Origin of the sequence: Vibrio maritimus (genome assembly GCF_021441885.1) — a bacterium.
GTDB lineage: Bacteria > Pseudomonadota > Gammaproteobacteria > Enterobacterales > Vibrionaceae > Vibrio > Vibrio maritimus_B.
Map to the genome: position 1 here is coordinate 1 of NZ_CP090440.1, position 57,671 is coordinate 57,671.

Annotated in this window: 43 protein-coding genes and 13 pseudogenes (1 of these 56 running past the window's edge); 30 read left to right on the forward strand and 26 right to left on the reverse strand. The window is 42.6% G+C overall.

Annotated elements, in window-relative coordinates:
- Position 1: 1 nt before the first annotated feature.
- Positions 2-331 (forward strand): annotated as a pseudogene (locus LY387_RS25350) (IS6 family transposase); the annotation flags it as partial.
- Here LY387_RS25350 and LY387_RS25355 read toward each other — a convergent pair.
- The 5 genes from LY387_RS25355 to LY387_RS25375 form a co-directional block, all read right to left on the reverse strand.
- Positions 322-681, reverse strand: a complete 360-nt coding sequence (locus tag LY387_RS25355; protein WP_234498043.1) for a cyclic GMP-AMP synthase DncV-like nucleotidyltransferase — start codon at positions 679-681, stop codon at positions 322-324. The pseudogene LY387_RS25350 and the gene LY387_RS25355 sit on opposite strands and share 10 nt — an antisense overlap.
- Before the next feature lie 155 nt (positions 682-836).
- Positions 837-2,114 (reverse strand): type I restriction-modification enzyme R subunit C-terminal domain-containing protein, encoded by a 1,278-nt coding sequence (locus tag LY387_RS25360; protein WP_234498045.1) that lies wholly within the window; start codon positions 2,112-2,114, stop codon positions 837-839.
- Positions 2,115-2,468, reverse strand: coding sequence for a hypothetical protein (locus LY387_RS25365; RefSeq protein WP_234498047.1), 354 nt, complete (start codon positions 2,466-2,468; stop codon positions 2,115-2,117).
- Between the two features lie 28 nt (positions 2,469-2,496).
- The gene (locus LY387_RS25370) at positions 2,497-3,297 is read right to left on the reverse strand and encodes an IS3 family transposase (RefSeq protein WP_234498049.1); all 801 of its coding nucleotides are present in this window, start codon (positions 3,295-3,297) and stop codon (positions 2,497-2,499) included.
- 20 nt (positions 3,298-3,317) lie between these two features.
- The gene (locus LY387_RS25375; protein ID WP_234498051.1) at positions 3,318-3,626 is read right to left on the reverse strand and encodes a DUF1153 domain-containing protein; all 309 of its coding nucleotides are present in this window, start codon (positions 3,624-3,626) and stop codon (positions 3,318-3,320) included.
- A gap of 74 nt (positions 3,627-3,700) precedes the next feature.
- Here LY387_RS25375 and LY387_RS25380 point away from each other — a divergent pair.
- Positions 3,701-4,600: pseudogene (locus tag LY387_RS25380) on the forward strand (IS110 family transposase); the annotation flags it as partial.
- A 531-nt stretch (positions 4,601-5,131) separates the two neighbouring features.
- Here the strand turns inward: LY387_RS25380 and LY387_RS25385 are convergent.
- Genes LY387_RS25385 through LY387_RS25395 form a run of 3 tightly spaced genes read right to left on the reverse strand, consistent with a single transcriptional unit; the run spans position 5,132 to position 7,663 of the window.
- Positions 5,132-6,424 (reverse strand): PTS transporter subunit IIC, encoded by a 1,293-nt coding sequence (locus tag LY387_RS25385; protein WP_234498053.1) that lies wholly within the window; start codon positions 6,422-6,424, stop codon positions 5,132-5,134.
- A complete protein-coding gene (locus LY387_RS25390; protein WP_234498055.1) occupies positions 6,417-7,274 on the reverse strand; it encodes a hypothetical protein in 858 nt (285 codons plus the stop codon). Before LY387_RS25390 ends, LY387_RS25385 begins: the two co-directional genes overlap by 8 nt.
- 2 nt (positions 7,275-7,276) lie before the next feature.
- On the reverse strand, positions 7,277-7,663 hold the full coding sequence (locus LY387_RS25395) for a hypothetical protein (RefSeq protein WP_234498057.1): 387 nt from the start codon (positions 7,661-7,663) through the stop codon (positions 7,277-7,279).
- 598 nt (positions 7,664-8,261) lie between these two features.
- Here LY387_RS25395 and LY387_RS25400 point away from each other — a divergent pair.
- From LY387_RS25400 to LY387_RS25415, 4 genes and pseudogenes are all read left to right on the forward strand, one after another.
- Positions 8,262-8,999, forward strand: a pseudogene (locus tag LY387_RS25400) (IS6 family transposase).
- Positions 9,000-9,054: 55 nt separating this feature from the next.
- Positions 9,055-9,615: pseudogene (locus tag LY387_RS25405) on the forward strand (TraU family protein); the annotation flags it as partial.
- A 699-nt stretch (positions 9,616-10,314) separates the two neighbouring features.
- Positions 10,315-10,560 carry an ANR family transcriptional regulator gene (locus tag LY387_RS25410; RefSeq protein ID WP_234498058.1) on the forward strand — a complete coding sequence of 82 codons (246 nt, stop codon included), beginning with the start codon at positions 10,315-10,317 and terminating at the stop codon, positions 10,558-10,560.
- A 149-nt stretch (positions 10,561-10,709) separates the two neighbouring features.
- The gene (locus LY387_RS25415; RefSeq protein ID WP_234498059.1) at positions 10,710-10,865 is read left to right on the forward strand and encodes a hypothetical protein; all 156 of its coding nucleotides are present in this window, start codon (positions 10,710-10,712) and stop codon (positions 10,863-10,865) included.
- Positions 10,866-11,764: 899 nt separating this feature from the next.
- On the opposite strand, the pseudogene LY387_RS25420 reads toward LY387_RS25415, so the two are convergent.
- Positions 11,765-12,442 (reverse strand): annotated as a pseudogene (locus tag LY387_RS25420) (IS6 family transposase).
- A gap of 335 nt (positions 12,443-12,777) precedes the next feature.
- Between LY387_RS25420 and LY387_RS25425 the strand changes: the two are divergent.
- The 4 genes and pseudogenes from LY387_RS25425 to LY387_RS25440 all read left to right on the forward strand — a co-directional run bounded on the left by LY387_RS25425 (position 12,778) and on the right by LY387_RS25440 (position 17,629).
- Positions 12,778-15,255, forward strand: coding sequence for a hypothetical protein (locus LY387_RS25425; protein ID WP_234498060.1), 2,478 nt, complete (start codon positions 12,778-12,780; stop codon positions 15,253-15,255).
- 17 nt (positions 15,256-15,272) lie between these two features.
- A complete protein-coding gene (locus LY387_RS25430; RefSeq protein WP_234498061.1) occupies positions 15,273-16,118 on the forward strand; it encodes a hypothetical protein in 846 nt (281 codons plus the stop codon).
- 232 nt (positions 16,119-16,350) lie between these two features.
- A pseudogene (locus LY387_RS25435) lies at positions 16,351-17,246 on the forward strand (IS5 family transposase).
- Between the two features lie 59 nt (positions 17,247-17,305).
- Positions 17,306-17,629 carry a hypothetical protein gene (locus LY387_RS25440; protein WP_234498062.1) on the forward strand — a complete coding sequence of 108 codons (324 nt, stop codon included), beginning with the start codon at positions 17,306-17,308 and terminating at the stop codon, positions 17,627-17,629.
- Between the two features lie 339 nt (positions 17,630-17,968).
- Here the strand turns inward: LY387_RS25440 and LY387_RS25445 are convergent, their stop codons facing one another.
- The gene (locus LY387_RS25445) at positions 17,969-18,973 is read right to left on the reverse strand and encodes an IS110 family transposase (RefSeq protein ID WP_234498063.1); all 1,005 of its coding nucleotides are present in this window, start codon (positions 18,971-18,973) and stop codon (positions 17,969-17,971) included.
- Positions 18,974-19,095: 122 nt separating this feature from the next.
- Between LY387_RS25445 and LY387_RS25450 the strand changes: the two genes are divergently transcribed.
- The 3 genes from LY387_RS25450 to LY387_RS25460 all read left to right on the forward strand — a co-directional run bounded on the left by LY387_RS25450 (position 19,096) and on the right by LY387_RS25460 (position 20,752).
- Positions 19,096-19,233, forward strand: coding sequence for a Hok/Gef family protein (locus LY387_RS25450; RefSeq protein ID WP_419153494.1), 138 nt, complete (start codon positions 19,096-19,098; stop codon positions 19,231-19,233).
- 592 nt (positions 19,234-19,825) lie between these two features.
- Positions 19,826-20,416: a DUF2913 family protein gene (locus tag LY387_RS25455; RefSeq protein ID WP_234498065.1), complete on the forward strand. Its 591-nt coding sequence runs from the start codon at positions 19,826-19,828 to the stop codon at positions 20,414-20,416.
- Between the two features lie 6 nt (positions 20,417-20,422).
- Positions 20,423-20,752 (forward strand): DUF723 domain-containing protein, encoded by a 330-nt coding sequence (locus tag LY387_RS25460; protein ID WP_234498066.1) that lies wholly within the window; start codon positions 20,423-20,425, stop codon positions 20,750-20,752.
- Between the two features lie 2 nt (positions 20,753-20,754).
- On the opposite strand, the gene LY387_RS25465 is transcribed toward LY387_RS25460, so the two are convergent.
- Positions 20,755-20,949: a hypothetical protein gene (locus tag LY387_RS25465; RefSeq protein ID WP_234498067.1), complete on the reverse strand. Its 195-nt coding sequence runs from the start codon at positions 20,947-20,949 to the stop codon at positions 20,755-20,757.
- Between the two features lie 607 nt (positions 20,950-21,556).
- On the opposite strand from LY387_RS25465, the gene LY387_RS25470 reads away from it, so the two are divergent.
- The 7 genes and pseudogenes from LY387_RS25470 to LY387_RS25500 all read left to right on the forward strand — a co-directional run bounded on the left by LY387_RS25470 (position 21,557) and on the right by LY387_RS25500 (position 28,276).
- On the forward strand, positions 21,557-22,351 hold the full coding sequence (locus LY387_RS25470) for an iron-containing redox enzyme family protein (RefSeq protein WP_234498069.1): 795 nt from the start codon (positions 21,557-21,559) through the stop codon (positions 22,349-22,351).
- Positions 22,344-23,621 (forward strand): pyridoxal phosphate-dependent aminotransferase, encoded by a 1,278-nt coding sequence (locus LY387_RS25475; protein ID WP_234498070.1) that lies wholly within the window; start codon positions 22,344-22,346, stop codon positions 23,619-23,621. Before LY387_RS25470 ends, LY387_RS25475 begins: the two co-directional genes overlap by 8 nt.
- A gap of 117 nt (positions 23,622-23,738) precedes the next feature.
- Positions 23,739-25,493: an FAD/NAD(P)-binding protein gene (locus tag LY387_RS25480; protein ID WP_234498071.1), complete on the forward strand. Its 1,755-nt coding sequence runs from the start codon at positions 23,739-23,741 to the stop codon at positions 25,491-25,493.
- A gap of 16 nt (positions 25,494-25,509) precedes the next feature.
- On the forward strand, positions 25,510-26,031 hold the full coding sequence (locus LY387_RS25485) for a cupin domain-containing protein (protein WP_234498072.1): 522 nt from the start codon (positions 25,510-25,512) through the stop codon (positions 26,029-26,031).
- 8 nt (positions 26,032-26,039) lie between these two features.
- Entirely contained in the window at positions 26,040-26,786 is a 747-nt protein-coding gene (locus LY387_RS25490) for a sulfite exporter TauE/SafE family protein (protein WP_234498073.1), read from the forward strand.
- A gap of 26 nt (positions 26,787-26,812) precedes the next feature.
- Entirely contained in the window at positions 26,813-27,406 is a 594-nt protein-coding gene (locus tag LY387_RS25495) for an O-methyltransferase (RefSeq protein WP_234498074.1), read from the forward strand.
- A gap of 134 nt (positions 27,407-27,540) precedes the next feature.
- Positions 27,541-28,276: pseudogene (locus tag LY387_RS25500) on the forward strand (IS6 family transposase).
- Positions 28,277-28,475: 199 nt separating this feature from the next.
- Here the strand turns inward: LY387_RS25500 and LY387_RS25505 are convergent.
- Both LY387_RS25505 and LY387_RS25510 read right to left on the reverse strand, forming a co-directional pair.
- Positions 28,476-29,672 carry a DUF1501 domain-containing protein gene (locus tag LY387_RS25505; protein ID WP_234498075.1) on the reverse strand — a complete coding sequence of 399 codons (1,197 nt, stop codon included), beginning with the start codon at positions 29,670-29,672 and terminating at the stop codon, positions 28,476-28,478.
- 63 nt (positions 29,673-29,735) lie between these two features.
- Positions 29,736-36,719, reverse strand: coding sequence for a DUF7594 domain-containing protein (locus tag LY387_RS25510; RefSeq protein ID WP_234498076.1), 6,984 nt, complete (start codon positions 36,717-36,719; stop codon positions 29,736-29,738).
- A gap of 598 nt (positions 36,720-37,317) precedes the next feature.
- Between LY387_RS25510 and LY387_RS25515 the strand changes: the two are divergent.
- A pseudogene (locus tag LY387_RS25515) lies at positions 37,318-38,123 on the forward strand (integrase core domain-containing protein).
- Between the two features lie 404 nt (positions 38,124-38,527).
- Here LY387_RS25515 and LY387_RS25520 read toward each other — a convergent pair.
- From LY387_RS25520 to LY387_RS25555, 7 genes and pseudogenes are all read right to left on the reverse strand, one after another.
- Positions 38,528-38,950: a hypothetical protein gene (locus tag LY387_RS25520; RefSeq protein ID WP_234498077.1), complete on the reverse strand. Its 423-nt coding sequence runs from the start codon at positions 38,948-38,950 to the stop codon at positions 38,528-38,530.
- 512 nt (positions 38,951-39,462) lie between these two features.
- On the reverse strand, positions 39,463-40,209 hold the full coding sequence (tatC, locus tag LY387_RS25530; protein ID WP_234498078.1) for a twin-arginine translocase subunit TatC: 747 nt from the start codon (positions 40,207-40,209) through the stop codon (positions 39,463-39,465).
- Between the two features lie 87 nt (positions 40,210-40,296).
- Positions 40,297-40,701 (reverse strand): Sec-independent protein translocase protein TatB, encoded by a 405-nt coding sequence (tatB, locus tag LY387_RS25535; RefSeq protein WP_234498079.1) that lies wholly within the window; start codon positions 40,699-40,701, stop codon positions 40,297-40,299.
- Positions 40,702-40,704: 3 nt separating this feature from the next.
- Positions 40,705-40,953, reverse strand: a complete 249-nt coding sequence (gene tatA / locus LY387_RS25540) for a Sec-independent protein translocase subunit TatA (protein ID WP_234498194.1) — start codon at positions 40,951-40,953, stop codon at positions 40,705-40,707.
- A gap of 495 nt (positions 40,954-41,448) precedes the next feature.
- Positions 41,449-41,592, reverse strand: coding sequence for a hypothetical protein (locus LY387_RS25545; protein WP_234498081.1), 144 nt, complete (start codon positions 41,590-41,592; stop codon positions 41,449-41,451).
- Positions 41,584-42,112 (reverse strand): annotated as a pseudogene (locus tag LY387_RS25550) (IS6 family transposase); the annotation flags it as partial. The gene LY387_RS25545 and the pseudogene LY387_RS25550, both read right to left, overlap by 9 nt.
- Positions 42,113-42,169: 57 nt before the next feature.
- Entirely contained in the window at positions 42,170-42,349 is a 180-nt protein-coding gene (locus LY387_RS25555; RefSeq protein ID WP_234498083.1) for a PA3496 family putative envelope integrity protein, read from the reverse strand.
- 608 nt (positions 42,350-42,957) lie between these two features.
- Between LY387_RS25555 and LY387_RS25560 the strand changes: the two are divergent.
- The 6 genes and pseudogenes from LY387_RS25560 to LY387_RS25585 all read left to right on the forward strand — a co-directional run.
- Positions 42,958-43,674 (forward strand): annotated as a pseudogene (locus LY387_RS25560) (IS5 family transposase); the annotation flags it as partial.
- A gap of 362 nt (positions 43,675-44,036) precedes the next feature.
- Positions 44,037-44,639 carry a winged helix-turn-helix domain-containing protein gene (locus LY387_RS25565; RefSeq protein ID WP_234498085.1) on the forward strand — a complete coding sequence of 201 codons (603 nt, stop codon included), beginning with the start codon at positions 44,037-44,039 and terminating at the stop codon, positions 44,637-44,639.
- Positions 44,618-45,058 carry a hypothetical protein gene (locus LY387_RS25570; RefSeq protein ID WP_234498087.1) on the forward strand — a complete coding sequence of 147 codons (441 nt, stop codon included), beginning with the start codon at positions 44,618-44,620 and terminating at the stop codon, positions 45,056-45,058. The genes LY387_RS25565 and LY387_RS25570 overlap by 22 nt, the downstream gene beginning before the upstream one ends.
- 1,805 nt (positions 45,059-46,863) lie before the next feature.
- Positions 46,864-47,574, forward strand: coding sequence for an EAL domain-containing protein (locus tag LY387_RS25575; protein ID WP_234498089.1), 711 nt, complete (start codon positions 46,864-46,866; stop codon positions 47,572-47,574).
- 115 nt (positions 47,575-47,689) lie between these two features.
- A pseudogene (locus LY387_RS25580) lies at positions 47,690-48,275 on the forward strand (DUF2913 family protein).
- Positions 48,276-48,364: 89 nt separating this feature from the next.
- Positions 48,365-49,332: pseudogene (locus LY387_RS25585) on the forward strand (IS481 family transposase).
- A 39-nt stretch (positions 49,333-49,371) separates the two neighbouring features.
- On the opposite strand, the gene LY387_RS25590 reads toward LY387_RS25585, so the two are convergent.
- The 4 genes from LY387_RS25590 to LY387_RS25600 form a co-directional block, all read right to left on the reverse strand.
- On the reverse strand, positions 49,372-49,626 hold the full coding sequence (locus LY387_RS25590) for a hypothetical protein (protein ID WP_326492015.1): 255 nt from the start codon (positions 49,624-49,626) through the stop codon (positions 49,372-49,374).
- Positions 49,627-49,885: 259 nt separating this feature from the next.
- Entirely contained in the window at positions 49,886-50,059 is a 174-nt protein-coding gene (locus LY387_RS27300; protein ID WP_419153490.1) for a DUF723 domain-containing protein, read from the reverse strand.
- A 34-nt stretch (positions 50,060-50,093) separates the two neighbouring features.
- Entirely contained in the window at positions 50,094-50,876 is a 783-nt protein-coding gene (locus LY387_RS25595) for an IS5 family transposase (RefSeq protein WP_234498090.1), read from the reverse strand.
- A gap of 1,105 nt (positions 50,877-51,981) precedes the next feature.
- Positions 51,982-52,203 (reverse strand): hypothetical protein, encoded by a 222-nt coding sequence (locus LY387_RS25600; protein WP_419153491.1) that lies wholly within the window; start codon positions 52,201-52,203, stop codon positions 51,982-51,984.
- A 740-nt stretch (positions 52,204-52,943) separates the two neighbouring features.
- Between LY387_RS25600 and LY387_RS25605 the strand changes: the two are divergent.
- Positions 52,944-53,090: pseudogene (locus tag LY387_RS25605) on the forward strand (serine recombinase); the annotation flags it as partial.
- A 456-nt stretch (positions 53,091-53,546) separates the two neighbouring features.
- Here LY387_RS25605 and LY387_RS25610 read toward each other — a convergent pair.
- Together LY387_RS25610 and LY387_RS25615 are read right to left on the reverse strand one after the other, a co-directional pair.
- Positions 53,547-55,310, reverse strand: coding sequence for a DUF1501 domain-containing protein (locus LY387_RS25610; RefSeq protein ID WP_234498091.1), 1,764 nt, complete (start codon positions 55,308-55,310; stop codon positions 53,547-53,549).
- Between the two features lie 3 nt (positions 55,311-55,313).
- Entirely contained in the window at positions 55,314-56,876 is a 1,563-nt protein-coding gene (locus LY387_RS25615; RefSeq protein ID WP_234498092.1) for a DUF1800 domain-containing protein, read from the reverse strand.
- Between the two features lie 262 nt (positions 56,877-57,138).
- Here LY387_RS25615 and LY387_RS27305 point away from each other — a divergent pair, with 262 nt between their 5' ends.
- On the forward strand, positions 57,139-57,393 hold the full coding sequence (locus LY387_RS27305; protein ID WP_419153495.1) for a transposase zinc-binding domain-containing protein: 255 nt from the start codon (positions 57,139-57,141) through the stop codon (positions 57,391-57,393).
- A 221-nt stretch (positions 57,394-57,614) separates the two neighbouring features.
- Positions 57,615-57,671 carry the 5' end (the start) of a hypothetical protein gene (locus LY387_RS25620; protein ID WP_234498093.1) on the forward strand. The gene runs 135 nt beyond the window's last position, so the window shows 57 of its 192 coding nt (coding positions 1-57); the start codon lies at positions 57,615-57,617; its stop codon lies off the right edge, out of view.

Below are 57,671 nucleotides of genomic sequence, written 5' to 3' on the forward strand. Positions count from 1 at the left end.
TAAGGCGATAGCTCAACACGGCTTACCAGAGAAAGTGGTCATTGATGGAAGTAAAAGTAATTACGCTGCGCTTGATGCAATGAATGTACAACTTTGGCTAACTGGCTTCTTTATGTTGTCACCGACAGAGATCCTGGATATCAAATACTTAAACAATATTATGGAACAAAGTCATCGTTGGGTAAAACATAAGACGCGTCAGGCTCTTGGTTGGAAGTCATTAAAAGGAACCACAGCGAGCCTTCACGGTCGAGAGTTGTGGACGATGATTAAACGCGGTCAAGTTAATCTAACAGGGGAAACAGCCTGCGAAAATTTTATTCACTCATAGACTAATTGTATCTGGTGACCAGCATTGACGCGCTTTAATCTATACTTGCGACAGAACCTTTTTAGCTCACGAGAGTCGTACTCATCAGTGGTAATATCGAAGACAACACCAACATCGATGTCATAATCGCCATCCTGAGGCTTAACGCAGGTATGCATGGCATAGGAGCCCTGATCGAGCTTGGAAAATGTCAATTTGCGATCAGTATTGGGTACCTTTTCCTCTGCCAATGATTTTTTCAGTTCATTAATGAGCAGATCTCGTTTTTCGCGAAGGTCTGCATTCTCCTCATAGGTACCAAGTTTTATTTGGTCATGATATGCCACCATTTGTTTTTGTAGTTCAGCCATGTCACCTCCGTAATGGTCTCCTGACTGTACATGGCGACAAGATTATACGAAGACAATGTTTATACTATTTTTACTTTAATTTCAATGCATTAAGTCTAAATAGATCACATAAAACCCAGCAACAAGCAACACTTTCGTAACACTAAAGCACAAACCTATTCACCGAACGCAACCCGTTCGATCTCCTTAATTGTGTCGCGAAGCCTCATCACTGCACTTTGATCAAACAAACCAAACACGCCTTCAAAGTGAATGTCGGTGAACGGTGCTTTGGCTAATTGTGCAGGGTTCATGGTGCCGTTTTCGGTGAGCCAGTCGATGATGGTAGTGACAAACTGGATCTGGTCGCTATTGAATTTGGTGTCGTCCAGATAAGTTGAAAACGCGGCTTTGGCTGCATTCCTATCTAGACCCACAAGTTCGCGGATAAACAAGCCAACGGGTTTGTCTGGATGAATAGTGTCTTGGTAAGCCGTCATATCTTGAATGCCGCTGGCTTCAAACAACTGCTCGTCTAATCGCTCAAGGTCGAGCTTGGTGATCGGCTGGCCGCGTTTAATCCGTTGGATGGTCAGGTCGTTCTCATGCTCGCGAACGTAAGCTTCAACGCGCTTGCGGTAGAGTTTTAGGTCATCGCTGTAACCAAAATGATGAAGCTCATTTCCTTCGTTATAGGTCGCGGTATCGTCAAAGTTGGTATAAACCACCCCCACTTCCTCATCAGTCTTGATGAACTGTAATAACAAGCGTAAGCGTTTGCGCGTGGTTTCCAGATCCTCTAGCGTCACCCCCTCCCAGAAGTTGGCGCTTAGCACATACTCGATCCATTCCAGATGCTCGCCTACCGCCGGTACGCTGGCCTTAACCTGAAGCTGTTCAGCAATGCGGAGTAGCTTGTCTTGTTGGGTATCTGTGATGCCGGTTCTCTCAACTAACGCCAGTTGCATGGTCAGAAGGAGCTGGTCAAAACGCAGCGCCAGTTCTTCGTCCTGCTCTAATACATCAATCGGCTCAGCTTCTGTTGGTAGGGAGGAAACGGTATTCAACAGCTCACCGTGGCGCTCGGTATCCAGCGTACGCCAGATATCAGCACTCTGGTAGGTTTCTACCACTTGTCGATTTGGCCGAACGATGAAGTTATCCAGATTCATCCCAGCAACACGGTTGTGCAACAGGGTCAGCAGATACTCGCGTAACTCTGCGCCATAGTCGCCTTGAGCTTCGTCGCTTTTTAGGTTTTCAGCCAGTTGCAGACGGTTCTCAAATATCACTTGTGAAAGTGAACGTGCCGCCGAATCTTTACTGCCGTCGGGATTCATTTCGAAGTATTCAAAGTTCTGGCAAACATCAAATACCTTGAATTCAGTTTTGTCATCAACTGGGCTATTGGGGCCAAACAGCTTTGGTTTTAAACGGGTGCCGCGTCCCAGCATTTACAGAAACTTCACCTTAGACTTAACTACCTTGAAGAACATCAGGTTAGCCACTTCCGGCACATCCACACCGGTATCGAGCATGTCTACTGACACAGCGATGGTCATAGGAATGTTTGGATCTTGCGGTTCACGCTCACCTTTAAACTCCTCAATCAAGCTGTCAGCGTACTTTTCTTTGTAGGTGATTACGCGGGCAAACTTGCCTTTGTATTTGGGAAAGTTCTCGTCGAACACAGTGTTGATAAACTCAGCGTGTTTATTGTTAGCCGCGAAGATAATGGTCTTGGCCAGTCGGTCACCGCCTGCGACCTTGATCCCATGCTCCATCAAGATTTTAAGTGCCTCTGCCACTGTAATGACCCAGTCGAAATTGGACAGCCTAAGCTGCTAAAGCATAAACCTCAGCAGGCGTTTTCATCTTAAGCGCCTGATGTGGGCGCTCGTTGTTGTAGAACTCAAGCCACTTGCCGATGGTACAGCGAGCTTCAGTTAAAGAGCCAAAGTTGTGCATCCAGATACACTGCTCTTTGAGGGTTCTTATCAGACGTTCAACCATGCCATTTTGCTGTGGCGTATGCGGCTGAATGAACTCCTGAGTCAGACCGTACTGCATCGCTAACGTAGTGTAGAGGCGAGAGGTAAAAACCAAGCCATTGTCGCTTCGCAGTTGCAACCCTGGGGTTGCTTCACCAATCACACCATAACGAGTCAATAAAGCATCTTCTAAAACTGCAACAGCGGATTTAGCGTTGCCTCGTTTGCTGAGACTCCAGCCTAAAACCTCACGAGTATGACAGTCCATAACCAGCGTCAGTGCCGCCCAGCGATCTTGTTGACCGCACCAGACTCTTGCGATATCCGTAGACCAGCGCTGATCAGGCGCTTGCGCGAAAGAAGCTTTGGCTTCTACACGAGGCCTAAAGCCAACTTTACGCTTACGGCATTGCCAACCTTTCAGCTTCATAATGCGTTGGATGGTGTTTTTGTTTTCACCTAGAAAAAATGCCACGGTGCGATACCCTGCGTAAGGTAAGGCATCGATAAGCCTCTTTATTTTGGCTGCCATCCACTCGTTGATTTTTGGCTTACGCTTCTTAGCTCGGTAGTAAAAAGTACTCCGAGGAAGCCCTGTCCAGCGGCACAATTGAGAGACAGAAACCTTGTCGCCTTCTTGCGCCATCTCATCCCTGATAGCAATGATTACTCGTCATTCTGGTCGAGATGGCGATTGAGCTTTTTTAGAAATTTGATTTGAAGCATCGCTTCCCCGTAGGCTGCATGCAAATCATCAATTTTCTTCTCGTATTGCTCAGTGACATCCTTAGGATTCGCCTTCAAAGCGTTTTCCATACCGCCCAGAGCATCATCCACCCAACGCTCAATCTCAGAAGGCGTCAGATCGTAGGTTCTAGCGGCTTCCTTGGCGGTTGTTTTACCTTTAATGATGTCCTTAACAAGTTCAGCTTTGCGTTTAGCTGTCCAACGTTTTACTTCTGGTTCGTTACTCATAATGACTCCTGATTAGAGTGACACAATATCATGTCCAACTCTTCTCTGGGTCATTACATAAGTTATTAGAAACCGTAGCAAACATGCCACCGTGTTTGATTGGAATGAAAGCTTGTAGCAGCGCTCATTTTTGGGCTCGAGCTTTTGAAAAAGTTGGACATGAAGTTCGATTGATTGCTCCGAAGTTTGTCTCCCCTTAGCGAATGTCGGGTCGGACAGGAAAAAACGACGCTGCTGATGCTCAAGCTGTTTGTGAAGCGGTTCAACGCCCTCATATGAGGTTTGTCAGCATCAAATCTGAAGAGCAACAATCAATGCTATGTCTAAACAGAGCAAGGCAAGGATTGAATGAAGAGAGGGCTGCGGTATGTAACCGTATTCGAAATTTACTCTCTGAGTTTGGTGTCATTGCTCCGTTATCACCAGAACGATTACGTATTGAATTCGAAGCAATGAAAGCTCATCTTCCCGCTTTAGCTACCACCTGTATCGATGAATTATTTCTTCATATGGATAACATCGAGCGTAAGCTTCTGAAGTTTGACCGACTCATTAAGACAACAACTGAACAAGATGAACGATGCCAACAGTTGATGAAATTAAAAGGGGTTGGCGCGATGACCGCTAGCGCTTTGGCTTATGCAATCGCAGATGGAAAAGAGTTCAATAATGGTCGTCAATTAGCAGCTTGGCTTGGTTTAACTCCTTCACAATACAGTAGTGGTGGCAAACAAAAACTAGGGCGGTTCACTAAGGCTGGAGATAGTTATATCAGAAGTATGTTAGTACAGGGGGCCAGATCAGTAATGGCCAGTGCAAGCAGAAAAGACGATCCACTAAGTAAATGGGTTTGTGATGTTAAAGATCGCCGTGGGTATTGGCGAGCGGCAATCGCTTTGGCCGCTAAAAATGCCCGTCATTGTTGGGCAATACTTCATTATGGGGAGTCATTAGAAAGTTGTTACTCAACATAAAGTACACTGACCATTAATGATGCTAACGCAAAAATGATAAGGGTTAAGACCCCGCAAGAAGTGCCTGCGAAAGTGTTTGGATACAGATATCCGATAAACGTATAAGGCTCTTGTGAGCGTCTTTCATTATGGTCCGAAGCTTCACTGAAACTGGCTTCAACATGACCGTTTATAGTACCGCATCTTAATCTTCATTGTTGTTGCGAATAAAAACACCCATTGACAGCGGGTGGAAGTCCTTATTGTACACTTTCATTCCGTTGGACCTCAACCCCCTCTAATATGGCGCAATTGTTACAATGACTGCCAGACAACATTCAAGAAACGGCTAAGCTCTCGCCTCAAGAAGAGTTTGCACAAACTTTAATGTCGATAGGATGTGAAGTCGATGGTGGGCCCCCTATCATGGACGGCCAAAAGCATCGTATCCGTGTTGAAACCGACAAGCCCAATATCAAGCACCAAGCTGGATCGGGCTACTACGTAGGCTATCTAGATGGCCACCCAGCTAATTTTGCATTAGACCAAATTTTATTTATGCCGAACAAGATAAATATAGCTTACAATGAGTCCTAGTATAATTAGTATACTGATATGCCCGTTACCTGATAGAAAGCTATCCAATACTATCCCTGAAAATACGATATCTGAGTCGCTAAAAACAAAGCCCTCTCTACTGTGGTGGATGAGTAGGGTAGGTGTCAAGGTTATTAGTATCCCATAAAACATCCCTCCAGCGACTACTCCACGCACTCCACCTAGAACGTTCCCAAAAATTCCAGAAGTTGCACCACTAAAGAAGATAACTAGAAGGCTTGGTATTATAATATTATATTCTAAACGTAATAGTACTAAGACCCCAGCAAAACTTCCAAGTAAAGTGAATATGAACCCTAAAATCATAGCATTTGGCATATAATGAAAAAGGAATGGGCAATCTAAGGCGGGTATAGCTTGTGGGGCATATCTCTTTGTGAGCCCTTTAAATGCTGGAATTAAAGAGTCTATTATTATAGATGTCGATTTTTCTATAATAAAAATACCAATGACAAAAAATACACATTTACAACTTTCCGTTAACAACCCGTTGAAAGAATGTATAGTATCAGTTGTTAAATATAGATATATGTAGATAGGAAACATAATGCAAAACATTATAAGGTACCTACTCCCAACTATTTCGATTTTTCTCAGTAACTGTATATCTTCCGTGGAAGTGTTCACATTTCCTAAAAGCTTTGCAAACACCCCTTGCATAATATACCCTGAAGTACAGAAGTGACCAAGAGCAATATCTTTTCTTCCGGTTATTTTTTCTATAATCGGCTGGCATAATGCTGGAGAGTACGATGCAACAATTCCACCAAAGAGACTACTAATAAAAGCTAGCATAAACCCTTTATAGCCATATTCATAAAGGACTACATTGCTAACTGTTGATAACCATAGTAATGAATGACCAGAAAGAAAGATAAACCTTCCATTAAGGAAGGTAACTACAATTAAATTACATAACATCGTAAGTGCAAACGTTATAGAAATGTAAGTTCCCATTTCCTTTACAGCAATGCCATATATAATTGAAGAGTCTGAAATATAACCTTTTACATTAATGATGTTCTCTATATTATCAGATAAGTAGGATACCGAATGTACAATAATATCTATGCCTACCATAAGCATAGTAAAACCAATAAATACTTTTATCCCACCTAAAATAACTTGAAACCACGTACATTTTTGCACTACCAAGCCTACCATTGAGAGAAAGGAAAGACCAATAGCAGGACTACTCACTAAAAAAAGTACTGTTTTGTCAATCATACACAGGCTCTCGTTCACTATTCGTTAGTTCATACAAGGCCTTTTTAACATGTTCAATCGAGATACTCTCCATGCAAATTGGGCTTGCATAGACACAATTTTTTCCTGAGAAATGGACTTCGCTTTCTACTGAGCAACCGTTGAAGTAGCCGTGCATCCCACAAGGTTGAAATTGACACTGAGAGTTTTTGTACAAAACATATTGTCTAGGGTAGACAACACATTCCGACCTAGAGCTGCCTAATATTACAATTACATTATTGGCTTCAACAGCAGCAGAACCGTGAACCATGAAACTATCTAAACAAATTCCCGCATAACATGCTTTTGATACAGATAGAGATTGTCTAAGAGAATAACTTTTAAGCGATAAGTCTATAAAGCTAAATTTATCAGATAGGCTATCTACTAGCTCATTCCACTTATATTTACACCATTGTCTATTACTTGTCGTAGCTTGAGATTGATACCAGATTAATGGCTTTTTATATTTACTAACTTCAGTTTCTCCATATTTCAATTCAAGCTTAGTAAGGTTTACTTTTGGCTTTAAACGACTAAGCTTTATTTTAAGATTTTCTTCGGCCATTTCCAACATGTGAATGTAACTTGGTCTATATGGATAATTGTTATGCGGTCTTCGAGATGTATATAGTCTCAAATCAACATCATACTTGATGTTTTCTCCAATGTTGGGACTAGTGATCTTAACATTTTCGATATTGTTTAATAGTTCACGAAATGGGGTAACTACTTTTGCTTCTCCATACTTTTCTATTAAGCTTATTACAACTGAAGTGCTAGCAACAGTACACCCTAAAGAATCTGGGAGACGAATGATTGGAGTCATAATTAAGTCCAGCTATTGCAATATATTATATCATCTAATTGTGACTTTGTTAAAAACTCGACATTGTTAGTTAATAGTGTATCGTTAATTTTATCATCTTCTGTTAGAGAAAAAATGACATTATAATTAGATAGAGAATCTATAAATTTCTTTAGCTCAAACTTCATGTGTATATCAGAAATCACTTTAAGCTTAAGTTGAGATAAAGGCGCTATTATTTTTTCATACAAACTAGATACTTTTAAGCTATTATCTAACCCTAATTCACCTTCTTTTATTAGAACTATCACCTCAGAGTAGCTTCTTTTACTTTTTATGTTTTTAATAGCGGTTATTTCGTCTAGGTTTGTAAAAGTTATTTCTAATGAATTAATATTTAATATTCTCATAAATGAAGGTCCTTATGGGGGACACTTGGCGAAAAGGATACTTGTGTACGTTAAGAGTCTTAGATTTTGACATCGGACTGTCAGATAAACTAAATTTAAACTCTATTTTGACGGAGAACTAACATCCCCTCTAACATCTGGTTAGGGTTACTCTAGCTAAACATCTTTATGAAAAATAGGAAGTTATGCTCCAATCGTACAATTTTTCCGGATCGTCGTGTTACCCCTTGTGATTAATATTGATTCCCAATATGCACTTAGTTGCGTATTGGACCATACATCATTTTCGTGTTTTGTTAAAGATATTTATGATGAGGCTGTCCGTTGTAGTTAGGGAACGCAATACTATATTCGGGATAAAGATTGCTCCTAGAACGCGCCATTCTTTCCTTTGCGGGTGGCTAGGGAGCTTGTTTACACGTTAGATAGATAATTTGAGTTTTTGGTGCAAATGGCACACTGTGAATTTTGATATGTTCAAATTCCTAAGAGAAGATCAAAATTGATCGTTTCTTCCTTTCTGCTAGATCGGGGTTGTTCCAAAAACTCAGCTCAAGGTTGAAACTATCATCATCTGTGGTGATGATTGGTGAGTTCGATGACCAACCCTGAGTTCAAATGGAAACACTTTGCCCCTGAAATCATTCTTTGGTGCCTTCGTTGGTATGGTTCAACGACAATGAGCTATGCCAACCTCAGCGACATGCTGCAGGAACGAGGAATTTCGGCCAATCGCTCAACCATTTATCGTTGGTTCATTGAATATGCCCCTGCATTACGTAAGAAACTGCGCCGTTATCAGCTCATTCGAGCAGACTCTTCGTGGCAGCTCGACGAGACCTACGTTAAGGTAAAAGGAAAATGGCATTATCTGTATCGAGCTATCAACAAGCAAGGCGAGACCCTGGACTTCTATTTCTCTCATAAACGTAATAAAGACGCGGCTTATCAGTTCCTGAAGCGATGCTTAAGATACTATGATGTAGATGCGCAGCCTAAAACATTAAACACAGACAAGCACTCTTCCTGTACCCATGCGATTCTTCGTCTGAAGAAAGAAGGACGACTTCGAGTGGATGTCGAGCAACGGCAAGTGAAGTATCTCAATAATGATATCGAATCCGACCACGCGCCCATCAAGAAGCTCGTCGTTGGCACTGACGGTTTTAAAATCCGAAAGCGAGCTTGGTCAACCATTCAAGGATTTGAATCATTACGGATGTTGGACAAAGGCCAGTTTGATTTTTGATTGCGTCATGATGATTGTAAAACTCTAGTGCGGGAAAGATCCGCGTTCATAAATCGTCTATTCAATGTACTAGTGATTTACCAGTAATCGCCAAGCCAATGATGGCGAACTCTGCACTCTGAGATTAGTTGCAACAATCCCGCACAAATACCCATTGATATACTGGCTACAGCTGATGCAGTCCGCAGCTTGCATGGCGACCGATAACTTCGACGTGGCGCATCTCACCGAAATTGACCCATTATGGGACGATGACGAACTGGCCTTTATCTTAAACCCAGAGGCCATCTTATTTGGGAACCCCGCAGCGCAGCTCGCTTGCGTCCCCGAGGCCATCGCCACCACCAGTAACACCGTACTGCCCTTTAATGTTCTGTTTTGGTGTTTAGGCTCACAAGGGAGCGCTTACCCTCTCACGGGGAACACGAACTATCGAGACACCCCTATACAAGCGGGCACACTCATTATGGAAAGGCTCAATTACAAACTGCATCGACAAGGGATTGTGTGGGAAACACGAGGCGAAGATGGCGCGGTGTGTTATCAACACACAACCCCCATTCTCCCCAAATCACGATATCGGTATCAAATGAGCCCTCCCTACCCTGACGCTGGATGGTGTCATCCCTACACAACCACTACGGCGATTTGGGAAATGGGTCATGACAACCCTACAACAGGGGACAATTTTGGATTCGTATAGTGGCGAAAACGTAACTGTGTCTTCTTATAGGAACACCAAGTACACACGCCACTATGTTTTCATTTTTGATTGAATTAAAAGGGACATTGTTTTATCGCGAGCCTTCACACTCTAACGATACAAATATTGGAAAAGGAGTCCAGTGTCCAAAAACGGTGATATCAGTCAGCTATACCAACGGCTTGCCTCTCGATATGCCAAAAAATACAGCTAAAAGAAAGCGAGCAGGAGAGCGGGGCCCGGCTCGCTAAAATGAATGTATCAAAGTGAATATTATGGTTAGACATAAACATACTAATACAATATTCACTCAAACGCATATCAACTTTCCCCAATTTTTTCACAGAAAGTCACACTTTCCTTTCAATTCCACAGCATTTATAGGGAAAATTCAAGTGAAGTCAATAAACTTGGACAAGGTAATACTGTAGGAAGTGCTTATACATCTGGGGATGCTCAAATTGTTGGTGGCACTTGTCAAAGTACAGGCACTTTAAACGCTTTCGCGACGTGTGATTACGTTATCGAGAGTCAAGGAGGAAAAGGCACGCTTCACCTTAACGACTCAAAATCTATCTCTATCAACCCTCAAACGAATTCCGATGGAAACCGTTCAGGTAGCGCTGGCTCTTTCAGCTTGCTGTCTGCGTTGGCGTTAATGACTTTAGGAGTTCGTCGCCGACTTTTGAAGGAGTAAACATGCACCCTTACCAAGAACAATCTAAAAAAAAGTACTATTTAAAACTTGCCCAACAAGCCGCAGAGCTAGAGCGTGATCATCAGTACGAGAATGCCGCCATGATGTGGAAACAAGTCTCCTATCTGGCTTCTCACCCTGAGAACAAATTATGGGCAGAGAACCGCCATGACTTTTGCTTAAGATACCGGCCTATTATGTCCCTAATAAGGCGAGGACGCCCTAGAAACCTCGACACCCTAAGATAATGCTATTAATGGAGTTCACTCGTCACTATCGATAAATTTCATTCAGTACACACCATCAATCTTCTTAAAATACTCAGCTCAATGTCTGGGTATTTTTTACGCCTTTCCCAGAGCCTTAATAGTAACAAAATAGCCAAAAGGAGCGCGCAATGAACAATTTTCATGACTATATTCCGGAGCTACACAAAAAGACATTTCAGGAAGGCGAGCGTCATAAAACTCGGGAAAAGAATAGAGCAAAACAAGTTTTACGGACATTGTTCGGCTTTATTGCGGACTTCAACTTAAGAGCGAACGCCATGTAAGTCGTTCGCCTATTTACCCGGGAGCCTTGAGTCTATGGGCACACTCCTTATCGACCTCCTACTAACCGCCATCGTCTTCTCTGTACTCACGATTAGCTTTACCAAAAAGCAGCTCATCACTCCTAATTATTTACTTCATCGATGGGTGCAAGTCATTGTCGTAAATAGTTTGCTTTTACTTTGGGGGGTATGTTTAGCCATTCCTTCCTTTACCTAGCCATTACTCATTACGCTGATGGGATTGGTGTACTCATACGGTTTTGCCTGCGTATTACCAGGACACCCAAACTTGACGTTAATGCCTTCTCTATTCGAACGAGAGTGGAACGTCCATTTGACCAACATTGAAACGCCGTTCAATCGTGTGGTCTATCGAGACTTAATTGCGCTTATTCACAAGATGCCATCGTATCGAGTCCATCGTTTAGTCCTCACCTCCCCACTGTTGGCCAAGGATAGAGGGTTTCGAAATACGGACATTTTAGCCATGCATGGCACCATAGTTGAAAGGAAAGTGTCGTCGTTTTATCGCGCTCCTCTACAAGCTTTCACACTCTATCGATACAAATATTGGAAAAGGAGTCCAGTATTTAAAAACAGCGATATTAGTCAGAGATATCAACTACTTCTCTCTCGAGATACCGAGAAAAAGAACAGGTAAAAAAAAGCGAGCGGAGAGGCCCAGCTCGCTAATAAGCATGTATCAGAATGAATATTGTAAGTTTGACCTAGACACACTAATACAATATACACCTAAGCGCATATTAACTTTTCCAGTTTTTCGCAGGAAATCACACTTTGATTTCAATGCAACCGCATTTATAAGGAATCGTGACTCAGCGGTTCTGTCGCAAATATAGATTAAAGCGCGTCAATGCTGGTCACCAGATACAATTAGTCTATGAGTGAATAAAATTTTCGCAGGCTGTTTCCCCTGTTAGATTAACTTGACCGCGTTTAATCATCGTCCACAACTCTCGACCGTGAAGGCTCGCTGTGGTTCCTTTTAATGACTTCCAACCAAGAGCCTGACGCGTCTTATGTTTTACCCAACGATGACTTTGTTCCATAATATTGTTTAAGTATTTGATATCCAGGATCTCTGTCAGTGACAACATAAAGAAGCCAGTTAGCCAAAGTTATACATTCATTGCATCAAGCGCAGCGTAATTACTTTTACTTCCATCAATGACCACTTTCTCTGGTAAGCCGTGTTGAGCTATCGCCTTATTCAGAAAGGCTTTGGCGGCTGCTTCATCTCGAGTTGGGCTCAGATAATAATCGATAGCGTCACCAAATTTATCAACGGCTCGATAGTAATAAAACCATTCACCCTTAATTTTGATATACGTCTCGTCCATCCGCCACGAGCTCGATACCGACTTCTTTTTACGTCTGACTTTATGCTCCAAAATCGGCGTGAATTTGATGACCTACCGGTTAATAGTCGCATGGTCAATGGTGATGCCACGCTCCTTCTGTATTTCTTCAATCTCGCGATAACTGAGCTTGTAAGCTAGGTAATAACGGATGGTTTCAAGAATAACTTCAGAGGGGAAGTGGCAACCTTTAAACATTAATATTCAGAGTGTTAAGTAGATATTGGGTAGATCTTAACCTAGAATGCCAAACTTTGCGACACAACCACCAATCATCACCACAGACGATGATAGTTCCAACCTTGAGCTGAGTTTTTGCAACAACCCCACCTAAAACACTAAACTTTGCGACAAAGCCCGACAGAACTCACTTCTTGAATATGAGACTAGTGGCATAAAACGGAATATAAGTCACAGACATCACAAATTATAGGTTTTAAACTATTGACATTGGTCTGTCATATGAGTGGCGCTAATCGCAAAGAAGCTTACTCTTTCAATTCTTATTCCTTTTTAGGTTAATTAGAGAGTCTATGATGAAATTAAAATTGCGCTTTTGGAGTTTTCTGGTAACGACAATATTTTTTTCTATTAACTCTTATGCAGAGATTATGTATCACTACGAGCAAAGCTTACAGTGCCCTAGTAACTTTCGGAAAGCTGTTTTCGAAGAGGTCAATCGAGATAAAGAATCTATATGTTCAACCATAGGGCCATGGGACATATATGTTTATGCAACTGGAAAAATTGATGGTGGAAATAACATTTATGGATATGGTTGTAATATTACTGAGGGTGACTTTACTAGTGCAGGGATGAGTATATGTGTCGTTGCCCCATGTACTAGTGAAACAGATAATGGCTCCACGTGCAAAATACAAGACAACACTAGATTAAGAAATTTAGAGAACTCAGCTGATAAAGTAGCAGATCTACTGAAGGATTATAATCGAGTTAATTTCTCGGTATGGAATGGAAGTTGGACGCGTAACATTGTATTACCTACTACAACTAGAAATGGGGTTGTAATTTCATTATTAAGAGATTCTGATTGGAAAACCCACCTTCATGTAAATGGTAAGTCTTATCAGCCCAATAAAGGAGAAAAGATAACCTTTTCTTACCATAACGGGGAATGGATAGAAGGGGTTACCCTCGATGAACACCGAGTTGGTTTTTATGGTAAAGGTTCTACTGGATTTCCATACTTTATTGATACAAAAAATAATAAGGTTAAGTATTTAGTTAAAGACATTTCGCTAACCTCTCTGATCGGTTTTAGGGTAATGGCACAACGTATTAGTGGCAATGGTTATTTATCTCCTCTGTATGATGTTACGATTTCAGAAAATACGTCTCTATCTGATTTGGGGTTTAGTAACAACTATGTTACTCGTATATGTATATACAGAGTCGATGGAACTTTAGTTGGGGGGAAGTGTGTCGATGCCTATTATGGTCACACCTATAATCCTACATATAAAAAACCTCAATCCTATTTCTACGAGCCCAGTACTACAGCTTATTTACTACTTAGAAATGAAGCTGACGAGAATGATTGTGCTTACACTGATTTAGATAATGGCGAATTAAAATTTTCAGGATGTCAATTAAAAGATAACAATTGGTTCGCACATTTAGGAAACGGAGTTTTCAAGTCTATCTTGACAGGTATGACATTTGATTCTTCAGAATTAAACACTGAAATTACGTTTAAAACATTATTAGAAATTAATGAGGAACTAGATAGTTATGCAGCTAACTACAACTTAGATGGTGAGCAAAGTGCAGTATTCCAACAACAGAAAGCAAGAGAAATTAGTGTTTTCTATGAAGAATTCTTCATTAACCATCGTTTGCTAAATAAATATTCTGAAAACCTAACAATATCTATTAATAATGTGGCTTCATTTTCAGGGTTGGATGATTTAATTGACAGTGATGTTTGGAAAGCTAAATTTGCATCAATATCAAGTAAATCCATCGAGGAGAACTATTTAAAAGGACAATATATTAATTATCTACTTGAGCTCACAAAACGTTTCTATCAGCGAATTGATGATAAGTATCCAGAGGTCGGTTTTGAGTTTCTATTAAATAACATCCCTGATTCAATTACTGAAATTGAAGATGCTCACTATCACGACTGGGCAACTGATATCATTGCATTGGCTTTCATTAAACTAAAAACCCATTATCCAGAACTAGTTAATCAATTTGATTTTGATATTCAATCAGCAAGAGATTATTTATTTGAAAACAGACATTTCTTAGGGCAAGCGACTATTCCAAGCAATTATAAACAAGTGTTTGAAAACTTTATTGATAAGCGCATATATGAACGACATTTTAGCTTTGTTACTAGTAAAGCGAAAGATAGCTATCAGCCACTTTATTTTGATATTGAAGTAGAATCTTATCGAGCAACGATGATATTAGTTCTTTGTTATATTGAACACTTTTTTGGTAAGACTGTTGTAGATCAATTTATTGCTACAAATTTTTCAAATGGCATTAAAGCTCATAATGCAAGTGTAACTGTATATCAACATATTTCTGGAGCGTACACCCCAAACTCTTTTGTTCAGTACATGCCTGACATCTATCGAGCTAAAATTACCCGTAAAGTATACGAGCATTTTTCTGATAGTAGCTCTGCAATGCAGGATTTGATCTTGACTGAACAATCCGGAATATCGCTTGCTTACAAGAGCTTCCCTGTATTTGAATCTATAGCTGCGAAGCAACTCTCAGAAGCAAAAAAATCAGCATTAAGGTCGCTGAACTATGTGAGTGATGATGGTTTTTTAAAACTTCTCAACTTTTTGTTTACCTTTGATATGTTATTTGGTGTGGCCAATTTATTAACTGGTAGCTTTGAATCAGCAATAGATGATCTATCTACTAGTTTTGGTCAAAGTGAAGTTGATCAATTTGAAAATGAGTTAAAAAACATTACAGATGAAACATTTGAAACTGAAGGGGTTAATAGGATAATGTGTATCCTTTAATGAAAGGAAGCAATGTTATGAGTATAAAAAACTTAATATTGATAGTGAGCTCATTGTTTGGGATAAGCTCTTTTTCTTACGCCGCTGTAGATTTTGTCAATATTCTTAATTTGCCAACGTCTGATATCAATAAAATCGAATCTTCAATGGCAAGAAGCTTATTAAAACAACAGAGTTCTATAATAACTAAACGCGGTTCAGTCAAATTAACGACCGAAGAGAAGGCCAAAATTGGAGGGTATACAACCACACCTGCAAACTATGATATTGCTTTTGATGACCCTCTATCGGGTGATTTAACAGGACTAGCTAATAATATAGCTTTTCGTAATGCGACTAAAAAACTTCCGGGAGCTCAAGGTATTGATATATACAGCGCCCAAAAGATTGGAACTAATGGACCAAAACCAGAAGAAGGCGACTATGTTGTTGCAAATGGCCGTCCATGGTCATTTACATCAAATGAGTATACAGCAGGTCGATTTGGTCAAGCTAAGTTAAGTGACCCTGTAGCATCGCCCACTGAGCAAGTCGCTATCTATAAAGTTAACGCATATAGTGCAAAGCCAATTGGTGGCATTAGCACTATTTCTAAAGAAGTTGAGTATGTATATCCATCAGGTTCTGCTTTTAGAGTTAAAGGAGTTACACAGTCTACATTAAAAAATGGTAAAATATTTTCTGAAATAACATTGGTAGAGGTTGATGCTGTCCCCATTGATGCAACCATAATACATTACAAAGGAGGAATGCCATTAACGAAAGAGGCAATCGAAGCTGTTGATATTCAAATTAGACTAAAAACAATTGAAAGTGAAGAAGCTGAAATTTCAGGTGCAACTTGTAGAAATTTCGTAAGCTAGCGGGCCTTTGTTGAAAAACTTCGTGGCGAAATGAGTTCAGCGTTTCAACGGTCACCTTGGTTAACATTTTTCGGAAGTCATCAAAATCAGATTCAGTCTTAATTGACTTTACTGCTTCACGAGCAAAAGCTTCAAGTGCTTTCTTATCCATATGGCTTTGTTGCGTAAATCGATGGAACTAAATCCGGAAGTTACGAGCTGATCGGCTACATCAGTTAATCACCGTAGCCTTATGCCAAAACCTCGTTACAAAACAACTAACTGGAAACAGTACAACAAAGCCCTAATCAACCGTGGTTCACTCACTTTCTGGATTGATGAGGAAGCAAAGCAAACAGAGCAAGCGCGGCAGGCCTCGTCGATTCAACGACCTAGCCATTACTACTGCACTGATGGTAAAACGCGTTTTCTCTATGCCATTGAGAGCGCTGCAAGGTTTTCTAGACTCAGTATTTAAGCTGGCTAACATACCGCTTATTTGTCCGCATGACACCTGTATAAACCGTCGAGCTAAGGAAGTTGAGATTTCATTTAAAACTAAAACCAGAAGTGCGATACAGTACCTGGCCATTGATGCCACTGGTCTCAAGGTTTATGGTGAAGGTGAATGGAAGGTCAAGAAGCACGGTGCTGACGGGAAGCGTAGAGTCTGGAGAAAGCTGCATTTAGCCGTCGACACCAGTACTCATGAGATAATAGCAGCAGAACTAAGTTTATCCCATGTCACTGATGCAGTAGTCCTTCCTAATTTGCTCAAGCAAACACGTCGACGAATCATCGAGATATCTGGAGATGGTGCTACAACACCAAGGACTGCCATGATGCCATACGGATTAAGCGAGCGGTTCCGCTTATCCCACAAGAGAAGGGGCAGCCTTCTGGGAACAAAGACATCCTCGTAATTTAGCAGTGGGTTGCCAAAAGCTCTACGACTCTAACAAGAAGTGGAAAAAACGGTATGGTTATCACAAGCGTTCGCTCTCTGAAACAGCCATGTATCGTGTGAAGCAGTTGCTAGGTGGGAGGTTAAGCCTGAGAAACTACAATGCTCAGGAAACCTACGCCATGATTAAAGCGTTTAACAAGCTTACAGGGCTTGGTATGCCTGAAATTCAGTTTGTTGTTTAAGAATTACTCAATTTCGGACGGTTTGATTTTCTGTCCGAATTACGCAACAAAGCCACTCTATGTCTGACTACATCACCAAAGACAGTCTATTTGACCAGATGTGTCAATCGATCTTAACCAGTGACTTTCGGATTTCCTGGGCAGATAAGTACCCCGTAAGAGAAAAGGTTCAAGAGGCCATTGAAGATATCAGCAATGAACTTGAAGCTTGGGGAGTAGACATCATCAAAAATGAAGAGGGTATGCTCATCATCGATATGCCAGAGCCAGTACAAACTCGTCAAAAATACTCATGCCCTCAGTGTGCGGTTAACGTCTGGGGAAAAGCAGGATTACACCTTATATGTGGTGATTGCCAGGTAGACTTTGTTGTCATTGACTAACAAAAAGATTTAGAATGGTGGCGGGTGCTTTTGGTGATCTATCAAAAGCATACAGCTGGCGGTAGATAAACAATCTATGGTCACCCCTTTTTTGCAATACTAATATTTAGACATTATCGGTTTGCTCAAATCTATCCGGCATCAATGTAAGCTAAGAGCTAGTGCCTCGATGAGTTATGCACCTGATGTATCTTCTAAAACCCCTCGGCTTCGAACGAGCCATTTTGTTTATTAGATTTTACATCAGGTCAATTGACCTGTTATGACATCAATATAAGTCTTCGCAAAACTAGGTAAGTAACTAAATTATAAAATTAAAACATCTATTTTAGTAATGAATTAACAGTAATAAGCCTTTTTCTCTGTAGTGATGGCCCATGCAATACGAGCAAGCTTGTTAGCTAAAGCGCAAGCTACAACATTGGAATGTTTCTGTGTTAATTGCTTTCGCACCCAATCAGCGAGATGCCCCTCTTTCGAGTCCAAATGCATCATATAAGTTCGAGCGCACTGTACTAGTAGCATTCTCAATGTCTTATTACCCCGCTTACTAATCCCAAGCAAGGTACTTCGCCCGCCGGTACTGTATTGCCTTGGGACGAGTCCAGTTGAAGATGCAAAATCTCGTGAAGTGCGATATTGCTTACCATCACCAAGTTGGGCAGCTAGTACACTGGCGGTAATAGGTTCAACACCAGGAATAGACAATAACAACTGACTTGCTTCGTCTTGCTTTAAGATTTGCTGTAAAGATTTTTCTATGTCTTTAACTTGTTCAACAAGATACAAATAATGAGCGTGCAATTTCATTAATAGTTCAACTATATATCTTGGCAGATCATTGTCTGCAAGAACCAAGGATAGTCTTTTGATCACAGCAGTGCCTCTTGGAAGGCTGATACCGAATTCAAGCAAAGCTGCATGCATTTGATTGGTCGTTTTAACTTTATCTCGAATGAATGACTCTCTAACTTTAACCAAAGCTTTCATTGCTTGTTGCGTTTCAGTTTTGGGAGCCACAAAACGCATTGATGGTCGAGAGGCTGCTTCACAAATAGCTTCAGCGTCAATAAAGTCATTTTTATTACTTTTGACAAAAGGACGAACAAATTGCGGCGAAATCAACTTAGCTTCATGTCCTAACTGCTGAATTTTTCGAGCCATAAAGTGGGCTCCAGCGCAAGCTTCCATTACGACAGTTGTTGGTGGAGTGTTCGCTAGAAATTCAAACAGTTTGGTGCGAGTAAATTTTTTATGGGAAATCTTTCTGCCAGAAGAGTCTTGGCAATGAGCGTGGAAAGAATGTTTACCTAAATCGATTCCGATTAATGTGATGTTGTTCATGATGGTCACCTCATTAACCCCGAAAGTTCTAAAACTAACGAGGTTTAAGTATGTTCCGCAAAACGATCTTAGCCTCTATTGCGATTCATATCAAGGAAGCAATACGTATGCCAAGAAATAAAATGGCTCTACTGGGCTTAATGGTCATTTGCATGACGATTTTGTGTTTCACATGGATGGCCAGAGGGTCACTGTGTGAGCTTCACTTCAAGGATGGATACTCCGTTATTTCAGCGACGTTTGCCTACGAATCAAGATAGTAGCTGGACAAAGGGAGCGTTCCGAACGCTTCCCTTGATTCAGTCTTGTTTGGTACATGCCAATAGCACCCATATCCAATACACTCCTTTGATATAGAGCTATCGACCATTCGATGCTTCAAACATTGACTCAATAATCCAGTATTGAACACAGCTGGTCGGACTCATATAACATGCAAAAGTGTTTGAATCTTATCGCGGAAGAATACCTGAAGCGCTATTTAATACCATGTGTGATGAAGAGTTCGGACTCGTTGACCCCCCACCATCCCCTCAAGTAACTATAAGGATGTTCTTATGTCTGGGTTACAGCCAAAAATAAGCAGCAAAATGCAGTGGTCTCTCACTACCGATGCTAAATCACTACCTTACTCGCTTTATTGACCAATACCAACGTGTGCAGACTATCGCCCCACTGATTAACTCTCCATCTTGACTGATCCACCGTTCAGGTATCCACATCATGAATAGTAGCAATAACATTGTAATTTTTAACCATACTAGTATGAATAAGAGTCATTTTTTGTCTAATATTCGTTTAAGCGCCTAGTCATATACTTTGATATCTCTCTTAACAAAACTTATCAACGCTATGCAAATCAGAAAAGACTTCGAATACCATAAAAATCTACACAGCTTAATAAGCAGCGCTTTACTCCACCTTTTGTTTCAAGTCTCAACCTCTTCTCGCTATGTTCCCGTCACAAAGCGAAATGAGATTTTACTGAAATACCTCAAACCAAAGCTCAATGATAAACGTTTGTCCAATATCAAGAAAGACATCAGACTGATGATCCAAACCGCGAGAAGTAAGGGAAGTAATTTAGAAATGAAACTGTATGAGCTAAACGAAAAAGCCAAGCAAACTAAAATTGCGGGAGCCGAAAAGCTCTATTCGTTACTGGTCTATCTCTACGATGAAGAGCGAATTGAATCCCGCTTATATGAAGAAGGTCAAACAGCGGAGCCAAGTATTCTATACCTATTGGAAGAGCACATCGACCACTATTTTGACCATGATGACTCACAAATTGCCCCCTTGTCTATGTTGATACAGCTAGAGCGCGCTCCGGAGCTCATTAATGTGATTAACCAACATGGCTGGTTCATCGCCGAAATGAAAGAATGGAACAGTGACACACTCCAAGCCCACCTACTCCTCCATCCAGCGACGAAGTATTAAATCGTCATGATGAGCAAGGAAAAAAGAGCGGCACAATTTTTAGCTAGGGCCAAAGAAAAGTTTGGGGACCTCTATGATTACTCAAACATTCAGTACGAGCACAACCGCGTACAAGTGACCATCATTTACCCTCATCATGGAGAATTCCGGGTACTGCCGAATAACTTTCTGGCCAGAGACATCGGTTGCCCTCATTGTGGACGAGAAGCCGCAAGGCGGAAAAGACGAGAGAACTACAACAAAAAAAGAGCCATAGATGCCTGCGGGACAAATCAGTTCAATGTCCGCGGTTATCAAACTCAACATCCTGACCTATTGAAAAAAATATTTGAGTAATCTCAATGACGCAACGCCGTCACTTTGGAGTCAACATGAATATAAACCAGGTCGCAATACAGCTCCAACTTAGTACCTTGCTGATGCGCCACTGCTAACATAAAACGAGCCATACAACTCAAGGTTTCTTCTGTCCCTAACTCAACCAACGCCTCAACAATGTGTTGATAAAACTGCTCTTTCTGTTTTGATTTCATCGGTCCCAACACCTTTTGCTCAACACAGTCATCTTACCAAGCATCGCTCTACAAGCATACTCATTTATATGCAATGCACTTATGATAACATCCTCAATATCAACGGTAAATTAATGATTCTTAACTACGTTATAAGCCCGTCTGTACCCCGTCAAACCCCACTTACAAACACCTGCAGAAATGCCAAGGGCAATAATAACAATTGCTTTAATACAAATGCCACCACTGGGTCTTACTAACTTTTTAGAATATATAATTCTAACTCATGAGCTTTGAACCTGATAATAATGGCAATAAACACAGAAACGGATAATAGAATGAAAATGATTCACCAAGCATAACTCAATATTTCCTCATTTGAATAAGCCTTCTATACGTTGTTAACTTTCGTTAACTTAAAACTATATCTGATATGGATTACTATATCACTCAGCTGTTAGCCGCGCTGTGTATAATTTAGTGTTTAGTACGCCAAGCTAAGACTATTGCCAACATTCAACCGGCGATAAGAAACGCATTTATCGAAGTGAATCGATATTTCTTAATCCAAGTCAGTTGCACTACGGTGCCGAACACAATGTGTAAACCTCAAAAAAGGAACGGAATAATGTCAGTTGGAAGCACACTACATATTGAACGTCTGGATAACTTTCTCGAAGAGCTGGAAACAAACCAAGTATTTGATAACCCTTACTTCAACTATCTTTCCAAACAGGAATGGACCCCCGCAACCTACGCACTTTTTCGCGCGAATTTCTTTTATCGCACAGAGTTGACAGTGAAAGGAATCGCTCATGTCTGTGCACGCTCTGCTTCAGTCAACGACATGGATACGCTGATTTTGTTTTCATACATTCTTAGCGAAGAAACCGGCATGGGAAACAAAACCCACTGCCACGAAGTATTTATGGAAAATGCACTTAACCTTTTTGGTTCAGTTGAATTTGACCTCCCCCCACTCAGCGTGCGGCAGGCTAGTAGCAGTCCGTGCATTCTCCCCGAAACACTTGCATACCGCGAACGCATCCAGGCGTTGATCACGGACAGCTACCCTAGGATGCTGGGGGTCGCAGTGGCGCTAGAAACCCATGCGGACAAAATGCTGACCGCATTTAGAGAGGCTTTCCGCCTGAGCCGGGATAAACTCGACGCCGATAGATACAAAAAAGAAGTGGAAGTGTATTTCAATGCCCATGTCGATAACGGTGTTGAGGAGCGGCATGCTGAAGATGCACGCCAATGTGCTATCAACAATTGTAAGTCAAAGGAAGATCTCAATGAGATTATGTACGGCGCGATAGAAATGCTGAAGATACAACAAACAATGTGGCTTGCAATGTACCGCAAAACACTGGAGATTGACCCGTCAACATCCCTCCAGCAGGAGGACTCTTATGTCTAACACTGCCTATTCAGACACTGCACTCAAGCTGCGAGACTCCATCACACATGGGACAAAGGCAAAAATTGCCGCTATCAACAAAAATGCAAAGAACGGTGAGGAGGTGATTGACCTGAGCATAGGCACCCTCGACGATCTGGCTGACGACCGGATTGACCAAGCTGTGATCAACTTTATTAAAGAGCAGCCTCGTACTCTCCATGAATTCGCTCCCGTGGCCGGATTCGACTTCCTGCGCCAGTCGATAAGTGGGCGGGTGCAACGCCTGCGGGGGATACACTACTCCGCTGAAAACGAAATTATGGTGACCCCCGGTGGCATCAAGGGGGCGATTACGGTGGTCTTCCATACTTTTATTAATCCAGGGGACGAGGTGATCGTCCCTCTGCCAAATTGGCCTCACTATGCAGACATGATTGAGCTGCATGGGGGGGAAGTGAAAGGCATTATGGTTACCGACTTCTTTGAGAAGGGGCTCAGTCCACAGACACTCGATGCTGCCATTACAGAGCGGACGAAAATGGTTATTCTCAGCGACTGTGTGAATCCATCTGGTAAAATTTACAGATACAATGAGTTGACAGCACTAGCCGAAGTAATCGCCAAGCACAACCAACACCGCAAACAAACAGGCCGTCCACAGATTCAAATCTTGTTCGATTGCCCCTACGAGTCACATATCCTGAAAGGACCAGATACTATCTCACAAATAACAATTCCACTGGAGCAAGGCGACAGCTACTCGATGAGAGACTGTACCACCCTCGTCTCTGGCCCAGGAAAAACCTACGGAATGCACGGCGATCGGATTGGGTATATCTGCACCCCGTCTGAGCATCTCTCGCTGATGACAAAGGTGCAAGTGAACTTGAACTCGTTTGCATCCACCTATGCACAGGTCGCAACGCATGCCGCCATGCAGGATTATATGGATGAAATCGCAACGGCGAGGGCTATCAACTCAAGAGCAAACTTGAGCGATTTCATTGAAAAGTTAAACACCATTCCTGGTGTTCGGGTTCCTACTCCGGAAGGCGGCTTTTTCATTTTTTCCGACCTTTCAGAATACGGCAGCCAGATAGAAAGTGCCGGATACGATAGCGCCGCAGACTTTATACTTGATCGCGCCCACGTCGCCTCAATCGGCGGCATGCATTTTGCTGAAGAGGTACCCCAGCTTCGTCACTTTATTCGCATGAATACTGGCCGTTCCATTTCCTGCCTTAGCCAAGCCGCCGATCGCATTGAGACGGCCCTGCGAGCCTTGTAGCTAAGTGTGCCAACACCCCGACTAGAAACCCAACTTCAGCGACCAAAACTGTGCTTGGTACATTCATCCCGCGGGAGACTGGCGCTATACAGGGATATTTATTTCGAGAGAATTGTTATGTCAAACGCAAACAACATCAGGCTATGTATCGTCGGTACTGGTTTCTCGGGCACCGCAGCCTTGTTTCATCTCGTCAACAGCCTGACGGAAAAAAGAAATGCCATCCCCACAGTGGAAATCATTACCATTGAAGAGCGCAAAGTAAATGGCCCTGGACTACCCTATGCGCCGTCCGAGTTACTTCCCAGCCATCTTTGCAACAATCAGGCTCGGGTGATGTCAGTGCATAGCAACGATTTTTGTGACTGGATGGCTGAAAATCGGCTCCGCCTGCTCCGAGATTACCCCTTCTTGGTGAAAGAAACACACCCTGTGTTTTCCCAGGAAGAATGGGAGCCTGACCCAGATGCCTTCTACCCCAGAGCACTATTCGGCATTTACTTACGAGACCGGTTTGAACAAACAGTGGCCAAAGCCAGCAAGTTCGGGGTAAAAATCGAAACGCTGAATGGCTTCAGGGCTATCGACGGATTTAGAAAATCCAGCAAGTTCAACATTGTGCTGGAAGAAGCCGAAAGCGGGCACACCAAAATCATACCCCTGGTAGATAAAGTGCTATTATCTACCGGTCACTGGGTTCCCGACGAAACTCGTTCACCGGATACAACCAGTACTTTCCTCGACAGCCCTTACCCCTACTCCAGATTGAAGTCCTATTTCAATAACTGGTCTAAAAATCAACAGGAACAGCCTTTGCGCGTTTTTGTGAAAGGTATGGGGCCAAGCGGTATAGACGCCATCCTATCATTGGCGGAAAACGGTACATTTACCTACTCCACCCGCGGCAACATCACAGCCTATACCCTGCCTGAAAATGAAGCTCCCTTCCAGATACTAGCGGGTAGCCGCTGTGGTTTTTTTCCTGCGGTTCGGGGGGAGTCCGTAGACTACACCTTCAAATATCTCACCAAGAATACGTTTTGCGAACTCGAAGGTGCCCTAGAAAGAAAAATCGGTCTGTATGACATTCTATCAATGGTTGATGCAGAGCTGAAGGAGGCAACCTCAGGGGAAATCGGCTGGCAGAATATTGTAAAGCCCGACTTTAACAACGCCTATGAAAAACTCAGATACGACGTTGCCTGCCCGGAAGTAAACGATAGAGTCCATACCGTATTGCTCAAGGCCCGTCGAATGAAATTCTACCGTCACCTGAATGCAGCTGAAAAAGAGATCTATGACAGGGATCTCGATACCCATTTTATTCGCATTGCCGTTCCCATTCCGAGGCAGAATGCAGAGAAGCTTATCGCCCTGTATGAAGCAGGGGTGCTTGATTCTGTCAAAATGGGATATGGAGAGTCGCAAAACCCCTGTTTCAACGGACACGCATACGATATCAAGCATGAAGAGCATGCAGATGAGAAAACGCAACAGCAAACCAAGCATGCCGACGCAGTGATCCGGGCATCAGGTCAAGATTTCAAGCTTTCCCTGCATCCATCTCGATTGGTATCAGCGTTGGTTGAGCGCGGGGAACTACTCGCCAACCGCGAAGGCCACTATGCCACAGGAGGGGTTATGCTCGACAGCGATGAGTCCTATGTGGTGATGTCTCGCTCTCCCGCAACCGGCAAGCCTGTCCCCTCCCCCCACCTATCTTCCTATGGCGTATTGACGCGCTATTGGCAAAACGAACGCAACTTCTCCGCGGCTTTTGTTGAAGCAGCATTATGGCTAGCCGAAACATGGACGGAATATTGCATTGTGCAAAGATCCTCCAAGCAACCCTCATCAACGAATTCCAATTGATAAAGGAATAGAAACAATGGAAATGAAAGAGTTCTATTACGAAAACGGAATCAGGGTCAGCCTGTTCAACCTCGATCATGAGGCGGTTCCCTTCCACTTTCACCAGTCCGTTTCAGACATGATTTTCTGCTCTAAGGGTACGATACAGATCGAGTTACCCGAAAAAAAAAAGGTGTACACTGTTGCCCAGGGCAACGTTTTCCAGATTCCCTCTCGTACGAAACACAGGTTTGCCAATGGAGAACAACATGGGCGACAAAGCCGCTACGTGCTGATGCAGCTAGGCAGCTTCGATATAGAGTTTGAGCAGGATACGGAAAGCATGCAGGCACTACTGCCTAGCGCTAAACCGAAGCACGAATCAAAAACGCCTATTTACATTGAAAACCGCAAGGCCGATATCCAAGCGCTCGCTAGCAGGTTTGCCAAAAACAGGCCGGAAGCACTTACCGAAGAAGAAAACAGAGATGTCGTCATGGCATTGGAGTACTTTGCAGCAAAGGGGGTGGAATCTGTGTATTCCGACGAAAAGGTTTAAGTAGCGTGATGGGGTACAGCATCGAAATTATCTTCTTCATCATGCTGGTCTTTGCAGTTGCCGGCGTTATCAAAGGCGTGGTAGGTCTTGGCCTGCCACCCGTTGTATTGGGTCTGCTCACCACTGTAGTTGGAATCCACCCTGCGATGTCTCTAGTTGCCTTACCAGCGTTTATCACCAATGCCTATCAGGCCATGGCTGGACACTATGCAAGAACCCTGTTCCAAGAGCACTGGGCTTTCTTTTTCTCCGCCACCCTTTCCATCGGTGCTGGGTGCTGGTTAACACTAAAAGTGGAGCCCAGCTACATATCTCTAATTCTGGGGGTATTACTTAGCCTGCATGCCATTGCAGGTCTATCCAATTTCCGCGTTATCATCCCCCCTCAATGGAAAAAAGCCTTCGGCGTTGCAATGGGAACCTGTAACGGCATATTTACCGGTCTGACTGGGTCATCAGCTGTACCTGGGGTTTTTTACCTCCAATCTTCAGAGCTACCAAAAGAGCAGCTGGTGCAAGCAATGGGAATTCTATTCACTTTTTCTTCCGCTGGATTAGCACTCGGGTTGTTCTTCCAGAACCTGCTGACTCTCTCGTCAAGTGCCCTTTCAATTGTAGCACTGCTACCTGCCATCGCAGGCATGTTTATTGGCGGGCGAATCCGAAAGCGGCTTTCTGTGGTTATGTTTCAGCGGTTATTTTTTATTTCACTGTTCATGCTGGGTGGATATATAGCAATCATCCCCCTTAGCTAAACGACAAAAACGTATGCGAGCGATGAATGACAAATATTAAAGCACTGCTGAATGAACTAGAAACCAAAGGCATAGAGAACGATCTCCATGTAGCTGAGCGGCGGCAGAAATACCTAAACATCACCAAGGGTACCGGTGAGTTTCTCAGCGTCATGGCAAAATCCATCGCCGCCACCCGTATCCTCGAAGTCGGCACATCCAACGGCTACTCAACCATCTGGCTGGCATCGGCTCTGAATACGCAAGGCCATGTTACCACAATCGAATACAATCTGGAAAAAGTAGCAGAGGCGAGAGAGAACTTTGCCCAAGCTGGGCTGGAGGACCGCATCACCTTGATGGAAGGAGATGCTACCCAGCTTATTCCATGCCTGGAAAAGCCTTTTGACTTGGTATTTCTTGATGCAGAGCGCGATATCTACCCCAGCATTATCGAAAATATTATCAGACTCACCAGACCTGGCGGCTTGATTGTTTGCGACAATGCAATATCCCACCAGGAAGAGCTGACGCCTATCATGGAATATTTCTGTCACCTCGACGGATTCACAACCCACTTGGTACCTGTAGGTAAGGGGGAATTCGTGATACATAAAGGCACTGCCGTTTCGGCTTCATAAAACGCTTCTACACTTCCTTATGACTTTACTGGACCAGTATAATCAGGAGGCCAACAGTGTTCAAATATGCTTGTTGCAGAAAATCAGCGTTAAGCGGAAACTGTCATCGTCTGTAGTAATAATTGGTTAAATCAATGACGAACGAGTTTAAATGGAAACACTTTGCTCCAGAAATCATCTTGTGGAGCATTCGATGGTACGGCACTACTCCAATAAGTTAGGCCAACCTCAGCGATATGCTGCAAGAGCGGGGGGATCTCAGTAAATCGTTCGACTATCTACCGTTGGTTTATTGAGTTTGCGCCACTACTTCGTAAGAAAATGAGGCGTTATCAAATGATTAATGCAGACTCTTCCTAGCAGCTGGATGAAACTTACGTCAAAGTGAAAGGTAAATAGCTTTGCCTTTATCGAGCCATCAACAAGCACGGCCAAACACTGGATTTTTATTTCTCTCATAAACGCAATTGCCATTCAGCTTATCAATTCCTTAAACGTTGTCTGCGTTATTACCTTCTAGAAAAACAACCGAAAACTTTAAATACAGATAAACCTTCTTCTTATGGTCACGCGACAGCGAAACTCAAGAAAGAAGGTCGATTACGACACGATGTTCAACAACGTCAAGTGAAGTATTTAAATAATGGTATTGGTTCTGATCATGCACCTATCAAAAAGCGTATTATCGTAGAAGGTGGATTCAAACGTCGACATCGAGCTTGGTCAACGATTCAAGGTTTCGAGTCACTACGAATGTTGAATAAAGGTCAGCTAGATTTTTGGTTGAGAACGAATGAGCCGAAGGCTTTAGCACGGAAGCGCTCCGCTTTCATGAATCATTTGTTCAATGTTAAGGTGATTTCTAACTAGAAATGGAAAGTGAATAGTCGAGGCTCGCTTCTCATCATTTTTTTGCAACAAGCCCTGCAACAACGTCTTCTAATCCCTCGCAAACTAAGTGTGCCTGTTGCACGAGTCTACCACGACCCAATTTATATTTGCGACATAACCAAAGTTAAGTCAATAATAAGCTCCTCCTTCCTTGGAGAAGCCTATTAATACATTCTTTTTAGGAAAGCAGGTCTAACAGCTCGACATTCAACGGAAACTGAGCATCCAGATCCGTGCCCAGCAACCCTAATCGGTCCCGAAACGCCAGGTGCAGATGGGCCGGTCTCAATATGACCCCATTGGGATCCGGTTCCAAGGTATCGGGATTGAGCTTGACCGCCTTAACTTGGCCATCAGTCGCACCAATCACCCGGTTTCCAGGGAAACGTCGGCTCCACACCATTGTGCTACCTACGTTCCAATGGTCTTTTCCATTTTGACTATTGTAGTAGGGCGTCCGGCCAAAATCAGAGCACAACAAAATGGTGGTGCGATCCGCTACCCCTTGACGCTCTAATTCAGCAATCAGATGATTCACTGCATTAAAATAGCTCATCAATGAATTGTGTTGACGCGAGTCATTACTGTTATGGGTATCAAAGCCCCCAAGTTGGATCTGAGCGGAATTTGACACACCCGCGGAAAACGCGGCAGCCGCGATCTCGGCTTCTCCTTTTGCACCAGAAGACACGCTGTCAGGCAACGAATCGAGTAGCCTATTAAGCTGAGCCGTATCCGCGTGACCTTCGAGGTATTCTCGCATCGCTCGTCTGTCATTCACAGTGTTTAGCCCCGCGTCCACCTGAGCGGTACTAATCTTATGCTGAGACAGCACCTCTTCAGTTACCTCATTCGGCAAGTAGCGAAAGGGCTTCGCCAATCGCTCCAAAGTGGAGACACCGTTTAAACGGGAAGCGGACACAGAGCCCCCAGTCACCGTGCTTCCTGAACCCAAATAGTACGCTAAAGGCTTGCCCTGTCGATCCATGGCAGCCAACAGTGCAGCAGTATCTGGTTGAACCGAGCTGCCACTGCCAGACTTACCCGTGCGCCTCCCGACGGGATGCGAATTGGTGGCAAAATTGAGACCGTTATAAACACGGATATCCCGGTAATGATCTTTGAAAAACGTGTCCATATGATCTTTCCCGGTATGACTCGAGTTAAGCATAGGGGCATAACGAAGGTTCCCCACTTTACGAATGTCCGATACTGAATATCGATTGATGACACCTCGGCTTTCGCTATATCGGATATCTCCTTTGGGGTCGCACACTGAGGTAGTGTCCCACCCCCCAGCCGCGATAACGGTAACGAAATAGCTGTCGCTCATACCTGCCGCCATTGCCAATCGGAAATTACCTAAGCTGAGCAAAGCTCCGCCGGCCATAAGACCTTTAACAAAATTTCTTCTGTTCATTTCATTGTCCTCAGAGTCTTACTCATAGAAAAAGCGCTGATCTTTCAACAGATACATCATCAAAGCGATCCAGCTCCGAGTATAAAAGTGAGAGTCATAATCCACATGATCTTTAGTATACAGCTCTTCATTGCCCATCAGGTGTTCGTGAGCACGGCAATCTGTCGGCAACCTAGCATCCACGTCGCCGCTATATACCAGAGTACGCCCCATCTGCTGCACATTACGAAATAGCTGATAGGCCTGCTCTACCTCTTTCCTGTCACTCTCAACATCCTCATTCTCGCCATAGAAGCGCCACATCAGGTCGGCGATAAGCTTGCGAGTGCGCTGCTCATCTTCGGCCAAGGGGCGGAAGGCCAGGTTATCCAAGTTTACGCGACCATCATTACCCACCTTAACTAGGCGGATCTGATGGCTACCTTTTTCCAGATAGAGCGGCTCAATCTTAGCATTTTGCCAACGCGCCCCGCCGCCAGTGCTTTGAAGCTGTATCTCTTGGATCAACTCATCGTTTATCCACAACTCCACATAGCGGTCATTAGAGGCGTTAAAAGCGTAACTCATGCTCAAGTCATAAAGATCGTCATACTCCAGGTTGATATCAAAACTGATGGACTGTTCTTGGTCTGTTATCGCAACATAGCCACGACCGGTAAATCGTTGAGCACTAACGGTCTCAAATTCAGCCCCTCCGCTCAATTCGCCATCCTCTAGCTCATAATGCTTGCGATAACCGTCGGCACCAAAATCGCCAAAGATAGAACGATCATTCGACGCTTGAGAGAACTCGAACGACACCATCTGACAGGAGAGATCCGCCGCTAGGAAATTCTGGATCCCGGCGCTGACACCGTTCAATCGGTAATCACGCTCGGTCGTGGTGACATCGTCAATCCCGCCATACATCAGATTGAGTTTCTCGGCATCACGATGCAGCCAACGATAGCCACCACGGTAGCGCCAATCCCGTCCAAACAGACTGGTGATCTTGCGATCCAGCATGTCCGGAGTCAGCATCAAACGGCTGCCACCAAAGCGGTTGAACCTCTGCGTATAGTCAGTGAACACCAACTCACGGATCAGGGCTTTTATACTGTAGCCACTAGCTTCAAAACGCTGTGCCAGCCTACTCAAATCTTGCTGCTGACGCTGGTAGTCGCCCGCCAAAGAACCATCGGCATTCACTTCATCCACAGTGATCAACTCATGGCCAGTGATTGGCATAAATAGATGTTTCACCATAGCCCGCGCAAAACGGGGATCTTCAGCGGCACGCTCAACCACCCAAAGTAGAGGCTTCTCTTGGTAATAACCCGCCTCTTCGCCGTTAAAGCCCACCGGCAAGAGTCTTCCCAACGGCCAATCGCTAGACGACAAGTTAGCCTTGTAGCTAGGGCGATCTTCCCCAATCCAGTGCTTAAACGCCGAGGCAACCGGATCCATCACCTCATGGCAACCGGTGCATGCTGGATTGGTCAAGGTCGCATTATCATCCTCGAGGTCATCACTGCCCGGGCGATCCCCACCGATGGCCATAATGTCGGTGTCTAGGAACTTCTCATAGAAGTGCGCGGCACGAGCCCGGTTGATGTTGGTTGCCGTGGTAGGATACGTCAACAAAAACGCCGGATTGGTCAATACCCCAGCCTGCGGATGAGTAAGCTTCACAGGTTGAAAATCCTCCGGATCCCAAGGGAAATCTGGATACTGAGGGTTGTCAAGTTCACGGAAGCTCAGTTGATCCGCCACCCCGTAATAGGACGCCGAAAAGAAGTTCACCATGGTGTACTCGGCAGTCAGGATCCTGTTGAACGGTTGGTCCGTAGTGATGATGTGGCGGATCAATGCCGAAGGCTCCCGTCCCAAAGCCAATTCAGTCTGAGCTCTGAGGTAGTTTCTCAGCGTAGTGTTGCCATTGGCGGCGTTTTCAAACCACTCAAAATGCCCTCCATTGGCGGACGCAATGTTCCGACCACCGCTGCGTAAATCCGGCGTACCACGGACATTAAGCAAGTCGTTGAACACCTCCTCCACACGCAACAAAAAGCTCTCCTCCTCCAGTAAGTCGGTCAGTAGTGTATCAATGGCGTTGCCGCCATAATTGCGCACCTGTTCCACCTCTTCGTTGAAGGGCTGACGGCTAACCAAATTCTCGGTCATTTTGTAGTAGAAGCTTTGCGCTTCCCAACTCGTCACTACGGCATCCAAACCGCTATCGCTACCGCCAGAAGGAGGGGTGCCACCACCGTTACCGATAAACTCCTTATACGTCCACTCGTACAGTTTTTCGGCACATTCTCGATCACACTGGCCTGGGTTGCCCAATGGCATATTGGTCATCAAGTACTCGATGATGTCTTCCCGAAACAGCGCATCCAAAATGGGAATATCCCCGTTACCATCTTCACCATGACAAGCGGCACAGTTAAAGTGCTTCCAAAGCTCCTCACCATCCATATCCCCCACTGGAGGCTCTTCGCCACCTCCATTATTTCCGTCACCATCCTTGTCGGATTCATTGGGGCGTGTATACAGTGACAAGATCTCTGCTGGGCTCAACACACGGCTGTAGAGGCGTAATTCGTCCAAAGCAGAATTATTGCGAAATTCGTTCAAATCCAACTTAGTTAAGGTAGCTGGAGTAGTGTGGCTCGCGGTCTTGACCTCGACACCATTAACATATGCCCTAGCCTTATTATTCGGTTGGCGCACATAGGTAATGTGTACCCATTCTCTATTGGGAATTTTATCAACCAAAACAAAACGTGAGCCACTACCAGTCCCGATCCTCATATTGCGGTTACTTGCCACGTGAGCAAAGAGACCACCATTCGAATCTTGGTAATTAAACAAACGCTGACGGTAGTTAAGACCGTCTGCAGAATAGAGCCAGAACGACCAGGTCATGCCATTCGTATCAAGATCCATTTGCTCCTCTTCAGACAAACGACGAGCAATTTTGTAACGTCCTGGGCGCAAGGCATCATTCACCGCCCCATCTTGAATAAAGGTCTGACCATTCAAGGGTAAATCAAGCCCGTTACCAGAACGGTCCACCACTTTGAAAGGGCTGGGAGTGTCGAAGTCCCAGAACAACTCAAGCCCTTCATTAGAGACCGACTGAGTCGGAACGCCATCAACAACCACTGAACCGTCTGGGCTGTAGGTAACACCATTATTCTGATCAACACTGACTATACGTACCTCTAGCTGACCGCCGTACTCTGGAGAAAACTCAAAGCTACGTTCCTCTGGCTCCAATTCCAGCACCGTTTGCCAAGGGCTAACTTCCGGCTGCAGGTAGCGATACTGGATGTCCTGCCGCTTCAGGTTTTTGGGATGGATAGGCCTAGCCTCCACCCAACGATAGGAAGGTAAATTGTTCCAAGTAACGCTGTCTTCACTCCAGTCGTTATGTTCTAAGCGCGCAATACGAAGCCTTCTCCATGGCCCCGACGAAACGTTTCGAACATGAAGTTTCAACTGAGCTCGATCAAAATCTGCAAGTTTGACGTCTACCAAGTCAAATTTAATTGCTGCTTTACGGTTATATTCAGAGCCCCCGGACACGTATTTGAGGTAAAGATTCTCATTATTGCCAAAGTTAGTATTCGGATTCTTTTTGTGCACATGTGCATCAGCAACGGTCTGTACACTGATTTCCACACCCTCACCATTTGTAAGCACCAGCTTTGGAGCCAAGCCGGACTCTTTGCTAGAAAGTTGCACAGTAGAATCTCCGTCGCTTGACCGAGACTCAATCTTCACAAGAAGACTAGTAATATCTTCTAGCTCACTGTAAGGAATATCGAAACTGATCCATTCTCCCAGATCATCACTGGTAATGTCCCGACCACTGAAATCGCCCTCATCAGTGAAGTAATCGAAGTGGCCAATCAGAGTATCTTTATTCTCGACATCCAGTAATGCCCATGAGGCCGACGGGATCTCACCCGGCTCTGGCTCGCCACCATCCGGAATCTCAGGTGGATTAAACTCGGCCCACCGTTCCTGCCAGAGGGTACGAGCAGTCTGCTCACCACAAGGCCCATCGCAGTACATCGGCATGGCTTTCACTTTCTGGACCAGCTGGTCAAAACCGGCAGTGAACCAGGTTTCGGCTATCGTCTTTGTTGCTAGTCCGGAGCTCCCTTCACCGTGACAGCTGGCACAGCTCTCATTGAGCACTACGTCGCCAACATCCGTTACCATACGCATGTTCCAATCGATCCAGACGACCTCACCCGCCTCCCTTAGGATCACTGCACGATCCAAAGGTGACGGCAAGGCGCCGTAGTCGTAACCAAAGCTCACCACATAACTGCCTGGAGGTAGCTTGATAGACCTTACCTCGCCCCAGGTCAACGTCACTTTCTGAGTATTGTTACCTTGTCGGATGGAGACTTCGGTTTCCTCCGAAACCAAACCAAACGGACGCTCCGGCGCCTGTAACACCATAGTGGCAGTGTCTGTATCACTGCTGTAAGACCAGTCCAAGCTCACTCGATCACTGTCGCTTTCCAAAGTAAAGCTTTGGGCCGCGGGTTGCGGATACCAACCAGCGACCGTATCGAGCAGCAACTGATACTCCCCTGCTGGCATACCATCAAAACTCAAAGCGCTGCTGTTCCAATCCATGTAAAAACGGCGCTCTTCGCCGTTCGGTTGGAGCAGGCGGCCATGGATTAGCTCACTTTCTAATGCCAGATCCGGCAATTGGGGAACATTCAGAATAACTCGGCTGTCGCTCACAGCGTCCGCCTCATAACGGATCCGATACAGCACATTTGCCTTGTCATCCGACAGCAGCAACGAACCGTCCGCCATCGGCAACAACTCCATCGGGCGACCAATACAGGCATTGTTCAAACAGGCGTAAGAATCAACGTTGTCAATGTCCTGCATCCAGCCTTGAACCAAACTTCGTTCATGTGCCACTCGGGTGGAGTCCTCAATGGTCAGCATCCTCAGCTCCAACGCCGGACGCACTGCCTTTTGTCCATTACCATGAGTAGCAAACAGCAAGTGATGTTGATTAGCTTTGCTAGGGAATCCATCCCAGAAGACCACACCCAACGGAGCACTGTTGGTTTCCACCTCGAATGCAGTCGCCACATAGTTATCAGGATAAATCTCAGCAATAGTCAAGTCACTGAGAATAGCCTCGAAAGGCATATCCACACTGTCCTGATCCGCTTCCTCCTCCGGCAAAATACCTATAGTGTCACGGCCAAACACATAGGGAGTGCCGAAGTGCTCACCCCGCTGGCTGATTCGATTAATTTCATCTGGGTTATCCATCCCCTGACGATTGTTGTCAGAGAACCAAATCTCGCCACTTAACGGGTGCCAATCAAAACCCACTGAATTACGGATCCCTTTCGCCATCACTGTGGTCTCTAAGCTATCCAAGTCGATGCGATAGAGGGTACCGTAAAGCTCATCTGGCATAATGCAAACGTTGCAAGGGATCCCTACAGCGGTGTAAATGCCGTTATCGGAAGGGTCAAGTGGATTGAATTTGATGGGATGCTTTTGGTGCCAGACTCGGAATCTAGGCTCCAACCCCTCCCCGTTATCCGCAGGATAGGTGTAAATCCGCTCTGCGGCCGGTAGAGTTTTGTAGCTTCTGTCGATGTCTTCGATACGGTAAAGCCCGCCAACGGTACTGTAGTACAAGCTACCGTCTCGATAAGCGACACCATGAGGTTCCTCTAACCCAGTGGCGACCACATAGGCATCGCCCGCTTTGCCTGTTTCGGCGTCTAGCTCGATGGCATACAGATGACCAGAAAGAGTATCATCATCCAAAGGGATGGCGCTGGAACCGACATAGAGGACCCCGTTGCCCATGGTCATCTGACGGGGCTGATACAGGCCTTCATAGAAAAGTTCGACGCTAACACCAGGCAAAGGCTCTAACAAGTCCGCCTCCACCGGTGGACGGTAGGTCAGCGCGTACTCACTACTGTCCTGCTCTTCAGACAAAGTCAAAACCACAGGGCTGTTATAAGGTACATAACCTTGAGCCGAATGCATCAGTATCTGGTAGTCGCCTGCATTCAAATCACTCAGAGTGATCGTTGACCCCCACTCCCCCTCAATCGCAAAAACTTCGCCGTTCACTGAGTTGACAGCCCGTCCAGTCACGACCTCCCCTTCAAGCTCGGGCACTGGTGCCTCCGGTAAACTCAATGCCAAGCTACCCACGGGCTTCTCAGGAGGTGGTTCCGTTGCCTCCTCCAGTTTCAACTGATAATCAGCGCTCGGTGCCAGAACCCGATTTCGACTCGCCTCTGGAACAGGAACAAATTCACCGGTTTCAAACACCAGCTGACCTGATACCATAAGTTCGCTCTGCTCATTGAGGCAGATGGCGAGCGCCTCAGACCACAAGGTTTGAGCACTCCAAGCACTATCGTCTAGATCACAAATAAACCGCTCAGTCTCAACACCGCCCCGACTTAGCAACAGCTGGATCGGTGCCCTCTTTTCCAGGGAGGACCACTGGGGCCAAAGGACACCAATCTCCACCAAGTCCAAGGCATTAGAAATCAATTCAAATTCATAACCGACATCCGGCGCCCATACCTTGTTGTCACTGTTATGGCGCACTTCTGATATGGTTCCATCAGCATTCTTCACTCCTACCTGGATCTCTCCGCTATTTCGATTAACGCAACGGGCGGCCTGTTTTGCCCAAACAGCCTGTTCCTTCCAAGAGCTCGGCCAAGTGTGGCAATAAAACTCTTCAAGAAGAGTGCCACTTTTGGAAAGCTCGATTTTGTATGGAGCACGATGTTCTATCTCCCCCCATTGGTATCCTATCCAATCAATCTCGGTATTCAGCCCCCCGCTATCAGCGGAGGAAAATGCTGGCGTCAGTAATAACGCCGCCACGAGCAAATTATTTGCCCTTAATATAGAATGCTTCAAATTCACTAATTCATTCCACAATAAAATATCAAATTGAACCAGCACCGAAATCGAACAACCCATGCTCAAACCACAAGCAACAGTTATGCACAATCAAAATAACAAGGCCAAATAGTTAGCCTTGACACCTCAATCCAAAAACTCACAGCTAAGTGACTATTCAACTTGGGCGAACCATAGCCCTCGCTTCAGGCTGAGCTTCTGGCCTCTGTTAACCCGACCTAACTCAAATTAACGGACTCTTACAGGGTGTATATCTAAACGCCCACTTGGACATCTTGCACTCCGCAGCAGACCAGCAATAAGATTTTCAACCCAAAAGGGTATGTAACACCAGTTACACAAGCCCAGCCACCGAAACTAAATTTCTTTTTCTATCAATAACTTACATGAAATTACACAGTAACACCGCAATATAACTACCAGAATTGCAATAAAAACAAGTTCCTAACTAAGTAAGCAGCTACTTTTCCACAATACACCGACTCCAAAAATGCAGAGGTGGCAAACTCATTAGCACTAAAGGCTAATCATGCACACGCAACTCCATCAAGCGTTTCTGTCACCTCCATTAAATTCAAACGAACCTATGTACCCCCAAAAACTGGTCGCTAGCAATTAGAGTTTTTCCTTTTACGTTCAAACAAACGGAGAACGCATGATGAAAAAATCACGCTACACAGAAACGCAAATCGTAAAGATCCTGAAGGAAGTAGAAGCTGGTCGAAAGGTCAACGAAATCTGCCGTGACTACGGAATATCTAATACGACATACTACAACTGGAAATCGGTCTGGAAGCGCCAGATGTAAAACGACTAAAGAGCTAGAGGATGAGAATTGGAGGCTCAAACAAATGGTTGCCGACCCCAGTTTCAAGCACTATATCGTTAAAGATATTCTGGAAAAAACTGTAAAGCCAGCGGTTAAGCGAGAGCTTGTCGATTACGCTCGCAAACAATATCAGATCAATTTACGCATGGCCTGCCGTGCAGTTGGCAAGCGACACAGTCTATCGCTATAGACTAAGTTCTCATCGAGATGGTGAGGTTATAGCGAAATTACAGAATGCAGTAGAACGTTATCCTGCGTACGGGTTTGGCAAATTATTTAAAGTGCTTAGACGTTGGGGACACCGGTGGAATACAATTCCGCTGGTATGCCCGTGAAATACTGGCAATTTAAGTGGATTAAAATCTGCCAGCTCCACGAATCATAAGGATACAAGAGCGTATTATTGCCTGACGAGAACTGCTAAGTAAGCTACGTATGGATAGTGGACTGGAGTTTATCCGTCCAGACAAACCAACGGAGAACTCTTACATTGAACGATTTAACCGAACCTATCGGACAGAGATACTCAATATGTATTTAAAATCCTGAGCGAAGTCCGATAGCTGACAGAAAAATGGATGAAGGAATACAACGATGAACGCCCTCATGACTCACTCGATGATTTGACTCCCTAGAAGTACTTAGCAAGGCACAGAAAGTAGGATAAACTCTAATTTAGAGTACCACTAAAACAGGCTTTTCCTTAGACCTCGCTCTACGCTCCAAAGCTGGTGCAAATTTGATGACCCAACGGTTAGTGACGGATTCACTCCGGCTCCCTCTGTACCTCTACAATCTCGCGATAACTGAGCTTGTAAGCGAGATAGTAACGAACGGTTTCCAGAATAACTTCTGATGGAAAGTGGCAGCATTTAGCCATTATAATTAAAAGTGTTAAATAGAACTTGGGCAAATCTTAACCTAAGACAAAAAGCTTTACGACAAAACTCGCCGCCACAATATTGTGTCAGTACAACAATTTCATCTATCCATTTTTGCCTAATAAGCATTCCAAATTATTTTTAGTCCTTAGTGCTTTTTAGAGTGGGTGACTGACGTTTATATTAGCTTTTAGTGTAGTTTTTACTGTCCGGCCATCGCTTGGTCTTTCGCATTGCTCTATAGTGGTGAACACCATTTCCAATGGTTTAGCATGTTCAGGACATATTTTCTCGCAATCACTTTTATCTTGCCACTGATCGTTATAGTAAGAGCACTGGCATTGGTATATCGCGACATACCTAAAATAGTGTTGTTCTTGTAACAACCTTTCTATTACCATATCACTTTTTTTGGCGTCGGTGTATTTTTTCCACTTTTTGAAGAGTGGGATAATGAATATAGCGAGTGATAAAGCAACAGAGAACACTAACAATAAGTAGTCGTTTTGGTAGGCCCCAAACATTGCAATTATTAACACCGAACCAAAGATGATAGTGTATTCCCATTTTTTCCAAAACATGGCATCTACTCTTTACTTAACTAACTGGGTATTTATAGCATTACTAATTTTATGTGTACATATTTATTTTTTACACTCACCATAGGTTAATGTTATATGGTGAAAGCCTATATATCATCTTGAGAGTAACAAACTTGGTTTAGTTTATTTTCGGCTTCGTTTTAATGCCATTACCCTCTTTCAGACCCTATATCGCGTCTGGAGCGAATAACCATTTTCAATTCTACTCCAGCATGAAGAAGCATCTCAGTACTACTAGCTCAAGAAAGAGATATCTCAAAAGCAGGTTTGCAAGCTAGATCTTCAGCTAAGAAAATTGAAACCATCCCTATGAATCGCACACTTTAATGAATGGTTGTTACTCCTACTCTTATTTAGCTGCAACATTAATCTGGCATAGCAGTGCTAGAAGAGAGAGGCGACCATTACATCAAAGCTAGTCTTAGCCTTCATAATAACCCCTTATTAAGCGAACAGATAAAATGCAAATGTTTATTTTGCTAAGAGTGAGGTTACTCTTCCTCGGGCTCTACCTCACTTTGCCGAGTATAGAATTGAGCAAAGAACAAACCAATCTCAAACAACAAACACATCGGAATCGCCAATAGAGTTTGTGAAATCATATCTGGCGGCGTAAGTAACATACTAATGACAAACGTAGCAACCACAACGTAAGGACGTTTTTGCTTCAAGCTTTGAACATTCGTTGCTCCGGTCCAACAAATCAGAATAATGGCAACGGGCACCTCAAATGCAACACCAAACGCTAGGAATAACGCTAAAACAAAATCTAGGTAACTAGTGATATCTGTCGCAAACTCTACTCCACCAAGCGATATGGTAGTGAAGAAACTAAATACTAGTGGAAACACCACGAAATAGGCAAATGCCACACCGCAGTAAAAAAGTAAAGAGCTTGAAAACATCAACGGCATAATGAGTTTTTTTTCATACTTATAGAGACCGGGGGCAACAAATAACCATACCTGATACAAAATAAAAGGTACGGCAATAAATACCGATGATATTAGGGTCAGCTTTAATGGAGTGAAAAATGGCGATACAACGTCAGTTGCAATCATCGTTGCCCCTTCTGGCAGCTTTTCAACAAGCGGTTTAGACACAAAATCATAGATATCACCCGAAAAATAGACCAAGGCTAAAAACACTACCATCACTGCAACCACAGCACGCAACAAGCAGTGTCTAAGTTCAAGAAGGTGATTAATCAAAGGCTGTGTCTGTTTAATAGATGGCATGAAAACCTCGAATAAAATAGAGTCGCAGTCAGAAGAAACACTAAACTAACTCACGTTCAACATGTAAATGGACATGTGAACTGAAGCTTAGTCCTTATTCAGAACCTTATCTAAAAGCTCATTCTCAACAGGTTTGGGGACTTCTGAGCTTACCGCAGGTCGTGTACTTTGCTCAGAATTGACCGCCTTAATTTTATCACTCGAATAAGGGGGAATTGTATCTTGAACGGTCAGCACCAACCCTCCTACCGAACGATTCAGCTCAGGAGATAGCTCTTCCATACCCATTTCCTCAGTTTTTCGCAGATTAGCTTGAAGCTCTTGTATTTTAAGTTCGTGTGAAAGTTCACCTTTAACGTTGTTCGCCATCTCTTTTGCTGAGCGGATAAAACGAGAAACACTTCGAATTGCAGTTGGCAAACGCTCTGGTCCCAAAACGACTAGACCAACCATAGAGATGAGTACCAGCTCCCAAAAACCGATATCAAACACGAATTATGCCTGCTCTTTATTTTTTCTTGTTTCAGTAAAAGCATTTGTTTTCTTTTGCTCAATGTTGGCAAGCTCAAAATCAACACCCTTCTCATTTAACTTTGCAGTAATTTCATCTTCGATCATTGCTTTCTTGAAGTCTTTTACTGCACTTCCTAGGTCACCGCCAATACCACGAAGTTTCTTCGTACCAAATAGCAGAATTACAATCGCAGCAATGATAAGAAGTTGCCAAATACTAATACTACCCATTTTTTCTTCTACCTCAGACGTTTGATTAATAGTTAAAAACATTACTTGGTTTACTTTATCATGATTCGAGAAACTATGGCAGAAAGCCATATCGCCTCAACACTATATCTTTTTTCTTTCGTACATAACATAAGTTTCACTAAACTGAACTTTGTAACTTGTCAAAGTCCATTCTTAACCTAAAAATAGCTTGACTCAATACATTTTCTTTTGATGGCGAGTTCTCAAAGCTACTATTTATAATTTTCCTCTCACCCAAAAAGTGAACAAACTATTTTTTATTAATGCATTTTTTATATTGTGCCCATTTTATTATTTGGTAACAACATTTCAACATATGATTTAGTTTAATTCAATTTTCTTTACCTGGCGTTATTTCCTAGTTCAAAATGGAGGTAAAATCACCTAAAACAGCTTAATTATTGCTTTTATATGGTAATCAGTAAATTCTGGTTTCTATCACAAAGTTATGATGATGCACAAACGTACTGATTTTTAGATACAATTAGGCTGCAAGCGCGTAACGGATAAAGTATCAGGGATGTTGAGCTGCCCATTCTTAATCGTTGCCCACAGCTCTAACCCTGCTAAGCTCGCCTTTTCACCTTCGTCAGATTTCCAGCGCAGTGCCTGGTTCATTTTCTCTTTTACTCTGGGTGGCTTTGCTCAACAATAGTGTTCAGGTATTTCACTTGAAGGACTTCAATGAGGCTGAGCATCAGGCCACAAAGCTATACATTGATATGATGCAGGGCCAACACGTCGGAATGGCTGCAACCAATCACCACTTTTTCGGGTAACCCTTCTGATGGCCTTTTGAGAAAAAGCTCTCGCTGCTTTTTCATCTCGCGTATCACGTAGTAGAAAATCTATCACATCACCATATTTATACACAGTTCGGGCAATAGTACTTCTACTGACCTTTAACGTTAATGTGAGTCTCGTCTATCCGTCACGAAGAGGCTATAGGCTTCTTTCGTCCGTGAGCTCGATGCTCCAGCAAAGGCGGGTACCTGATGACCCACCGGTTGATGGTCGAGTAATCAACTCAGACGTCAGCCATGTTCTCTTCGATCCCACGGTAGCTAAGTTTATAAGAAACGTAATAACGGACAACCAAGGGGACGATGTCGGGAGGAAAGTGGCAGCCGTATAGTATTACATAGAAAGACTCTTTACATATTGGCGCCTTTATATTGAGTGAAACTAACTAAGGTCAGTCAAGAGTCCATAATTTTCTTAATTCTCTTTCTTCCAGAATCTGTTCAATTCTTCGTCTTACTCTAGCATGTTGTTTTTGATTTTCGTTCGGTTTTTTCGGTACCTCTTTGCGGGCTTGAGTACGTATAGTCCAAGGCTGCTTTTCAAGCAGACCACTATTGTTTCTTTCAGCCACTTTTGACCTCCAAGTCATTGATTATTTTTTATCTTGATTCTGAGATAACAACGAAGAAAAATACTGATAATAATTACGTAATAAGGTGCTATCACTTTGCATAAAGAGCTCCTTACTCACCACTAAACCCAGAGTAGAATTTTTTATAATCTTTATAAATAGTGAGACGACCCACTCATCATCTATAGTTATAGTAAAAACTACAAAATCCAGCAACTGAAAAAAAGCTTGCCACTATAAAGGAAGCACTACCTTTTTACTTGAACTTCCTGTCTATAAACAACAAATAACAACACTATAAATACTTAATATATAATCAAATGCACCTAGACTAAAGGATCTCGACCATATTAGCCAATACGAAAATTATCTCGCTCGAAACATTCGCATTATTTAAAGAAGCACTTCGCAGCTTTCCTAGCTCTGACACATAACGCTGAACACATCAATATAAAGCCGCGTGATTGACAGTAACGCCTCAACCCAACAACATCTCGATCAAGTTCTATAATTGATACTGTATTTACAATACCAACGCACCCCCAAAAAATGATATCGTGAATAAAATATCGACCTTTCAAAGTCTGACATCAGCTAATTCGGGCTTTATGCCATCGAGAGCGCTGCAAGGTTTTCTAGACTCAGTATTTAAGCTGGCTAACATACCGCTTATTTGTCCGCATGACACCTGTATAAACCGTCGAGCTAAGGAAGTTGAGATTTCATTTAAAACTAAAACCAGAAGTGCGATACAGTACCTGGCCATTGATGCCACTGGTCTCAAGGTTTATGGTGAAGGTGAATGGAAGGTCAAGAAGCACGGTACTGACGGGAAGCGTAGAGTCTGGAGAAAGCTGCATTTAGCCGTCGACACCAGTACTCATGAGATAATAGCAGCAGAGCTAAGTTTATCTCATGTCACTGATGCAGTAGTCCTTCCTAATTTGCTCAAGCAAACACGTCGACGAATCATCGAGATATCTGGAGATGGTGCTTACAACACCAAGGACTGCCATGATGCCATACGGATTAAGCGAGCGGTTCCGCTTATCCCACCAAGAGAAGGGGCAGCCTTCTGGGGACAAGGACATCCTCGTAATTTAGCAGTGGGTTGCCAAAAGCTCTACGACTCTAACAAGAAGTGGAAAAAACGGTATGGTTATCACAAGCGTTCGCTCTCTGAAACAGCCATGTATCGTGTGAAGCAGTTGCTAAGTGGGAGGTTAAGCCTGAGAAACTACAATGCTCAGGAAACCTACGCCACGATTAAAGCGCTTAACAAGCTTACAGGGCTTGGTATGCCTGAAACTCAATTTGTTGTTTAAGAATCACTCAATTTCGGACGGTTTGATTTTCTGTCCGAATTACGCAACAAAGCCACCTTAAGTTTGAGTAAACCCATTCACAAAAGTGTAAATTTTTATTTCAATTTGTTACATAAAACACAATTAATAATAATAACATTAGTTCCATTCGAGTATGTAACCCTATGTTACATAAGCATATTAATGACTCATAAACCTTTAATAAATGACATATATTCCATACATCAATTGAAATATTTAGAAAGTTGCAGCTGTGGTAAATACCTGTATGTTTGAGCTTGTTATAGCATATGTATCATGTTGATAAAATAAAAAACATTAACATTTAGTGATGGAATTAAAGTTACATTTATTGGTGTCTTATGAAAATTCTTTTAAACAAAGTTAATTCAATTATTTGTTTGGAAACTGGGCAGTGTTTCAACAAGGTTACACTAGAAACTCAATGCTTGCCATCTAAAGTAGCTGAATGTATAAATATTATCGCTAATGGAACTTTGTCAAATAAGCATATTAGTTCAAATGAGTTAAAACAATCTCTTTGGCCTCATGGGCATATTTCCAAAGAAAGTGTAACTCAGATTATAAGTAGAACTAGGAAACAGTTAAATGATACATCAAAAACTATACTTATATACACACCAAATCAAGGGTACTCATTTTCTGGATTAGAGCTATACGAAGAGCTAGATAACAATGAAAGTAAGAGTGAGCTAAAACTAAGAACTAGTAAATTCAAACACACTAATAAAACAGTGAAACGATTAATTGGTTTGATTATCGGGGGGATGTTTTTATTATCGTTGTTGTTTTTAACAACTACTGTTGCCGCCAAAAATCACACATCAAAAATAAGTGTCGATAGAAATAATAAACACATACTTATTGATACTAAAGGAGAAAAGTATAAATGTCAATTAATAAACCACAGAGTATATATAACATGTACAAAACACAAGTATTAATAGTAGTAGTACTTATAACAATCACCTTATTAACTTATTACAAACTCAAACCCAATAAAATAACGGATGGTACATATTACTCGCAAATGGAATATAGCGATGGGACTTTATACGAAATTATTGCTTCTGTCAAAAATGATACAGCAATTATTAATGGACTTTATAGAGATCCTATCCTTGGCGATATAGTGTATGATAATTGCGAAACACGGCTAATAAAAAAGCCTGGAGTAGTAATGCTAGCGTTTTATAATGGCAAATGCGCTAAGGAAAAAGCTATTTTATATGACGTGCAATTAGAGGAAGATTTAATAGTAATGAGTGTAATCGAAGGTGATGGTGGTGGTTTACCTATAATTCTGCTAAAACTCCAAGAGTCTGTCCAAAGCCTCAAATTAGCCGCTGCAAAAGAAAATTAAAAGTACGACAAAAAATTAACCTAAATCTTGATAATGGTTTTCATAAGTAATATTAATTACAATGCACTTTATTAGTTATCATTCAAAAAATCATAATTACTCCAATAACTGTTAGTATTGTTAGCAAATAGTAAATTCAATTAAATGACAATATTTCTTAGCCTCGTTTTGGTGAACTAGTACTAAGTTAGCAGATTAATTACGGCATCTAAACTCTTGGGCCTTTCATACATTTCGTACAAGTCATAGCCCTTTAGTAGATAACATATAACTAATAGAGAGGTAGGATCGGTCGATTACATAAGTGACAGAACCGTGCTATGAACCCCTTTAGCTGTTGAGATAATCAAATTTTTGACCTTTAAATGAGTTCAATCTCGCTTATTTATCGTCCACGACTCTCGATCATGGATACTTACTATTGTTTCAACCGAGTGTCTGATGTATTTTCTGTTCTATCCTGTGATGATTCTGCTCAACAATGCTATTCAAAGTACTTGATGTCGAGCATCTCCATCAATGATAGCATGGAGAAATCCGCTATCTAAAATTGAACATTCTTACGTCGATTGCCGTACGGTTACTTTTACTGCTATCAATCACAATTTTTCTGGAAATAATGTGCGCTGTCGCCTTTTAAGAAAGTTTTGCGACAATCTCATCGCCATTTGGACTAAGATAATAATCAATAACACTTCCAAACTTATCGACGAACCGATAATAGTAGAGCCATTCACCTCTAACATAGATCTCATAAACACCATAAATTAGATACTAGCTTCTTTTTGAGTCTTACTCTATGTTCCAAAACCAGTATAAACTTAATCACCCGCAATTGATAATGGCATTAGCTACACTCACCACTGTGCTCCCTCTAGAACTCTTCAATTTCCCTATAACTCTGTTTGTAAGCGAGGTAATAGACAATAATGGCTTCTGATGGAAGGGATAACTTTCAGCATCAAGACTTTAAGTTGTAAATAGATGTTTAGCGAATATTAACTTGGAAGTCCAAATTTTGCGACAAAACCCAATTGAGTGAGATAACAGTAAGCGACTCCAGTAAACTCTCAATTAATTACATATCTTGAACGGTGGCTCTAGCCTCTGTCTGACCGTCACCGTTTTATTACTTCAATTTCGTGGCTAAAGATAATTGTTAACATGACGTACAGCTATAGTTTCATAACTACGAAGCGCTTGGAAAATCATTGTTCTGCCCCATCCTTCGAAGGTAAGAAGAGCCGCTTTGATACGATCTAGTTCTTGTCTCTTCTGCTGACAATAGCGGTACTGTCATGGTTGAATAACATGATCCTGTTTTTTCGGGGGTAAAGCCCTTTCGATAGCTACGAGTATAATTATCAACATAAATACTATTCACGGATAGATTAACTATATTAGAACTTTCAATCGGGTCTGTGGCTTTACTCAACCTAGTTTTTTACACAAACACTCCTTATTATTTTTCACTTACATGCTTGTTTATAAGTGGAAAATAATAGCAAACACTAGTAGCATCCAACGCGCTAGGAAACAAAGAACTGCAATACAAAAATAACTTTCTACAGGACAAATTTTATTTTGAATAACAAGGCTTCCTTTGGTACAGTCTGGTTTTGATGGTGTGAGAACAAGTGTTACTGTTATTTATCGTAAAGATATCTTGACCGTAGCAAAAATATTATAAAATGTATGTCAACTATCATTCGTTAACTTAGTACTCAATTAGCATTCTGTAGTTGCGCCACGTTCTTTATTTACAAAGCTATTATTCTTATTACTATTTTACAATGGATTTTGTGATGACAATTATATACGACACGTCTTTTATTGATGTCAATTTAGCAGGACAAAAAATTTTTCCAACCAACTTAAATGACAATGAAGATACAACACAAAAATTGGAAATATTAAGTAGACCTCTATCAGGGAGAAATATTCAACATTTAGTTAACAATTTAGAACAGAATGGTCTTGGATACCGTATAGACACAAATGTATTATCCCAAATAGCTATAAACACAAATTTACAAAATAGTCATCTGTTCATAAATTTAACCAATAGTTCTCTGCATAAAATTAATATCAATAACATTATATCTAAGTTAGATAATATTAAGGGAATTGTTACACTTGAAATATCTGAGTCATACCATGGTTGGCGTCATGATGAATGTTTGAATTCTATTATGCTATTAAAAGAACTAGGATATTCAATAGCAATCGACGACTTTTCAAATAACTATAAATTCTCTCTCGATGAACTAAATCAAATAAAACCCGACTATATAAAAATTGATAAAGACTGCTTTACTACACTTTCTGAAAAACGATTACAACATCTTATTGCAACGTTAAGAAAACACGTGACAGAAAGCAATATTCTCATTGAAGGAGTATCTAGCAAACACTTATTAGATAAAGCGGCTTTTGTTGGGGCCAACTATATTCAAGGTTACTTTCTGCATACTCCAGAACTAATTTCCAGCCCAGTTAAGCTAGAGATTTTTTAGAACATCAGCCATGTCCAAATATCTGATTTTTTTGCAACATTCTCATATGACAAGTAATATTAAAAATGTAATCCGTCAGTAGCTGACATAACAGATAACAAAAACAAAAGATACAATCTATGACCATCATAAAAAGGACTTTGAGTGCTACCGTAGCTTGAATGATGTCATCACTCACGCGCTTCTTCACTTACTCAACCAGATATCCCAGAGCCAACGTTTTGTTCCGGTGGTCAAACGCAACGGGATATTGTTGAAATACCTCAAAGCCAAGGTGAACAACAAGCAGCTTTCCAGCATTAAGAAAGACATAAAGTTGATGATACAGACGGCGAGAACGAAGGGAAACAATTTAGAAATGAGACTATACGACTTAAACAAGAAGGCGACTCAGACCAAGATAGACGGCTTAGAAAAACTCTACGGTCTTTTGGTTTACTTGTACGATGAAGATGGCATCGAGTAATAAAGCTCTTTGAGGAAGGGACCAAGACAGAGCCAAGTATTCTTTATATGTTACAAGAATACATAGAGCATGGTTTTGATAAAGCCACTGGTAAGTAACAAACACCGGTATCGATGTTGATTCACACGAACGCGCACCAGAACTAATAGAAACCATCAATAAACACTGTTGGTTTGTGGCAGAGATAAAAAAGGAGTGGAATGACAAACCCATGGTGTGTCTTAGTTCCAACTAGATCTGATACTTCTATTTGAATAGAAGAGAGTTACCCACTTTGATTAAAGGTGCTTAATCACTAATCAAAAACAGTAAGAGGTAACTCTCATGCTTCATACTAGCAATCCAATCATCAAACACAAAGCTGGGCTTCTCAATCTTGCAGAAGAACTCGGTAACGTATCAAAAGCCTGTAAAGTTATGGCCGTCTCAAAAGATACGTTCTATCGCTATCAGGGGTTGGTAGAAACAACAGGTCTTGATGGACTCATTAGCCAAAGCCACAGAGCTCCAGACTTGAAGAGCCGTATCGATAACGTAACTGAGCAAGCCGTGCTTAAGTACGCCATCGATTTTTCAGCCCATGGACAAGTTAGAACAAGCAACGAACTACGTAAGCTTAGTGTATTCGTCTCTCCAAGTGGCGTTCGTTCAATCTGGCTTCGCAATGATCTAGAGAACTTCAAGAAGCGCCTTGTAGCGCTAGAAAAATAGGCGGCAGAAAACGGTATAATTCTAATGGATGAACAAGTTGCCGCCCTTGAGCGAAAGAAGCATGATGATGAAGCTTTTAGTAAGATACAAACAGCGCACCCTGGCTATCTCGGCTCTCAAGGCACGTTTTATGTTGGCAACCTTAAAGGTGTTGGGCGTATCTATCAGCAGACGTTCGTTGATACCTACAGTAAGATCGCCTTCGCTTAGCTCTACACGACAAAAACACCAATCTCCGCAACAGATATGTTAAATGATAAGGTTCTTCCGTACTTCGAAGCACGCGAGCTACCAATGCTGCGAATCTTAACTGACCTAGGCACTGAATATTGTGGCCGTGTTAAGCTGCATGACTACCAACTCTACCTAGCCATCAATGACATCGACCACACGAAAACTAAAGCGATGTCGCCACAAACAAATAGTACCTGCGAACGCTTCCACAAAATCATATTAAATGAGTTCTACCAAGTGACATTCAGAAAAAACTGTATGGTTCACTGGAAGAGTTACAGAAAGATCTGAAGGAATGGATGGACTACTACAACAATCATCGTACTCATCAAGGCTTTGTTGCGTAATTCGGACAGAAAACCAAACCGTCTGAAATTGAGTGATTCTTAAACAACAAACTGAGTTTTTACAATTGAGTCGAGTTTTTTCCACTCTTTTTGAGCCTCGACTTTGAACGTCAATTTATACGTAACCTCTATTTCATCCGATCTCTTACGTTCTTCAACAATTTGAGCAAGCTCAATGTCTTCGAGCTTATCCATTAGACGTTCATAAGCTTCAGCAGGAACGCAATAAAAAACGGGCTGACTACGATTTAATACTGCAACGGGAAAACCGTCGGATTCTTCAATTACAGCCATTAGATTTTTTTAGCTCGCTGATTGCTTATTGAACTATCAGCAAGTATTGGGCGAACACTCATAACAACCTACCATTCAAGGGAAGTAATACTTCAGTTTTAGCTCGTTTGTTAACGTAACGCTTGGTGTCTTTAGGGTGACCAGACTTGAACCGTTGGAGGTAATAACAAGATATTTCAAACCTAAATCAATACCGACAGTGTTTTTGGCTCGAAACGGCAAAGCATAAATCGTATTGCTCTTGATTAGCTTTTGGTGTTTAGCGTAAATATTGTTTGGTGTGATTTCTAGCACATAGGAGACCACCAAATTTTGATCTAATATGATTGTTTGAAGTCGTCGTAAATTTGCCGTGTATTGGACAATAAATACTGAAGGGATACTTCATACCTTTATAATCGACATACTGGTAGGGCTTTGTTGCCGAATTCAACGAAAGAGCGGACGCTAGTTAAATAGTTCGTATTTTAAACAACATACTGCGTTTCGGGCATACCTATCCCAGTTAGCTTGTTGAGTGCTTTAATCATGGCGTAGGCCTCTACAACTTGTGCGTTGTAATCTCGAAGCGTGAGTGAAGCTCCTAGTAGTTGTTTTACTCGATACATAGCGGTCTCCGACAATGACCGCTTATGGTAACCATACTTCTGTTTCCACTTTTTGTTCGAGCCATAGAGCTTTTGGCAGCCAACTGCCAGATTACGTGGATGCCCTTTTTCCCAGAAAGCGGCACCTTCGCGCGGAGGGATTAAAGGTGTCGCTTTCTTAACCCTAATCGCCCTGTGACACTCTCTTGTATCGTATGCACCATCTCCCGAGATTTCCTTGATGGTTCGGCGTGTTTGTTTAAGTAGATTGGGGAGTACTTCCGCATCAGTCACACTTGATAGTGTCAGCTCTGCGGTGACAATTTCATGTGTATCTGTATCAACCGCAAGATGGAGTTTACGCCAGGCTCGACGGCTTATACAGGTATAGTGCGGACAAATCAATGGAACATTCGCTAATTTAAATACTGAGTCTATGAAGCCCTGTAGCGCCCTTAGGGGGAAGGAAAAGAAGCGCTTCACCATGAGAGCGGTCGTGATAGCTAAGTCACTAAACAATCGGGGTCTGCCACGTCTATGCTGTTTAGGTTGTTTCCACTCGGTTATTGCTTCTTCGTCAATCCAAAACATGAGTGAACCTCGATTGACTAGGGAGTTGTTGTACTTGCGCCAGTTGGTGGTTTTATAGCGAGGCTTCGGCATGAAATCAAAGTCAGTGAATGAATATTCCTGATCTGATCGTAAGATTTTGATTTAGTTCAGTCGATTTCGGCAACAAAGCCTACTGGTAGTCGTATCGTCCACTAAACTTTTCAGTGGCTTGTTGAGTGGAGTACTCTTTGGCGGCTTTCTTGGTCGAATTTATTTGGCTCACGCTTTTCTGTATAGCTATTAAGTTACTATCTAAGATGGTCATTATCTCCCCTCTCAAGCTTACCTAAAACTGTCGAAGTAAGTTGAGTTAGTTATAGTGCTCTACAAAGGAAAAGCTTTAGTTTAAGAGTAGCGAGGCAAAATCAAACCGAAACAAAATCGCATCACAAACACTTAACATTTGGCAAGAATCTGTAATTTTCTTTCAGGGTAAAAATTGAAAGGGTTGGTGGCAGAAAGCATTAATTTTACATAAAGTAAAGAATCTCCCCCTAAAATATAAGCCCTTGTTAGTAATGTTCGGTTTGACCGGGTTCTTACGATAACCGTCAACTTTTCAATATCAAAACTCATCGATAATCAAAACTGATCAGACTTTGTTTTTGATATGGGTTTGAGACACCCGCTTTCAACCCTTGTAAATTAAAGAGATCGGCGTTTGATGGCAGTTATCGCAGCTACACGGCCATTGTCCCTTAAACAAATTTAAAACATTAATGTTTTAAATTTGTTAACTAAATCTCGTTTTTATTAATTTAAAGCATGCATGATGCTTTTTGCTTGGCTCACTTTTATTGTTGAGCGGCAATAATAAAGGTGATCTTGCTAAACAAAGAAGCACTACGTACTGTGTGTCAGAGCAGTACGTCTTACACTTACATTGGCTTCAGTTCCTACCAAGCATCACCCCATGCTCCCGCAGTGAAAGCACCTCTCTGCCGTATAATCCATAGCAATGAATCATGATGTAGCGGTATTTATCAGGAAGGTTGCTAATGAGTGCTTCAATATGTACTTGCAAGCTTTGATTTTGATGAGAGTGGTCTGGCTGCTCATGATCCTCCGACGGTATAGCGTCATGGTGAAGGGGAGCAAAGCTGCAATCAACCGTGACCCTAAGTTCAATATCACCCACTCATCTTGATAAGCTCGCCTACATGCCCCAACTCTCCATTAACTTGTTCGGAAATCTCGCTAACTGAGGGAAATGGTGGACTAAAGAGAGCATTTGATAACGCCTCATTTTCTTACGAAGTAGCGGCGCAAGCTCAATAAACCAACGGTAGATAGCCAACGACTTACTGAGCCCCCCCCCCCCCGCTCTTGCAGCATATCGCTGAGGTTGGCCTAACTCATTGGAGTAGTGCAGTACCATCGAATGCTCCACTAGATGATTACTGGAGCAAAGCGTTTCTATTTAAACTCGTTCGTCATTGATTTAACCAATCATTACCACAGACGATGACAGCAACAAGCCCGCACTCATACGGTTTTGCCTGCGTATTACCAAGGCACGCAAACTTAACGTTAATGCCTTCCCTATTCAAACGAGAGTTGAACGTCCATTTGACCGGCATTGAAATGCCATTTAATCGTGCGGTCTATCGAGACTTAATTGCGCTTATTAACAAGATGCCATCGTATCGCGCTCCTCTACAAACTTTCACACTCTATCGATCCGAATATTGAAAAGGGAGTCCAGAGTTCAAAACAGCGATATTAGTCATAAATATCAATTACTTCTCTCTCGATATACCGAGAAAAATATAGATAAAAAAAGCGAGTAAAGAAACCCTTCTCGCCTAAATGATTAATATCTGGATGAAAATACGATTAGACACAGGCATACTAATACAATATTCAATCAAATGCATATTGACTTTCCCTATTTTTCATAGAAAGTCACACTTTCTTTTCAATGCAACAACATTTATAGGGAAGCGTGACTCAGCAGGTAGCCCACTAAGGCGTAGAACGACATTGAGTCCTACCCCCCTCTTTTTTACCCTACATGTACACACAAGGGGCGTCTCACTATGTACACCAAACCATTTAACACCACCGCTCTCTGAAATAAGCATCGATACGGACCTCATTGATATTCCTTCACCTTTGAGGAGGGAGCTCAAAGTCATCAGTTTAAATTTACCGACAAACCACATTGCCTTCCTTCCTCAAGTCATAGATGAATTTGCCGGATCGATGATCATGGTAATCAATAGCATGATGATGGATATGTTAGCCGCTATCGTGACAAAAAATAAACCGTCGGCGTTTCGTTAAAAAAGGCAGCACCGCTTAATCAATAAGCGCCCCCCTCGTTGTTTATTTTTGACTGATAAAGCGACAATATACTTCAGTGAAGCATATTGTCATTTATGAGAATCAAACCCGTAAGTTATAGTGACATTTAAAGGAAAAGTGATCCCTTACAGTACATTGGACGCGAGAACTTCGGCTATAATTTGATCAATGAACTTTTCTATGCTAAGTATTTGCATTAATACACAGTGCAAATTCTTCAATTCTACCTTCGAAAGAGAAAGTTTCATATAGCACTTAAACCCAGTTTCATTGTCAAATAAACAGGCAAACACACTCAACGTCGTAGAGAAATAGAAAAAGCCTAGAAATACCTCAGAGCTAAACCAAGCGAGCCCTCACGACAAGATCTGACTGGACTTCTTAGCCTTTCAGTAAGCAGGGCATTCCTAACTTTTAAAAGAGAGCAGAATGTCCCCAAACCTCAATGCCACTGAAGTTATTCCATTCTCTGAGGGAGGGGGTATTAGGATCGTTGTTGCCATTGCAAATCAATCGAACAAATTGCACATTACGACGTTCAACAACTTGCGTAACCCAACTATTAGTATTCCCCGGACTGGTATATTTAACAACTTTCTCATATAAATTACCATCGGTAGAAACCATCACATCAACAAAGTACTGCCTGGCATCGCCTTTATACTGGCGCAACTTGATAAAATCGATGTAGCAAGGCTCAGACAACATGATTGTGTAGATTACACCTGTACCTTTTGCAGACCACTTGGTCGCTGGGTCGCCATCAATAGCATTGATAGCAGCACCTGTGCCATTAGGATTTTCTGCGCTGGCATTAATAGCAAAAGGGGGAAGCAGCTCAGATGGTGTTTGTCCCCCCCCTAAAGGAAGGAAAGATAGATAGCGGCTCCCAAACGGGTAATCATTGCTCGGGTTCAGACTTGGAAATATATAATCAATAGCGGACTCAGGTAACCCGAACCACCGTCCTAATGTCGCTGCCATTTGCTCGCTTGACTGAGATGGTTTGAACTTATTACCAAAAGCATCTTCGCCACCAACAGCAAACTGAGGGTATTGCCCATGAGCCTTAGTTCCATCCACGGCTCCCCCTAGTACTAGTTGATTGGCTCCCCAACCATGATCGGTTCCTCTATTAGCATTCTCATTAATACTACGGCCAAAGTCAGACATAGTAAACACAACTGTATCATCAGCTAAGCCATCACGCTCCAGAGAAGCATAGAACGTAGCTAGTACCTCATCCAGCTGAGCAAGAAGGTGATCATTTGATTTTCCATGGGTGTCAAATCCTCCCATGATTACCGTAAATACCTGCTTAGCGTGACCTATCCCTTTAGCAGCTTGCATCATCTGTTTGACGGTTTGCAATGAGTTGGCCAACATCCCCCCCGTAATTGTTTCATCCGGTGGATATTGTGACAGTTGGTCATTAACTTGATTTTGGGTTTGTTGCAAAAAGGCCAAACGGTCTTGCCATTCTTTGTCAAAGGGACTACCACCAATCTGGTTTGTGTAATCTTGATAATATTTTGCAAACGCAGGTGAATTTTTTAATATATTCAGTCCAGGAGATTCACCTGCCTTCATACGCAATTGTTTGGATTCTTTGCCTGCGATATGGAACCCATTAACATTGATGGATTCAGGTAGGGCTATATTAGGATCGTATAAAAAGTCCATCATTGCTCCGACCCAACTACCAACATAACTTTGGCTTTCTGGATTCCAACGCGTTTGCCACATTTTCGTACCTGTACTGTGAGAGCCAAGACTGGAGGGACGAGGATAGACTCTCCCATCGAGGGGCTCAATCAACGGTCCAACATTAGTTATTACGGAACCTTTTTGCTCAGAAAGTAATTGGGCTACCTTGGGCATACTAGGGTGTAAACCAAGCTCAACATTGTTGTCGGTATGCAAACCTGTGTACAGAATGTCGTCTAGTTCAACTCCATTTGGTCGCGCTTTTTTAAATTGCGTGTAATTGGCAGCAGTTCGAGGTAAAACCATATTGAAGGAGTCATTGCCGCCAGCCAAATGCACAGCGACCAATGCCTTATAGCCACTGTTTCCTTCAGCTAACGCAGTAGAAGGCAGCGTCAAGCATAGTGGGACACTACCTACTGCCATAACGGCGCCACTCGATTGTAAAAATTGTCTTCTATTGAGTTTCATGTTCTATCCCTGGATACTGAATTCTGCTGAAAGAAATGTCATCAAAATTACATTATTCACAGCACTTTTGTTGTCACTCTCTAATAAACTTGATTGATAAAGTGAGGTTAAGTTGTCACGAAGTACTGAGCTCATTTTTCCGTTAAGTAAAGTAACTGCAACCAGGTCGAGCATGGCTTCTAGCCCTTTATCGGTAACAGCATCATAATAAGGAGATACCACTACATAGGTTTTTTCATCTTGTCTATATCCACTAGTGCCATCACCTTGTTTTACCGTATCGTTATAGTAAGTAAGAGCTTCGTGCAAAACATGATTATTCTCTGCGATATCAACCCACTCCATCAGTTCGAGCTCGGGGCTGACTAGTTGACTCTCTTGCAACGGCCCCTCTGGACTGAATTCTGGACTGAAAAAGTTAAACACTGACGGTGCTCCTAACGGTGTCTGGTTAAAACCGTCTTGGTAGCTGAGAAATTTACTAGTAGAAGAGTAAAACATAGGCTCAGGAGATTGGTTATCCCTATTTGAGAGACCTGTATAAGCATTCAATGCTCTAAAGAAGTATGTTAGGCGCAACAGTGGCTCTTTGTATTTTATATTACCGGTATTTTTAGCCTTAAAGGCTTCTTCATCCATTAGCAAAGCTTTAAGAGTTTCGCCTAAGTGGCCGTTTGATCTGCGAAATACCGCCGCCACCCGGAAAATATACTCAGGAGAAGGATTGGAGGAAACAAAACGGTTGATCAGGAACTTGGCTATAAATGGTGATGTACTTGGATGATTAACCAATATATTAATAACTTGCTTTAGTTCTAAATCAGCATCTTGCTCTGCCGGTAATATGACACCGTGTAGTGTTTTTTCCTTCCTATCATGGTGAGCTTCATTATTCACCATAGGCTCAAAAAAACTGTTGTTGTTCATCTCCCAACCAGTGAATACTCGCGCTAACTCTGCAACTTGCTCCTCATCATAGTTTTCAACTGGACGACCTTGCTGATCTTTAATCACTTTGCCGTATTCATCTAAAGAAAAATCACCTGTCGTAAAAAGCTGCATGAGTTCACGGGCATAGTTTTGATCAGGTAATACTCCTGTAGAGTCAAATGAACGGTTACCAAGGTGAGTAAGGAAAGTCCCCATGACCGGTGAGCGTGACACTGCATAGAGCAAGTCAGCGTAGTGTCCGAAAGCATGATCTACTAATAAATCATAATACTGTGCTAGTGCTTTGGGTTCGTCTGCAAGGTTTTCATCTCTTTCTGAGACAACAAGGATCTGACTAAGAGCAAAAGCCATCCGTTGTCTTAATTGGTCCTTTCCCCAAAGAGCAAGATCAAACCAAGCGCTGACTCTAACTGTTGGCGACCAACGACCGTTTCTACGGTGTGAACGTTGAAACTCTCCTCTCTCGTCATGAGAGTTAGCGGTCATAAGAAACTGATTATTTAACCACTCTTCAACGCCCATTTCTAATAGCTTTGCTACATCTTCCTGCTTTACACCAAAAGTTGCTCGCTCTAAGAATCTAGATGCTTCAAAAGCATTTAACTGGAAGGCCATATTTCCCCTTTATAAATTATAGATATAATTGTTAGTTGTATAACATAAAGAACTAATTTCGGTATTGGGGAAATTTAAATAATGTATGGTCTACTCCACTTTTAAGGGCCCTAATGTAATGAACATGTAGCTATGCGAATGAGCTGTGGCCGGTCTATGCATACAATCAGGCTTTCCATTCACAATAATGACGCTCCGATAACCTTTACTGCCCATAGTTGCTCGCCCTTCAGTCACCCTGTATCAATCCAGACCCACTTAAATACAACAAAGCTGGCAACGCACTATGGCACTGGATTCAACCCTTCGTGATATCGAAACCATAGAAATCGCTGGAATTTTTGCCTGTGGTAAACCCGCCTTAGACGGCAAAGCGCTACATTGTGAAAACAACGACTGTCTCCATGCTAAAAATTTCTGGTTAACCTGCTCCAGCCATGCTTGTTCGCGTTGTGGCGAAAAAGCCACAGACAACTGGATAGTGCGGAAGGTAAAGAGATTACCTGATTACCTTTGAATGCACATGACCTTCTCCCAGCCCAATGTCCTCCGGCCACTCTTTCTCCACAACCAACAGTTTCAGGATAGACTCAGCCAACCGGCCATCGATAATTTGCTCGATACAGTTAAACAACAGGGATGGGAGATAGGTATTTCTGCGCCTTACAAAACCTTGACAGACGGTTAATCTGGCATCCCCATGTCCAATCGAGAAGTCAATAAGTTTGAGAACATTATTTGATTATTGCCTCAGCCCTAACCGCGAAAGCCTTTCTGAATAAAGCGATTGCTCAA

Excerpts from the sequence above, each read along its gene's own strand:
- LY387_RS25355 (WP_234498043.1), bottom strand. The coding sequence starts at position 681 with ATGGCTGAACTACAAAAACAAATGGTGGCATATCATGACCAAATAAAA.
- LY387_RS25360 (WP_234498045.1), bottom strand. The coding sequence starts at position 2,114 with ATGCTGGGACGCGGCACCCGTTTAAAACCAAAGCTGTTTGGCCCCAAT.
- LY387_RS25370 (WP_234498049.1), bottom strand. The coding sequence starts at position 3,297 with ATGGCGCAAGAAGGCGACAAGGTTTCTGTCTCTCAATTGTGCCGCTGG.
- LY387_RS25375 (WP_234498051.1), bottom strand. The coding sequence starts at position 3,626 with ATGAGTAACGAACCAGAAGTAAAACGTTGGACAGCTAAACGCAAAGCT.
- LY387_RS25385 (WP_234498053.1), bottom strand. The coding sequence starts at position 6,424 with ATGATTGACAAAACAGTACTTTTTTTAGTGAGTAGTCCTGCTATTGGT.
- LY387_RS25390 (WP_234498055.1), bottom strand. The coding sequence starts at position 7,274 with ATGACTCCAATCATTCGTCTCCCAGATTCTTTAGGGTGTACTGTTGCT.
- LY387_RS25395 (WP_234498057.1), bottom strand. The coding sequence starts at position 7,663 with ATGAGAATATTAAATATTAATTCATTAGAAATAACTTTTACAAACCTA.
- LY387_RS25410 (WP_234498058.1), top strand. The coding sequence starts at position 10,315 with ATGCACCCTTACCAAGAACAATCTAAAAAAAAGTACTATTTAAAACTT.
- LY387_RS25415 (WP_234498059.1), top strand. The coding sequence starts at position 10,710 with ATGAACAATTTTCATGACTATATTCCGGAGCTACACAAAAAGACATTT.
- LY387_RS25425 (WP_234498060.1), top strand. The coding sequence starts at position 12,778 with ATGATGAAATTAAAATTGCGCTTTTGGAGTTTTCTGGTAACGACAATA.
- LY387_RS25430 (WP_234498061.1), top strand. The coding sequence starts at position 15,273 with ATGAGTATAAAAAACTTAATATTGATAGTGAGCTCATTGTTTGGGATA.
- LY387_RS25440 (WP_234498062.1), top strand. The coding sequence starts at position 17,306 with ATGTCTGACTACATCACCAAAGACAGTCTATTTGACCAGATGTGTCAA.
- LY387_RS25445 (WP_234498063.1), bottom strand. The coding sequence starts at position 18,973 with ATGAACAACATCACATTAATCGGAATCGATTTAGGTAAACATTCTTTC.
- LY387_RS25450 (WP_419153494.1), top strand. The coding sequence starts at position 19,096 with ATGGCTCTACTGGGCTTAATGGTCATTTGCATGACGATTTTGTGTTTC.
- LY387_RS25455 (WP_234498065.1), top strand. The coding sequence starts at position 19,826 with ATGCAAATCAGAAAAGACTTCGAATACCATAAAAATCTACACAGCTTA.
- LY387_RS25460 (WP_234498066.1), top strand. The coding sequence starts at position 20,423 with ATGATGAGCAAGGAAAAAAGAGCGGCACAATTTTTAGCTAGGGCCAAA.
- LY387_RS25465 (WP_234498067.1), bottom strand. The coding sequence starts at position 20,949 with ATGAAATCAAAACAGAAAGAGCAGTTTTATCAACACATTGTTGAGGCG.
- LY387_RS25470 (WP_234498069.1), top strand. The coding sequence starts at position 21,557 with ATGTCAGTTGGAAGCACACTACATATTGAACGTCTGGATAACTTTCTC.
- LY387_RS25475 (WP_234498070.1), top strand. The coding sequence starts at position 22,344 with ATGTCTAACACTGCCTATTCAGACACTGCACTCAAGCTGCGAGACTCC.
- LY387_RS25480 (WP_234498071.1), top strand. The coding sequence starts at position 23,739 with ATGTCAAACGCAAACAACATCAGGCTATGTATCGTCGGTACTGGTTTC.
- LY387_RS25485 (WP_234498072.1), top strand. The coding sequence starts at position 25,510 with ATGGAAATGAAAGAGTTCTATTACGAAAACGGAATCAGGGTCAGCCTG.
- LY387_RS25490 (WP_234498073.1), top strand. The coding sequence starts at position 26,040 with ATGGGGTACAGCATCGAAATTATCTTCTTCATCATGCTGGTCTTTGCA.
- LY387_RS25495 (WP_234498074.1), top strand. The coding sequence starts at position 26,813 with ATGACAAATATTAAAGCACTGCTGAATGAACTAGAAACCAAAGGCATA.
- LY387_RS25510 (WP_234498076.1), bottom strand. The coding sequence starts at position 36,719 with ATGGGTTGTTCGATTTCGGTGCTGGTTCAATTTGATATTTTATTGTGG.
- LY387_RS25520 (WP_234498077.1), bottom strand. The coding sequence starts at position 38,950 with ATGTTTTGGAAAAAATGGGAATACACTATCATCTTTGGTTCGGTGTTA.
- tatC (WP_234498078.1), bottom strand. The coding sequence starts at position 40,209 with ATGCCATCTATTAAACAGACACAGCCTTTGATTAATCACCTTCTTGAA.
- tatA (WP_234498194.1), bottom strand. The coding sequence starts at position 40,953 with ATGGGTAGTATTAGTATTTGGCAACTTCTTATCATTGCTGCGATTGTA.
- LY387_RS25545 (WP_234498081.1), bottom strand. The coding sequence starts at position 41,592 with ATGAACCAGGCACTGCGCTGGAAATCTGACGAAGGTGAAAAGGCGAGC.
- LY387_RS25565 (WP_234498085.1), top strand. The coding sequence starts at position 44,037 with ATGAAAATTCTTTTAAACAAAGTTAATTCAATTATTTGTTTGGAAACT.
- LY387_RS25570 (WP_234498087.1), top strand. The coding sequence starts at position 44,618 with ATGTACAAAACACAAGTATTAATAGTAGTAGTACTTATAACAATCACC.
- LY387_RS25575 (WP_234498089.1), top strand. The coding sequence starts at position 46,864 with ATGACAATTATATACGACACGTCTTTTATTGATGTCAATTTAGCAGGA.
- LY387_RS25590 (WP_326492015.1), bottom strand. The coding sequence starts at position 49,626 with ATGGCTGTAATTGAAGAATCCGACGGTTTTCCCGTTGCAGTATTAAAT.
- LY387_RS25595 (WP_234498090.1), bottom strand. The coding sequence starts at position 50,876 with ATGCCGAAGCCTCGCTATAAAACCACCAACTGGCGCAAGTACAACAAC.
- LY387_RS25600 (WP_419153491.1), bottom strand. The coding sequence starts at position 52,203 with ATGGTACTGCACTACTCCAATGAGTTAGGCCAACCTCAGCGATATGCT.
- LY387_RS25610 (WP_234498091.1), bottom strand. The coding sequence starts at position 55,310 with ATGAAACTCAATAGAAGACAATTTTTACAATCGAGTGGCGCCGTTATG.
- LY387_RS25615 (WP_234498092.1), bottom strand. The coding sequence starts at position 56,876 with ATGGCCTTCCAGTTAAATGCTTTTGAAGCATCTAGATTCTTAGAGCGA.